Source organism: Bradyrhizobium sp. HKCCYLS1011, assembly GCF_051167795.1.
Classification (GTDB): Bacteria; Pseudomonadota; Alphaproteobacteria; order Rhizobiales; family Xanthobacteraceae; genus Bradyrhizobium.
The window spans coordinates 738,956-795,440 of record NZ_JBNPTT010000004.1; the positions used below are offsets into that span (position 1 = coordinate 738,956).

Sequence of the window (56,485 nt, forward strand, 5' to 3'; positions counted from 1 at the left end):
CAGGTCCAGATCGTCGTCCAGATGCCGGTCGATGTGATCCAGCACCCGCTGCATCCGGGCATGGTAGTTCTGAAGCGCCGGCTTCACCATTCCGTCCTCCGTGGCGGCGCCAACTGAGCGCATACCGAGATGACGCGCTCGACCGATCTTGCGATTTTGTCTGGGGGCCAGAACATAGCCCAAGCTCGCCGCCATTTTTCTCGCCAAGGTCCGGCGGCCTTGTTGCGGCCGTGGCTGTGGGCCTACGAATCTACGGCCTGCAAACCGTCGATCCTCGTGCGGCATGCGACGCTTGCTTCAAGCGCCGTACCGCTTCAGGAACATGGTGACCGCCTCGTCGACGACGACCTCACTGGGCGGCAGCTCGGCGAGTGCGTCTCCGATCGCCATGACCTTCGGCCAGATCACGAACTCCTGCACCAGACCCATGAATTGATGCGCGGCGAGTTCGGGCTGTGCGCAGGTGAGAAGTCCCTTGGACGTCATTGCCGCGAGCGCGCCGGCGAAGGCTCTCAGAATCGGCTCCTTGCCGGCACGATAGAACTCTGCCGCGATCCAGGGACGGCTGCGGGACTCTGCGATCACGAGCCGGGTGAACGCGACCTGATCGGTCTCGGTCACGAAACGGAGCAGGGCGGACGCGAAGCTGCGCAGCATCGCGGCCGGCGACTGCAGGTTCTCCATTTCGGCAAACGCCGAAGCCGTTTCCTGGCGGACCGTCTCCCAGTGCCGCTCCACCACCTCCTGGAACACGGCGTCCTTGCTGCCGAACTGGTTGTAGACGGTCTGGCGCGAAACGCCGGCCGCCTGGCCGACCTGCTCGAGGTTCACGCCGTCATAGCCGGCCTCCAGGAACAGCCGCTGGGCGGCATCAAGGATTGCGACGGTTGAAGGCTTTCCCGATAAATCATTGGATTTCCTAGACGATTTCATCGGCATCAATGAATCCATTGTTGATCTTTACTTTACAGTAAAGTAAAACATATCATGCGGATGACGGCTCCGCCAAACCCACCGCGAGACGATCCGGAAACTGCGTCATGCAACAGCTCTCCAACTCCGCCCCACGCGTCGAGACCCAACCGGCTCCGATCGGGATCGATCCGAAAGCTGCGTGGTATGGTGTCGGCGTACTCTTCATGGTCCAGATCTTCTCGTTCATGGACCGACAGGCCTTAAGCCTGCTGATCGTGCCGATCAAATCCGATCTTGGCCTATCCGATACCGAGGTCAGCCTGCTGATTGGGCTCGGCTTCGCGCTGGCCTATGCCGTTGCCGGGCTTCCGATCGGGCGCATGGTCGACAGGGTGTCACGGCCGCATCTGTTGAGCGCGGGGCTCGCTCTCTGGAGCGCCTCCACTTTCATGTGCGGCTTTGCGCGCTCGTTTGCGCAGCTTGCGCTGGCGCGCTCGGGCGTGGGCGTCGGGGAGGCGACGGGAACGCCGGTCGTGACTTCGCTGATCGCCGACTACTTTCCGCCGACCCGTCGCGGCATTGCCTTCGCTGTCTTTGCCGTGTCCGCCTATCTCGGGACCGGATTGTCGCTGATCGCGGGCAGCGCCATCGTCCACGCCCTGGCGGGGCGCGCGGAAGTGTCGTTGCCGGTCCTGGGCGCGATCCGATCCTGGCAGATCGTGTTTCTGATCCTCGGGCCGCCGGGCGTCCTGGTGATCCCCTTCGTGCTGTCGTTGCGCGAACCACGACGCAAGACGACGCGGGCAGTGGCGCCGGGCACAGATGAGGCGCCGCGCCTGCGCCAGGTGCTGCAACATTATCGCCGTCACTGGCGCGCCTTTGTCGGCCAGCATGCCGCGTCGACTCTGATGGCGATGCTGTTTTACGGGACTGGAGCCTGGGCGCCGGAGTTTCTTCGCCGCACGTACGACGTGCCGATTGCGTCGGCAGGCGTCGCGGTCGGCCTCACCACCATGCTCGCAGGGACCGCGGGCGTCCTGAGCGGTGGCCTGGTCTCGGACCGGGTGCTTCGGCGCGGCCAGACCGATGCGCGGCTGCGCACCACGGTCTTCGCCGCACTCTGTGCCTTTCCGTTTGCCGTGACGTTTCCGCTCGCGGGTCATGCGGCGCTGGCGCTGGCCCTGCTCGGCGGCATGATCTTCTTCACCTCAACGATCTCGACCACCGGATCGACCGGCGTGCAGGAGTTGGTGCCGCCGCGGATACGCGGCACGGCGTCGGCGGTGTTCCTGTTCGTGTTCAACGGCATTGGCCTGTCGTTCGGACCGATGCTGATCGCCGTGCTGACCGACAGGCTCTTTGCCGACAACGCCATGTTGTGGGCGGCGCTGGCCATCGCCGCGCCGACGATGTCGCTCGCTGCCGCCATCGTCGGTTCGAGCGGCCTGCGTTCCTATCGGGTCTGTGTCGCAGCCGGTATGTCGCCGGCGTGATATGAGCCAAGCTCGCCATTCCCGACCACAAGAGGCAGCCTCATGACTGAAACCGCCTGGAACCGACTTTCCGCAGAGCGCCTGCGCGCGCTTGCCGCGCAGGACGCCATCGTGCTGCTGCCGGTCGCCTCGACCGAGCAGCACGGGCCGCATCTGCCGACCGGCGTCGACGATTTCCTCTGCAGCGAAGTCTGCCGGCGCACCGCCGCGGAGCTTGTGCCGGACTGCCCGGTCGTGGTCGCCCCGACCGTGTGGTGCGGACTGGCCGATCATCACGTTGCTTTCGGCGGCACCTTCACCTTGAGTCTTGCGACCTACTATGCGCTGCTGCGCGACCTTTGCCGCTCGATCCTGAATGCCGGCTTCCGCCGCGTCGTCATCGTCAACGGTCACGGCGGCAACATCCAGGCGCTCGGGACCTTCGTTGGCGAACTCACGCGCGAACTCAGCGCGCCGATCGCGATCACCACGTATTTCATGGAAGCGCGTGACGTGATGGCCGAGGTTCTCGAGGACCAGGACGGCGTGATGCACGCCTGCGAGGGCGAGACCTCGATGATGATGGTCGTTGATGGCGACCTCGTCCAGGCCGACAGGCTCGGCGAGGCGCATGGACCGAGCTTCGACATCATGAGCTCGCTGGTGCCGTCGCTGAAGCGGTTTCATTCCTTCGCCGAATTGACAGCCTCCGGTGTCGCGGGCGACGCCCGCAAGGCCTCAGTGGCAAAGGGCGAAACACTGCTCGCGGGCTGTGCCGCTGCGCTGGCGCGACGGCTGCGGGCCGGCGAACCCTGGGCGGCGACGTGATGCGCGTGCCGTCGAGGTGTATGCGCCGCGACTGCTGCCGGTCTATTGCGTGGTGAACAGCACCACCGCAATCGCGACCGAGAGCGCGACGGCGGAGACGGTCCCGGCCGTCGACAGCACGCCCATGCGCCGGAGCGCCACCGCAAAGATGATGATGATGGGTGTGGCCGTGACGAGGCCCAGCTGTGCTTCGCTCATGTCAATCCGTCCGTCATCCTGTCATCGGCGCAGCATCTCTAGCCGGTCTCGTGGCCTGGCTATTTGTGCCCCAGCAAAGATCCCGATGCTTGGCCGCCGGCCGGCTTGTTTGAGCGCCGACAAAGAGGGTGCTCGCGGCATCCGTTAGCTTGCCGACCTCGCAAAGCGGAGAAGGCGATGTCGGCGGTCGATTGCGAAGTGGAACCGGATGGCTGGGGTGCGTTCGACGGCCTGCCCGGCGATCCCATGATGTGGGTGCTGATCGGCAGCGAACTCGTCGCTTTTGGCCTGCTGCTTGGGGCATTTGCGGTGACGCGTGCCGTCAATCCCGCGCTGTTCGCGTCCGGACAGGCCGCGCTCGACGCGCCTCTGGCCGGCCTGAACACCATCGTGCTGGTCACGAGCGGGTGGGCCGCGGCGCGCGGAACCGCGGCGGCGCGTGCGGCCAGGCCGGGTCTGTCGCGCCGCTTCCTCTGGCTTGCGATGGCGCTAGGCGCGGCCTTCATCGCCATCAAGCTCACCGAATATCGAAGCGAGATCGCCGGCGGCGCGGTGCTGGAGAGCAGCCCCTTCTTCACGCTCTATTTTCTCCTGACCGGCTTCCATTTGCTGCATGTGGCGCTCGGCATCATCATTCTCGCCGTGATCTGCCGCCATGCGCAGCCGGTTCATGTGGAGACGGCGACCGCGTTCTGGCACATGGTCGACTTGGTCTGGATCGTCATGTTCCCGATGCTCTATCTGGTGCGCTGAGCCATGTTCGGTCCTGATCGATTGGACGTCACTTGGCTCATGCTGCTCGGCCTCGCGGTCGCAACGGTTGCCATCTCCTCGAGCGGAGCAGGCGCGCTGCTCGGCAATACGCTCGTGCTCGCTTTGGCCGCGATCAAGGGCCGCAAGATCATCCTCGACTATCTCGGCCTGCGCGCGGCGCCCGCGCTGTGGCGTGGTTTGATCACGACATGGATCGTTGGGCTGGCCGCGTTCGCCTGGGCCACGGCTGCCCTGCGTGCGCTGATCTGATCCGGCGCCGACCGCGATCGCCGCGCTGATTGCGCGCCAACAAAGAGCGCGTCGAACCCGGTCGGTAGATTGCTTCAGCACCTTCGAATCCCCTTAACCGGAAAGGACGTGTCATGGCTGAACGCCTGACCAAGTCGGCCGCCAGAAACGTCTTCTATGGCGGTTCGGCCTTCTTCTTCGCGATCTTCCTCGCGCTCACGGCGCACAGTCACTACTACATGGTCACGAGCTCGACCAATGCATCGACGCTCACCGACTCCGTCGCTCGCGGCAAGCATGTCTGGGAGAGGAACTCCTGCATCAACTGTCACACGCTGCTCGGCGAGGGCGCCTATTTTGCGCCCGAGGTCGGCAACGTCTGGGACCGCTGGGGCGGCAGGCAGGATCCGGCCGCCGCGCGCGAGATGCTGAAATCCTGGATGCAGTCGCAACCCTCCGGCGCCCCCGGCCGCCGGCAGATGCCGCAGTTCAATCTCTCCGATCAGGAGCTGAACGACCTCGCCGACTTCCTGCAATGGGCCGACAGCATCAAGCGGCAGGACTGGCCGCCGAACAAGGCGGGTTGAGCAGCTAATCCCGATCGTCCTTCAGACAGAGAGCCTCATCGATGAGATACGAAACCCAGAAGGTCGCGATGCTGTATTTCTACGGCGCGCTGACGCTCTTCCTCGCCCAGGTCCTGTTCGGCCTGCTCGCCGGCACCATCTATGTGCTGCCGAACACGCTGTCGGTGATCCTGCCCTTCAACATCGTGCGCATGATCCACACCAACGCGTTGATCGTGTGGTCGCTGATCGGCTTCATGGGCGCGACCTACTTCCTCTTGCCCGAGGAAACCGAGACCGAGCTGTTCAGCCCGCTGCTGGCCAAGATCCAATTCTGGCTGTTTTTCGGCGCGGCCGGCGCCGCCGTGGTCGGTTATCTCTTCCACGTCCATGAGGGCCGCGAATTCCTCGAGCAGCCGTTTCCGATCAAGGTCGGCATCGTCGTGGTCTGCCTGATGTTCCTGTTCAACGTCACCATGACGGCGCTGAAGGGCCGCAAGACCACGGTGACCAACATCCTGCTGTTCGGGCTGTGGGGCGTCGCGATCTTCTTCCTGTTCGCGTTCTACAACCCGGCTAACCTCGCCGTCGACAAGATGTACTGGTGGTACATCGTCCATCTCTGGGTCGAGGGCGTCTGGGAACTGATCATGGCCTCGGTGCTGGCGTTCCTGATGATCAAGCTCAACGGCATCGACCGCGAGGTGGTCGAGAAGTGGCTCTACGTCATCATCGGCTTGGCGCTGTTCTCCGGCATCCTCGGCACCGGCCACCACTTCTACTGGATCGGCGCGCCCGGCTACTGGCAGTGGATCGGCTCGCTGTTCTCCACGCTCGAGGTCGCGCCGTTCTTCACCATGGTGATCTTTACGGTGCAGATGACCTTGAAGGCCGGTCGCAGACATCCGAACCGTGCCGCGCTGTTGTGGTCGGTGGGCTGCTCGGTGATGGCCTTTCTCGGCGCCGGCGTGTGGGGCTTCCTGCACACGCTGTCATCAGTGAACTACTACACCCACGGCACCCAGGTCACCGCCGCGCACGGTCATCTCGCCTTCTTCGGCGCCTATGTGATGCTCAATCTCGCGGTCATGGCCTACGCGGTGCCGCAGCTGCGGCAGCGTGCGCCCTATAATCAGTGGCTCTCGATCGCGAGCTTCTGGATCATGTGCACGGCGATGATGGTGATGACCTTCGCGCTGACCTTTGCCGGTGTCATCCAGGTGCATCTGCAGCGCGTGCTCGGCCAGAGCTACATGGACGTGCAGGACCAGCTTGCGATGTTCTACTGGGTCCGGCTCGGCTCCGGCGTGTTCGTCGCGATCTCGGCGGTGATGTTCGTGTGGGCCGTGCTGGTGCCGGGCCGCGCCAGGCAGCCCGTCATCCCCGGCGCGCTGCAGCCGGCTGAATGACAACCAACAGGCGGCCGCACCGTCACGGCCGCCTGCCTTTCTCTTGATCCTGGAGAATACCCCATGAAAGCCGCCCTTCACGCCGTCGAAACCTCTGTTGTCGACGTTCCCGCCTATGTGCCGAGCGCCAACGAATGCGCGCTGTTCGAGCACGCCTGGCGGCGCCGGCTGCCGGTGCTGTTGAAGGGCCCGACGGGCTGCGGCAAGACCCGCTTCGTCGCCCACATGGCGGCGCGGCTCGGCCTGCCGCTGCACACGGTCGCCTGTCATGACGATCTCACCGCCGCCGACCTCACAGGCCGCTATCTGCTCAAGGGCGGCGACACGGTGTGGACCGACGGGCCGCTGACCCGCGCGGTGCGCGAGGGTGGCATCTGCTATCTCGACGAGGTGGTGGAAGCGCGCAAGGACGTCACCGTGGTGCTGCATCCCCTGACCGACGATCGCCGCATCCTGCCGCTGGAGCGCACCGGCGAGGAGCTGGTGGCGCCTGACGGCTTCATGCTGATCGTCTCGTATAATCCCGGCTATCAGAGCCTGCACAAGGCACTCAAGCCGTCGACACGGCAGCGCTTCATCGCGATTGAGTTCGGCTTCCTGCCCGCTGACCAGGAGATCGCCGTGGTCGCGGCCGAGAGCGGGCTTGCGCCGGAGCGCGTGCGGCCGCTGGTCGCGCTGGCGCATCGCCTGCGCGCGCTGAAGGGGCATGACCTCGAGGAGGGTGTCTCGACCCGGCTGCTGGTCTATTGCGCGACACTGGTCGCGGCCGGGACGCCGCTTGCGGACGCCGTGCTTGCCGGCATGATCGAGCCGCTGACCGACGATGCTGATGTCAAGGCGGCGCTGCGCGAGGTTGCGCAAGCCGTGATCGGGTGAGCCATGCTCGACTTCCTCGAACTGGAGGAGACGGTCGGGCGGGCCTGGCACCGCCTGGTCGGCTCGACCGCGAGCTATCCGGTTCACCCCGCGCATGCGGTCGCGCTCGCCGATATCCAGGGCCAGATCGCGGTGATGTTCCGCGCGCTCGGCGGCGAGGCGGGCGTGCAGATCGCGCCTGCGAAGGCGCGCAAGTCCGGCCATCGGCTCGGCTGGCGCCAGCGCATCGGCCTTAGCGACGAGCCGCTCGACCATCCCGGGCGCGACGGCGCCACCGTGTTTCTGCCCGAACGCATCGCGGTGTTTCCGGATGCCGAACTCAATGCGCTGCTGTATCGCTGGCTGGCGGCGTGGTTTGCGACCCTGGATGTCGCTGTTATCGCTGAGCCCGATCCGCTGCGCCGCGATCTCCTGACCTTGCGCCGGGCAAGCGAGACCACGTCCCTTGTGCTGGCGCGATTCCCCGGACTGGCGGCACCCTATGCCCGCCTTGCTGCAGCGATGTTCGCGGCCCGGCCGCGCCGGCCGCTGCCGCGCATCGAGCAGGAGCTTGAGCGCATCGTGATGGCGCTGCTCGGCGCGGGCTCGCCGCCAAAAGGCGCGTTGTGGCGCGCCGTGATCGGCGCCGTCGACCTGCCGGCCAAGGCGCCGCCGGGCTATCGGACCATGCTGCCGTGCCCGCTGTGGGGCGACTGCTGGACGCGCGAGGCGGTTGCAGCCGAGCATGACGATGATGATGCGCAACCAGCCAGCCCTGAGGAGGCGACAGCGCCGGACCCGCGCAAACGCTTCGCCACGCGCGAGCGCGACGATGCCGCCAAGCGCGATCCGTTCATTCTCAATCGCTTCGAGAAGATCCTGGCCATGGCGGAGATGGTCAATGTCGACCGTCCTTCCGACGACAGCGACGACGAGGACGCGCGCAAGGCGGCCGATGATCTCGATGAGCTCGCGATCTCCAGGCGCAAGGGCAAGCCGGCGACCAAACTGAAATTCGATCTCGACCTGCCGCCCGAGGCTGTCGATGCCACCAGGCTTGCCAGCGGCCGGCGCTATCCCGAATGGAACTATCGCACCAGTAACTACATGGCGGATCATTGCCGCGTGGTCGCGGGTCAAGCCTCCGAGACCGGTGAGAGTTGGGCGCCTGATGACGCCATGCGCCGTCGCATCCGCGGCGTGCGGCGTCAGTTCGAGGCGTTGCGGCCGCGACATCAACTGATGCGCGCCCAGGCCGACGGCCACGATCTCGACCTCGACGCGCTGGTCCGCGCGCGCTGCGACCTGCGTGCCGGGAGCGGCGCGCTGGATCGCGTGCATCTGGCGATGCGCCCCGAGGGGCATGATCTCGCGGTGACGCTGCTGGCCGACGTGTCGCTGTCGACGGATGCCTGGGTCGACGGCCATCGTGTGCTCGACGTCGAGAAGGAGGCGCTGCTGGTGCTCGCGCACGGACTTGCGGCCTGTGGCGACAGCAACAGCATCCTCACCTTCACCTCGCGCCGGCGCGACTGGGTGCGCGTCGAGACGGTGAAGGGGTTCGGCGAGCCGATGAGCGCTGATGTCGAGCGGCGGATCGGCGCGCTGCGGCCGGGCTACTACACCCGCATCGGCGCGGCCGTGCGGCATGCCGCGGCCGAGCTGGCGCTACAGCCGCAGCGCAAGCGCCTGCTGCTGGTGCTGACCGACGGCAAGCCGAACGACGTCGATCACTACGAAGGCCGGTTCGCGGTTGAAGATACGCGCAAGGCAGTGCAGGAGGCGCGGCGACACGGCGTCGCGGTGTTCGGCGTCACCATCGATGCATTGGCGCAGTCCTATTTCCCGACTCTGTTCGGCCGCGGCGGCTACGCCATCGTCGGCAACATCCGCAAGCTGCCGGCGGCATTGCCTGCGATTTATCGGCAGCTTGCGCACTGATCAGAGAGCTGTTGCACGAAAAGCCACGGTGGGAACATTACGGAGTTCGCGCTCGGTCGACATCCTGACGTCATCGCATCGTTAAGATGCAAGCGTGGGATGAGTCACATCCCACCTGCTGTGCAGAACGCTTCTCCGCTTGCCCGGGCCGACAGACTCACCTTAGATCGGAGTCGTTCGAGACGGTGCTGTGCGCGTCCTTCTCGACCCATCATCAACTCATCAATCGATGTCGGCGAAATGCACAAGCCTGCTAAAGACAAACTTGCCCAAGACAAACTTGCCAAGGACCTGCCGCAGAGCGGCTACGCCGTCGTTGTCGATGGCCAGATCAAGACTGAGTTCAAGACCGAGGAAGGCGCCCATAATGGCGCCAGGGACCTGAAGCGGCGCTTCCCAATGCTGCAGATCAAGGTCTATGACGCGGCGACGCGGCAGGCGCAGGAGATCGAGCTGGTCAAAGCTTGAGGTCGTCAGGCGCGGGTGGCTTCAAGCTGCGGTTGCGCCTGGGCTTCGTGTGAAGCGTCGCCGGAGACGCCGCCGCCAGCCAGATTTCGGCTCGCGTTGCGAACCTCGCTGCGGAATGTCTTGGCGAGGTTCGACAGCGGCTTGGCTTCCGACCACAGCATATAGGCTGAGACGTTCGTTGCCGGCGTGAAGGGGCGGACGACGAGGTCGTGACCGCCCTGTTGCGTCGAGAACTGATCGACCACGGCGGCGCCGACTCCCGTGGCGGCGAGCACGCAGGCGGTGTTGCAATAGCGTACTTCGACGCTGGGTTGGAATGGCGCACCCGCCTGCGCAAAGCTCTCGCGCACCGCTTCGCCAAGCCGCGTGCCGCGCTCCAGCCCGATCAGCGGAAAGCCGGCGAGATCGGAAGCCGAGATCACTGGTCGCTCAGCCAACGGATGCTTCGGCGGCAGCACGCAGACCATCTCGCCGGTGTGCACCACCTCATGCGCGATGCCCGGATGATCCGACAGGCCGAGCGCGAAGCCGAGCTCGGCGACATTGCCCAGAACGCCTTCGATGATCCCCTCATAGCGCCGCACGTCGAAGAACACCCGCGTCTGCGGGCGCCGGCGCAGGAAGCCCGACAGCGTCGGCGGAATGATGCTGTAGGCGAGCGGCGGTGTCGCCACGATCGCAAGATGGCCGGTGCGCTGCTCGCGCAGATCACGGACGCGGTTCTCCAGCCGCGCATGCAGCGCGAAGATCGCCTCGCTCTCCTCGTACAGCGCCATGGCTTCGGTGGTTGGGAATAGCCGGTTGTTGATGCGCTCGAACAGCGTGAAGCCGGCCTGCGCCTCCATCGCCTTCAGCGCATTGCTGATCGCAGGCTGTGACAGCGCCAGCTCTTCGGCGGCGGCGACGGTGGTGCGATGGCGAATGACCGCCCGCAGGATTTCAAGCTGACGCAGGTTCATCGGACGAACCCCTTATAAGCTGGTGTTATGGTCCCGGCCAAAATATCATAGCGCGGCGCCGTCGTGAGGCGTTGCAAATCTTGCGCCGCTTCCGCGTAATTGTCTCTTCTCGCATTGCGCCGACGGCATGGCTGTGCCGCGTTGGAAGGCAGCAATGCGCACAGATCGGAGGCAATGTTGAGCCGTATTGTCCGCGCCGCCGCCGCCCAGATGGGGCCGACGCAACGGGCCGATTCCCGCGCGCACACCTTGGCGCGGATGATCGCGCTGCTGGACCAGGCCGCCGCGCAGGGCGCGCGGCTCGTGGTATTCCCGGAGCTTGCGTTCACCACCTTCTTCCCGCGCTGGATCCTCGACGGCGAGACGCTCGACAGCTATTTCGAACGCGGCATGCCGAATGCTGATGTGCAGCCGCTGTTCGACCGCGCCCGCGCGCTTGGCGTCGGCTTCTATGTCGGCTATGCGGAGCTCACCGCGGATGGCCGACGCTTCAATTCCGCGATCCTGGTCGATGGCGAAGGGCAGATCATCAACAAGTATCGCAAGGTGCATCTGCCCGGCTCGGTCGAGCCGCGGCCGGGCGCCAAGTATCAGCAGCTCGAGAAGCGCTATTTCGAATATGGCGATCTCGGCTTTCCCGCGGTGCGCACTGGGGCCGCATGGGGCCGCGCCATCATGGGCATGATGATCTGCAACGACCGCCGCTGGCCGGAATCCTGGCGCGTGCTCGGCTTGCAGGGCGTCGAGCTCGTCTGCATCGGCTACAATTCCGCGGCCTATGATCCGAACGGCGGCAACGCCGAGGACGCAGCTCTGCGCACCTTCCACTCGACATTGGTCGCGCAGGCCAACGCCTATATGAACGCGACCTGGGCCATCGCTGTGGCCAAGGCCGGTGACGAGGACGGCTCCGGGCTGATTGGCGCGTCCTGCATCGTCGATCCCAACGGGCAGATCGTTGCGCAGGCGACCTCGCTTGCGGACGAGGTGATCGTGGCCGACATCGATCTGGATCTCTGCCGCCAGGGCAAGGACAAGATGTTCAATTTCGCCGCGCATCGGCGCCCCGAGCAGTATAGGGTCATCACCGAGCGCGCCGGCGCAATCGAGCCCGCACAGTGACGGGGGCAAGGAGCAGGTCGATGCGGTGTTCGATTGGCATCTGCGCGATGGGGCTCGCCGCGCTCGCATCGGCTGCGGCCGCCGAGCTCCCGGCCGAGATCAAGCAGTCCGGCACCTTGCGGCTCACGGTGAATTCGACCTACGCGCCGATGGAATATCGCGACCCCGCAACCAATGAGCTGAAGGGGCTCGACATCGATCTGGCCAATGCGCTCGCGAAGCGGTTGGGGCTGAAGATCGTCTGGAGCGAGACGGCTTTCGCCGAGTTGATTCCCTCCCTGCAGACCAAGCGGGCCGATTTCATCATCTCCGGGATATCCGATCGCGCGTCGCGCCGCGAGACCGCCGATTTCGTCGACTATCTCGTCACCGGTCCGCAATTCTTCGTGCTCGCCGACAGCGACGCCAAGCTGGCCGCAGATCTCTGCGGCAAGAAGATCGGCACCACGCGCTCGACCAGCTTTCCGGCCGAGATCGAGAAATGGAGCAAGACGGTGTGTGAGGCCAGCGGCAAGCCGGCCGCGCAATATGTGCCCGGCGAAAACTCGATCGATGTGCGCAACCAGTTGAAGCAGAGCCGCATCGATGCCGCGGTGCAGGGCAGCGAGACCTTGCCCTACGCGCAGGCGCAGGAGAGCGGCAAGTATCGCGTGGTCGGCGATCCCATCGCGTTCGGCTATCAGGGCATCATGTTCCGCAAGGACGATATCGCTTTGCGCGACGTCGTGACCGAGCAGCTGAAGGCGATGATCGCGGACGGCAGCTACAAGGCCATTCTCGACACCTGGGGACTCGGCGCCAATGCGGTGCGCGAGCCGATGCTCAACGCGGCGCCGCAATGAATCGCGCGGATGCGCTGGCCGAAGGGTTTCCTGACCTGTCGTCGTTCAAGGTCGCGCGGCAGGCGCATTGGGAGCGCTGGGTCACGGCCGCCGCGATCCTCATCGTGCTGGCCGCGATCGGCCGCGCCTTTGCGCGCGGGCAGATCGAGTGGTCCTATGTCAGCCGCTTCCTGACCGCGCCGGTCATCCTGCAGGGCATCGTCAACACGATGGTGATGGCGGTGCTGGCGATGGCGCTCGGCATCGCGCTCGGAATCGTCGTCGCGATCATGCGGCTGTCGCCCAATCCGGTGCTCAAGGCGGTGGCTGCGGGATACACTTGGCTGTTCCGCGGCACGCCGCTGATTCTCCAATTGTTGCTGTGGTTCAACCTGGCGCTGGTGTTTCCGACCATCGGCATCCCCGGGCTCTGGAGTGCGCGTGCCGTCGATGTGATGACGCCGTTCCTCGCCGCGCTGCTCGGGCTCGGCATCAACCAGGGCGCCTACACGTCGGAGGTGATGCGCGCAGGGCTGCTCTCGGTCGACATCGGCCAATATGAGGCGGCGCAAGCAATCGGCATGGGCCGGCTGCACGCGCTGCGCCGGATCATCCTGCCGCAGGCGATGCGCGTGGTGCTGCCGCCGCTTGGCAATGAGTTCATCGGCCTGGTCAAGGCAACATCGCTCGCCAGCGTGATCCAATATCCGGAAGTGCTGCACTCGGCCGAGAACATCTACTACGCCAATTCGCGTGTGATCGAGCTTCTGATCGTTGCCGGCCTCTGGTATCTGCTCGTGGTCTCCGTCCTGACCCCGCTGCAGATGCTGCTCGAACGCCGCTTTGCCCGCGGCATTGTGCAGGTGGCGCGATGAGCAAGCCGCTGATTGCGATCCGGCAGATCAGCAAGCAGTTTGGTGATTTCCAGGCGCTGAGGCAGGTCTCGCTCGACGTCTGGCCCGGCGAGGTCGTCTGCTTGATCGGAAAGTCCGGCTCGGGCAAGACCACGTTGCTCCGCTGCGTCAACCAGCTGACCACGATCGACAGCGGCGGCATCTGGCTCGACGGCGAATTGCTCGGCTTTCGCGAGCACTCTGGCCGGCTGCATCGTCTGAGCGATAAGGAGATCGGACGGCAGCGCCTGAAATGCGGCATGGTGTTCCAGCGCTTCAATCTTTTTCCGCACATGACGGCGCTGGAGAATGTCCTCGAAGGGCCGGTCCAGGTGCAGCAGCGGAAGTTGGCCGAAGCAAAGCTCGAGGCGATGGAGCTGCTCCGTCGCGTTGGCCTCGCCGAGAAGGCGGCTTCCTATCCCTCGCAATTGTCGGGCGGGCAACAGCAGCGCGTGGCGATTGCGCGTGCGCTCGCGATGCGGCCCCAGCTCGTGCTGTTCGACGAACCGACCTCGGCGCTCGATCCGGAGCTGGTCGGCGAGGTGCTCGCCGTCATGAAGGAGCTTGCGACATCAGGCATGACGATGCTTGTGGTGACGCATGAGCTTGGCTTTGCGCGCGAGGTGGCCGATCGCGTCGTCTATATGGACCAGGGCGCGATCGTGGAATCCGGCCCGGCCAGGGACGTGCTCACTGCACCGCGCGAGGCGCGCACCCGTGCTTTCCTGGCCGCAGAAGTTTGAAGGGGGATCGATGCGACGAAACAAGTTTGTCCTGGCGGCGCTGATCGGCGCTGTTCTCGCCGGCCCGGCGCTTTCCGCCGAGCTGCCGGCGGAGATCAAGCAGAATGGGCTGAGGATCGCCGTGGTGCCGAACTATCCGCCGATGGAATTCAAGGATCCCGCCACATCGACGCTGACCGGTTTCGATGTCGATCTCGGCGAAGCCCTGGGCAAGGCGCTCGGCGTCAAGATCGTCTGGCAGGAGACCAGCTTCGACCAGTTGATGCCGGGGCTCGCGACCCAGCGTTTCGATATCATCCTGACGGGGATGACCGATACCAAGAGCCGGCAGGAGACGGCGACTTTCATCGATTACTTGCGCAGCGGTCCGCGCTTCTTCGTGCAGGCTTCGCGCGCCGCCGAGCTCAAGGACGCGCAGGCGCTGTGCGGCAAGAAGGTCGGCGCCTCCAGGCGCACCAAGTTTCCCGAAGAGATCGCGGCCTGGAGCGCAACGAATTGTGGCGCGAGTCCGATCCAGTTCGTCGGCACCGAAGGGTCTGCCGATGCACGCACGCAGCTGAGGCAAGGCCGCATCGATGCGGCCGTGCAGGGCAATGAAACCCTGCCTTACATCATGGACCAGGAGCCAAACGCCTATGTGCCGGTCGGCGACATGATTGCCCTGCAGTATACGGGGCTCGCAACGCCGGTGACGGCGGCCGATCTGCGAGCGGCGTTGCAGAGCGCGCTGGAGGCGCTGATCGCCGATGGCAGCTACAAGACGCTGCTGGCGAAATGGAAGCTGAACGACAACGGGATCGAGAAGGTAACGATCAATGCTGGACAGTAAGGCGCTTCAGGGCATCCCGCTGGCCCCCGCCAACACCGCGCCGCCGGCGCCGCACTATCCCTGGCCCAAGCCTTTCACGTCGGCGATGTTTCTGTCGTTCGACGTCGACGCCGAGAGCGCCTGGACCTCGAAGGACCCGGCGCATGCGGCGCGGCTGATCACGATGAGCTATGGCGGCTACGAGGCCCGTGTCGGCACGCCGAAGCTTCTGGAGCTGCTCGGCGAGCTCGATCTGAAAGCGACCTTCTTCATCACGGGCTGGTCCGTCGACGCACATCCGGCCATGGCGGAAGCGATTCTGAAAGCCGGACACGAGATCGGCCATCACGGCTATCATCATCTGCTGCCGGATCCCGGCGATCCCTTTATCGAAGAGGAGCTGGAGAAGGGGTTCGAGGCGATCAAGCGCCGCCTTGGCGTCACACCGATCGGCTATCGCGCGCCGTTCGGCGAGTTCACCGAGGAGCTGCGTGTCGCGCTGGTCCGGCACGGCATCGTCTACACGTCCTCGTTCCGTGACGATGTCAGGCCCTATCGCCATCGCCTCGCCGACGGAAAGCCTGGCACGATCGAGATTCCCGTCACGGCTAGCTATGATGACTGGATGCACGGCCTGTCAGCGCGGTTCTCGCCGCGCTCGATCTTTCCCAAGGAGCACGTGCTCTCGATGTGGAAGGACGAGCTCGACGAAGTCAGGGAGTGGGGCGCGATGGTCACCACCGTGCTGCATCCGCAGGTCTCGGGCCGGCCGATGCGCTTTCGCCTGCTGCGCGACTTCCTGACCTACGCGAAGTCCTGCTCCGACGTTTGGATCACCACCGGCGCGGAGATCGCGGCGAACTATCAGCGCCACGAGGCGGCTGAGGCCGCCAAGCGCTAACGGAGGCCGCATGCCGATATCCCGCCGTTCGCTGCTCGGCGCTGCCGCCACGCTTCCCGCGCTGGCGATGCCGGGACTCGTTCGCGCCGAGGCGCAGACCACGTTGCGCTTCATTCCCGTGATCGATCTCGCCTTCCTCGATCCGATCTTCTCGACCGCGCAGGTGACGCGCAATCACGGCTTCATGGTCTATGACACGCTCTATGGCATGAACGCCGCGCTCGACGTGTCGCCCCAGATGGTGTCGGGCCATGTCACCTCCAACGATGGCAGGCAATGGGACCTGACGTTGCGCGACGGCCTGGTCTGGCACGACGGCGAGAGGGTGCTGGCGCGCGACTGCGTTGCCAGCATCAAGCGCTGGGCCGCGCGCGACGGCTTTGGTGCCGAGCTGATCGCGGCCACCGATGAGCTCAGTGCGCCCGACGACAAGACCATCCGCTTCCGGCTAAAGCGGCCATTCCCGTTGCTGCCGCAGGCGCTCGGCAAGGCCGCCGTGCAGCCAGCCTTCATGATGCCCGAACGCTTGGCGACCCAGGATCCGATGAAGCCGCTCACCGAGGTGCTCGGCAGCGGCCCGTTCCGCTTCGTGAAAGAGGAACGGGTGCAGGGCATCCGCAATGTCTATGCGAAGTTCGAGCGCTATCAGCCGCGCGAAGGCGGCAAGCCGGATTGGACCGCAGGCCCGAAGATCGTGCATTACGATCGAGTGGTGTGGTCGACCATGCCCGATGCCGGCACTGCGGCGGCGGCCTTGCGCACCGACGAGCAGGACTGGCAGGAGACCACGCCGCACGATCTTCTGCCGGTGCTGAAGGCGGAGGAGGACATCGCGATCCGCGTGCTCGATCCGCGCGGCTATGCGTGTTTGATGCGGGTGAACCATCTGCATCCGCCGTTCAACAACCCAGCGATCCGCCGCGCGCTGCTGGGTGCGATCGACCAGGCGGCGTTCATGACCGCGGTCGCTGGCAGCGATCCCGCCTATCAGGTCACACCGATCGGCTTCTTTGCGCCTGGGACGCCGTTGGCGAGCGATGTCGGCCTCGACGTGTTCCGCGGGCCCCGCGACATGGAGAAGGTGAAGGCCGAGCTGAAAGCGGCCGGCTATAATGGCGAGAAGGTCGTGCTGCTGGTGCCGGCGAACTCGCAGGCGCAGCGGCCGCTTGGCGAGGTCGCCGCCGACATGATGCGGCGCGCCGGCATGAGTGTTGAGTATGTCGCGCTGGATTTCGCCGCTGTGTTGCAGCGTCAGCTGAAGAAGGATCCGATCGAGCAGGGCGGCTGGAACGCCGCGGTCGGCAACTGGCAGGGCATCGACTGGCTCAATCCGGCCGGGAATACCAATCTGCGCGGCGAGGGCGCGGTGGCCGGCTGGTACAGAAGCGAGAAGATGGGGACACTGCGCGCCCAATGGCTGGCGGCGACTGATATCGCCGAGCAGCAGCGTGTCTGCCGCGAGATCCAGGCGCTGGCGTTCGAGGAAATTCCTTATTACCCGATCGGCCTGTACAAGCAGCCGACCGCCTATCGCAAGAGCATCACCGGCATTCTCGACGGCACCGCGGTGTTCTGGAATGTGAGGCCCGCATGAGCACAACGGCAATCTTCGGCAGCTATGTGCTGACTCGCGAGGAGGGCGCGCAGAAGGTGCTGCGTGACCATTGGGTGCTGATCGAGGGCAGCCGGATCGCGGCGATCACGCCCGACCGGCCTACTGCGGACGAGGTTTTCGACCGTCCCGGCCGCTTCGTGCTACCGGGCCTGTTGAACCTGCACAACCATATCTTCAGCGAGGCGATCGCGCGAACCTTGACCGAGGACGGCAACGGCCGCCGCAACAACAAGAGCATCGTCTACACGGTGCTGCTGCCGCTCTCGAAGCGCGGCGCCGAGATTCTCTCGGACGAGGAACGGCGCGCGGTCGGGCGCATGGGCATGCTGCAGCTGTTGAAGGGCGGCGCGACCACGGTGATGGAGCCGTCACGCAACACGATCCCCGAGCTGTTCGATGCGGCCGAGGAGATGGGGCTGCGCTTCTATGGTGCGCCCTATCTGTTCTCGACCGGTGACGCCAAGGCCGGCGCTGATGGCGTCGTGCGTTACGCCGGCGACGACGGCGAGGCCGACATGGCGACTTGGAACGCGCTTTATCAGCGCTGGCACGGGCAGGCCGACGGGCGCATCCGCCTCGCAATGAGCCCGCACGCCACCGATACCTGCGGCCCCGATCTGCTGCGCGCTGCCGCCGCGCGTGCGCGCGAGCTCGACGTGCCCATCACGATTCACATGGCGCAGAGCCAAGGCGAGGTCGCCACCATCGCCGCGCGCTATGACGGGCGAACGCCGGCCGAATATCTGGATTGGCTCGGCGTGCTCGGCGACGATCTCCTCGCCGCGCATTGCCATGCCTCGACCGACGCCGATTTGAAGCTGATGGCGGCGCGCGGCGCGGCCGTCTTGAACTGCCCGCGCGTGTTCGCCCGCGCCGGTGTCACCGCCGCGTTCGGCCGTTTCGCCGCGCATGGCGTGCGCACCGTGGTCGGCACTGATGGCTACAACATGGACCTGCTGGGCGAGCTCAATGCCGCGTCGATCATCTCCAAGATTGCGTCAGGCCAAGCCGAAGCGGCCAGCGCGCCTGTGCTGATCGAGGCGGTGACCGCCACGGCCGCGTCGCTGATCAAGCGGCCTGATTTGGGCGCGCTGGTGCCGGGCGCGACTGCTGACCTCACCGTGGTCGACATGACCCATCCGCATCTGCAGCCGCTGTTCGATCCGCGTCGCGCGCTGATCGCGCTCGCCAACCGCGCCAATATCGACCAGGTGATGGTGGACGGGCGGCTCCTGATTCATGAGGGGCGTTACTTGCATGGCGACGAGGCCGCCATCATGGCGGCAGGCACGGCGGCGATCGAAAAGATCTGGGCGCTGCCGGAAGCACAGGCGGCGTTCGCGGGCTGATCTTACCGCGTCACAACCGCCGTCATTCCAGCCCGTCAGGATTGAGCCCGGAATCTCGAGATTCTCAGGTAGCGCAATTGCGCACCATAGCTCGACGCTATCGCATCGCCCCGGAATGACCGATGAAGCATCCATGTCTTACGCTTGTGATGCAGTAGGATTGATCATCCAGCGGGATCGCCACTGAGATAGTCGTCACGCAGCTTGAACTTTTGGATCTTGCCCGATGCCGTCTGCGGGAACTGCGCGACGAAGCGCCAGGTTCGCGGTACCTTGTAGGATGCGAGCCGCGCCCGGCAGAACTGCATCAGTTCGTCAGCATCGCCTTGCTGATTGGGCTTCAAGATGACGAAGCCGACCGGCACCTCGCCCCAGTCTGTATCGGGGATGCCGACGACTGACGCGTCCAGTACGGCGGGATGGGTGTGCAGGACATCCTCGATCTCGCGCGGGTAGATGTTCTCGCCGCCGCGGATGATCAGGTCTCGCCGGCGGCCCTGAACCCGGCAATAGCCGTAATCATCGAGACTGCCGAGATCGCCGGTGTGCAGCCAGCCGTCGGCGTCGATCGCTGATGCCGTGCCTTGCGGATCGTTGAAATAGTCCTTCATCACGGAATAGCCGCGGGCGCAGATCTCGCCGATCCGGCCACGTGGCAGGGTCTCGCCGCTGTCAGGGTCGATGATCTTGATTTCGGTCTGCGGCAGCGGCCGCCCTACGGTGGTGATCCAGTCGGGATGCGGATCGTCGGGCAGCGTGTGGGTGACATAAGGCGAGGCTTCGGTCTGGCCGAAGCCGATCACCACCTTGAGGCCGCGCGCTTGCGCGCGGCGCACCAGCTCGGGCGGAACGGGCGCGCCACCGAGCATGACCTTGCGCCAGGACGACAGGTCGTGTCTGTCGAGCGCCGGCGAATCCAGCATGCGGCCGAGCATAGTGGGAACGCCGCCCGAGATCGTTCCGCGCTCCTCCTCGATCAGGCGCAGCATCAGATCGGCGTCGAAGCCGGGCGGCAGCACATGGGCGCCGCCGGTCTGCAGCGCGCCGAGCGTGATCAGGCTGCAGCCGGCCGTGTGGAACATCGGCATCGGATTGATCCAGACGTCGTGGTCATCGGCGCCGATCGTCTGCGCAAAGAGCCGCGCATTGTTGGCGAGGTTGCGATGGGTGAGCCGCGCGCCTTTCGGTGCGCCTGTCGTCCCCGACGTGTACTGGATCTGCGCTACGTCGTTGCAGGCGACGGCCGGAAGTGACGCCGATGTGCTGCTTGCGATGAAGGCCGGCCATGAGGACAGCGGGATCACTTCGCGCAGCGCGGGCAGGGCGCCGCGGGCATCGTCGATAATCGCGAGCAGATCGCGATTGCGGTAGCTGTCCTGGACAATGACGCCGCATGCCTGCGACTGCCTCAGCACGAAGGCGAGCTCGTCGCGGAGATAGGCGGGATTGACGGTCACAAGGGTCAGCCCGGCGAGCGCCGCGCCGAATTCGATCAGCACCCATTCGGGCTGGTTCGCCGACCAGATGGCGACGTGCTCACCGGGGGCAAAACGGTGCAACAGCGCGCGGGCGACCGCCTCGGCGTCGCGCAGCAAATCCGTGAAGGTCCAGCGGTGGCGCCGACCATGCGGGCTGCCATCCACCAGCGCTGTCCGGTCCGGCCAGGTGGCGGCTGCAGTCCGCAAGACATCGCCGATGGCAAGGTCCAGGATCGGCTGGGATCGATCAGCGGCCTGATACGACAGCGGATCCGAAAAGCTCCTCAGATCGGCCATGACGCGTACCTCGACTTCATATCGCATAGTCCAGGACGTATGGTATGAATCGGACTATGTCCAATCACGATTTTACCGTCGAAGCTCACAACGTCGTCCGGCTCAGCCCGGTGTCGTGCCTCGTGCTCGGCCTGATCGGCCTGCGCGGCCCGTCGACGCCCTATGATCTCAAGAAGTCGATCAGCCGGTCCGTCAGCTATTTCTGGCCCTTTCCGCACTCGCAGCTCTATGGCGAGCCGGAGCGCCTGGCTGAAGCCGGCCTGCTGTCATGCAAGAGCGAGGAGGCCGGTCGGCGCCGCAAGCTCTACAGCCTCACGCGAAAGGGCAACGCCGCGCTCAGACAATGGCTACGAACGTCGCCCGGCGAGTTGTTTGAATTGCGGGACACGGCGGTGCTGCAGCTGTTCTTCGGCGAGTTCATGAGCGAGGAAGATCTGGTGGCGCTCGCCAGGAATCAGGTGCGGATGGCGCGCGAGCGACTCGCGACCTATGCTCAGATCGAGAGCAAATATCTGCCGCGGATGGGTCGCAACCGGCGCATGGCGCCGCTGTTCCTCGGCATCAGGATAGCGAAGGTCTATCTCGAATTCTGGGAGGACATTGCCAGGCATCCGCCGCAGGCAGAACCGGTAGCGGGGAGCACGAAGACGCCGCGGCGTCCACCACGTCGAGCGCGATGAAGCGGCGTGGCACGTCTTGATGAGGTTACCGCGTGCCGTAGGCGCGGTCGCCGGCATCGCCGAGGCCCGGCACGATGAAGGCGTTGTCGTCCAGGCCTTCGTCGATCGCCGCGGTCCATAGCAGGACGTCCGGGTGCAGCCCGCGCACGCGCTCGACGCCTTCGGGGGCCGCGATCATATTGACCATGCGGATGTCCTTGGCGCCGCGCTCCTTCAGGCGATCGATCGCGGCCACCGCCGTGTTGCCGGTCGCCAGCACCGGCGAGACCACGACCGCAAGCCGTTCGCTGAGATCGGACGGCGCCTTGAAGAAATATTCCACAGCGGCGAAGCTTTGCGGCTCGCGATATAGCCCGATATGGGCGACGCGCGCGGTCGGCACCAGGTCGAGCATGCCGTCGACGAAGGTGACGCCGGCGCGCAGCACCGGCACGAAGACAAGCTTCTTGCCGGCGATCTTGGCCGACTGCATGCGCGCCAGCGGCGTCTCGACCTCGACCTCGGTGAGTGGCAGGTCGCGCGTGACCTCGTAGCAGAGCAGCATGCCGATCTCCTTCAGGAGTTCCCGAAACGATTTGGTCGAGATCGACTTGTCGCGGATCAGCGTCAGCTTGTGCTGGACCAGCGGATGATCGACAACCGTGACGCCTTGCATGCCGTTTGCTCCACTATCTCTCTTGTAGGGTGGACAACGGCGCGAAGCGACGTGCCCACCATGATCTCGCACCATGCCGGAAGTCGATAGGCACGCTGCGCCTTGCTCATCCTACAGCATCATGCGTGGTGCCACCCTCTCCCCTTGTGGGAGAGGGTGGCATGATCGAGCGCAGCGCGATCATGCCGGGTGAGGGGTCCGTCTCCGCGGAAAGAACCCCTCACCTGGCTCGAACTCGCTTCGCTCGTCCGCCCCACCCTCTCCCACAAGGGGACAGGGGACACCGTCTATGCTGCACGACAGGTGCCTACCTCAAATACCCTAAAACACCGTGCCGTCGCTGATCACTTGGATCGGGGGCGAACCGTCGGGGCGGCGCTCGAAAGCGAGCTTCCGCCCCGCGGCCCAGCTGCCGCCTTCGAGGATCTTGGCGAGCGGCAGGCGCTCGGCATCCTGATTCAGGCGCTGACGAATAACTTCCGCGAGCCGGTCGAGCAGGGCGACGGTGAGCGCGCGCCACTCGACTACCAGCGTGGAGTCGACCGCGTGCGCACGCATCGCTTCCTCCGCATCGCGCAACACCAGCACCCCGCCGTCAACAAACAGTCCGCCATTGCGGTATTCCGCGAGCCCGGTGAGGCCGTCGATGTCGTCGACCACGAGGCCGGCGCGCTGCAGCGGCTCGATCAGCGAATAGCTGAGCCATTGCGACAGCTTGTGCAGCGGCACCAGCCCACTGGTCGCATTACCGGTCTCGAGCGCCGGATGGCGCCAGCAATCGCCGAGCGTGACACCGTCGAGCGTGATGCGGGATGGCCAGATCGGCCCGAGCTGAATCAGCACCTCGGAGAGAACAGCAGGTGCGTCGATGCGGCCGCCCTGCGCGCGCGCGGCGAAACGGTCGAACAGTCCGCCCGGCCGGGCGCGGTCCTTCTGCGCAAAGATGTCGGGCTTACCGGCAATGAGGCCGCCGAGCCGGCGCAATAGATCGGTCCGGCCTTCGAGCCCGACCAGCGGATTCTCGGCACTGATCTGAAAGCCGCGTTCCAGATCTGCGACCGTGAGCTGCGCCAGCTTGGCCGCATCGGCGCGCAGCGGATCGTTTGCATCAGCCGAGAATGCGCCGCTTGCGAATATGTCGAGACTGGCCAGCGCCAGGCCTTCCGAGCGACCGATGCGCGCGCCACTCACCGGATCATGATAGCGCCACGCCGCGCCGGCGCCGGCATCGAGCAGCACGCTGACGATGGCGAGATCGAATTCCGCGCGCGCCCGTGCCGCGGCATCGGGCCAGCTGACCTTGCTGGCAAGCGCCGCCCAGCGGTCCTCGCCGGCGACAACGAAATGCCGCCAGCGCGAATGGAACGGGACGTCGCCGCTCGGATAGGCCTCGCGTGTCACTGCGAGCACAAGCTCGGCGACTACATCGAGCTTTGCAAGATCGATGCGGAAATGCGGCAGCCTGTCGTCGAGGCCGAGGGCAAGCATTCGGTGCGCCCGCTCGCGCACCGCCTGGGCCGACAAGAGGGAGGAAGCATCGACCATGTCGTCCGGCTCGCTCAGTACTTCTCGAGCGGGCGCCCGACCGTGTCGCCGAGCTCTTGCGGCTTCTGCGGTTCGAGCGAGAAATAGCCCGCGGCCTTCTTGGCCGCGATCTCGACATGGGCATCGGCCGGAATCAGCTCGTCCGGGATCGGTACCCGCTCGACGATGTCGACGCCCTGGCCTGTCAGCGCATCGTGCTTCATGTCGCTCATGGAGATGAAGCGATCGATGCGCGTAAGGCCGAGCCAATGGATCACGTCGGGCATCAGCTGCTGGAAGCGCGCATCCTGCACGCCGGCGACGCATTCGGTGCGCTCGAAATAAGCCGCTGCGGCGTCGCCATCCTCCTGGCGCTTGCGCGCGTTGTAGACCAGGAATTTGGTCACCTCGCCGAGCGCGCGGCCTTCCTTGCGATTGTAGACGATGATGCCGAGACCGCCGGTCTGGCCGGCGCGGACGCATTCTTCGATGCCGTGGATGAGATAGGGACGGCAGGTGCAGATGTCGGAGCCGAACACGTCGGAGCCGTTGCATTCGTCGTGGACGCGGCAGGTGATCTTGGTCTTGCTGTCGTTGAGTTTGTCGACATCGCCGAACAGATACACAGTGGTGCCGCCGATCGGCGGCAGGAACACCTGCAGATCCGGCCGCGTCACCAGCTCCGGATACATGCCGCCGGTCTGCTCGAACAGGCCGCGGCGCAGATTGGTCTCGCTGGTGCCGAACCGCGCCGCGACGCCGGGCAGGTACCACACCGGATCGATCGCGATCTTGGTCACCGAAACGCTGCCATTGGCGTGGACGACATCGCCATCGGTGGCGAGGCGCTTGGCCGCGATCGCGGCATGCAGCTCCGGCAGATCGAGGCGCGCCTTGGTCACGGCGATGGTCGGCCGGATGTCGATGCCTTCGGCGATTTCGGCGCCGAAATTCTCCGCGACCAGATGGCCCCAGGGATCGAGCGCGACAATCTTCGCCGGATCGCGCCACTGCGCGAACGGGCCGATCGTGGCGGCCGGGTGAGTGTTGGTGAGGTCAGGGCGGCGGATCGGATCGAGGGCGCCGGAGGAGACGGCCAGCGCCCGATAGACGGTATAGGAGCCGCCATGGCTGCCGATCACGTTGCGGTCCTGCGGCCGCGAAACGGTGCCGATGATGGGCCCGCGTTCGCGCGCGCTCGGCGCGCCCCATTGGAGCGGAAAGTTGTGCTTGGCGCCCGGAACCGGATGTGAGGTCAGGCGAATGTGGTCAGTGCGGTTGGAGCGAGTCATCTCAGAGTAACCCCATCAGAGCCACCCCCAAAACGGCAACGGCCCGCCGATACGACGGGCCTGACCGGAAAGAGCTGTTAGTTTCCATGCATGAATATAGCACGTTTTCCGCTGAAAACAAGGGTCTCCGCGATGCTGCTCCTGCGAACGGCGCGGGCCGCCTTGTTTGTAGGCAAATGGTTGTACGCACAATGAAGCTTTGATTCACTATTCCTACACATTCGGTCCAGCGGCGCGCCTTTCCAAGGGCTGGCATGGCGCTTGCCTTTGGTCGGCTCAAGGGCCAGCATGGGCCGTTTCTTCGGGCAATGACGTGTTGGACCTGATCATCCGGAATGCGTCGCTGTGGTGCGCCGGCGAACATCGCAGCGCAGACATCGGCATCAGCGAAGGCAAGATCGTCGCGATCGACGCGGCATTGCAGGCGGACGCACGCGAACGCGATGCGGAAGGCTGTCTCGTCGTGCCCGGCCTGATCGAGACCCACATCCATCTCGACAAGACCTGCATTCTCGATCGCTGCCGGATCCAGGAAGGCACGGTTGCCGAAGCCGTGCGCGAGACCGCGGCGGCCAAGCGCAACTTCACCAGCGAAGATGTCTACAGCAGGGCCAAGCAGACGGTCGAGCGCTGCATCAGCCATGGCACCATGCGCATGCGTACCCATGTCGAGCTCGATCCCGGTATCGGCATGATCGGCTATGACGCCATCGATCAGCTCCGGCGCGACTACGCCTGGGCGCTCGACCTCGAGATCTGCGTGTTTCCGCAGGAAGGGCTGACGAACTATCCAGGCACCGAGCAGCTGCTGGTCGAGGGCCTGCGCCGCGGCGCGCGCACCATCGGGGCGGCACCGTATTTCGACACCGATCCGGCCGCGCAGATCGACCGCATCTTTGCCATTGCGCGCGAGTTCGATGTCGACATCGACATGCATCTTGATCTCGCCGAGACGCTCGATCGCATGCAGATCGAATATGTCTGCCGCAAGACCGAGGACTATGGCTGGGGCGGGCGCGTTGCGGTCGGCCATGTCACGCAGCTGTCGCTGTTGCCGCCGGAGCGCTTCAATGCAATTGCAACGCAGCTCGCCAATGCCGGCGTCGCCGTCACCGTGCTGCCGTCGACCGATCTGCATCTGATGGGGCGGAGGCAGGACCACGCGATCCCGCGCGGCGTGGTGCCGCTCGAGCCTTTGCGCGCGGCCGGCGTCACCTGCTCGATCTCGACCAACAATGTGCTGAACCCGTTCACGCCCTATGGGGACGGCTCGCTGATCCGCATGGCGAATCTCTACGCCAATGTCTGTCATGTTTCGCGCCCCGATCACCTGGCCGGCTGTCTCGACATGATCACGTCGGATGCCGCACGGCTGATGCGGCTCGATGATTATGGCATCGCGGTCGGCGCGCCGGCCGATCTCGTGTGCATCGACGCGCGCAACCCGACGGAGGCGATCGCGACGTTGGCGCAGCCGCTGTGGGGCCTGAAACGCGGCCGCGCCTCATTCACGCGTCCGCGGCCGGTGCTGCATGGGCCACATTGATGGGGCGGTTAGAGAAGTTGAGTATGAGCCAGAATTGCAGCGGCAATGGCGGTGAGCTCCCTCTCCCCGTTCTTCACGGGGAGAGGGTTGGGGTGAGGGGCAGACGCACGAGCGGTGCGAGTAGATGAACCTGTACCCCCTCACCCGCATCGCATCTAGCGATGCGATGCGACCTCTCCCCGCAAGCGGGGCGAGGTTGTAGCGAACTCGCCGCGCCGTTGGCGTTTATCATGAAGGACTAACACCATGCGCGTGATCAATGTTGCCGCCGCCCAGATGGGGCCGGTCCAGCGGGCCGACAGCCGCGAGGTCGTGGTCAAGCGGATGCTGGCGCTGATGGATGAGGCCAAGGCAAAGGGCGCCGATCTGATCGTCTATCCCGAGCTGGCGCTGACCACCTTCTTCCCGCGCTGGTACATGGAGGATCAGGCCGAGGTCGATGGCTGGTTCGAGCGCGAGATGCCAAATGCAGCGGTGCAGCCGCTGTTCGACCGCGCCAGGCAGCACCAGATGGCGATGTCGTGCGGATACGCCGAGCTGACGCCGGATGGACATCACTACAACACGGCCATCCTGACCGATCGTAACAGCAACATTGTCGGCAAGTACCGCAAGGTGCATCTGCCAGGGCATGTCGAGTACGATCCGACGCGCAGCCACCAGCATTTGGAGAAGCGCTATTTCGAGCCTGGCGATCTCGGCTTTCCGGTCTGGCGCAATCTCGGCGGCATCATTGGCATGGCTGTTTGCAACGACCGCCGCTGGCCCGAGACCTATCGCGTGATGGGGCTGCAGGGCGTCGAGATGGTGGTGCTCGGCTACAACACGCCGTCGGTGAATTCGCAGAAGAATATGGAAGGCCCTGAGCAGCGGCTGTTTCACAACCGGCTCTCGGTGCAATCAGGCGCCTATCAGAACTCCTGCTGGGTCATTGCGGTCGCCAAGGCCGGCGTCGAGGACGGGCATCCGCTGATCGGCGGCAGCCTGATCGTCAATCCCGATGGCGAGATCGTTGCCGAGGCCAAGACCGAAAGCGACGAGCTGCTGGTTGCGCCTTGCGATCTCGATGCGACCAAATTCGGCAAGGAGACGATCTTCGATTTCGCCCGCCACCGCCGCATCGAGCATTACGGCCTGATCACCAGCCGCACCGGCGCGATCCCGCCGGAGTGAGCGAGGCGCCTGCGCCGTCGGCTGATCAAAGCTGCTACAGCCCAATGATGTCGCAGGAGAGCCCCAACAACAAAGGTGTCGTCCCAGCGAACGCCGGGACCCATACCGCGGAAGCTGTCGAGGAACGTAGCTACCAGTTACCGCTACATGGCGGCCGGAGGGTATGGGTCCCGGCTCAAGGCCGGGACGACAGCGGAATGTAAAACCGGCCAGTGGGGCAGACCCGAGTATCAGCAATTGCGAGGATCTGCGAATCATCCACTCACCCCGCGAACGCGACCGCGCCGAGCGCCATCGTCACCGCGGCCTGGGTCGGATCAACAACGGGAATGCCGAGCGCATCTTCCAGACCCTTGCGGTGGCGCGCCATGCCGGCGCAGCCCATGACGATCGCGCCGGCGCCGTCCTCCTCCTTCAGCGCCCGGCCAACCGCGATCATCTTCGCCAGCGTGCCTTCGCCGGAGGCGGTCTCCGCCACCGTCATGTCCAGCGGCCGCTCGGCGGCGAGCCGGTCGATCAGCCCCATCTGCCGGAGATAGCGCAAATGGCGGCGGATCGAGCGCTGCGCGATCGCGATCACCCCAAAGCTGTCGGCGCGCGTCAGCGCGGTCAGCACGCCGCATTCGGCGATGCCGAGCACCGGCCGCGTGGTCGCCTCGCGGCAGACATGCAGGCCGGGATCGCTGTAGCAGGCAATCACGAACGCGGACGACGCATTGTCACCCTCGACGAAGCGCCGCAGCGGCATGGTCACGCTATCGGCGTCCTTCTGGCTCTCGATTCCGTACGGCCCTTCCTTCAGGGTCTCGCAGACGATCTCCGGGCCGTCGGCAAACATCAACGGCTTCAGAGCTTCGGCGAGACCATCAGTGACAAGTTGATTGGAATTCGGATTGATCACCGTGATGCGCGGGCGGGACATGGGAGCTTCCTGCTCGAGGAGTGTTGACGCGACGTGAAAGGCAATCACTATGCCATCAGGCACATGAGATCGTCATGCGCCGGGCGCAACGGCGCGCCGCGATATCGGCGGTGTTCCATTGGGCAGAACTGACGAGGAGACCGCCATGACCGAGCCCGCCTATGACCTCATCATCCGGGGAGGGCGCGTCGCCACCACCACCGATGTTTTCGAGGCCGACGTCGCCATCGCCGGCGAAAGCATCGCTGCGATCGGCCGCGGGCTCGGGCCAGCCAGGCGCGAGATCGGTGCGCGCGGCAAGCTGGTCCTGCCCGGCGGAGTCGACAGTCACTGCCATATCGAGCAGCTCTCGGCGGCCGGCATCGTCAATGCCGATACCTTCGAGAGCGCGACCACCTCGGCTGCGTTCGGCGGCACCACCTCGGTGATTTCCTTTGCGGCCCAGCACATCGGCATGAAGTTGCCGCAGGTGCTGGAGGAGTATCATGCGCTGGCGCGCAAGGGCGCGGTCATCGACTACGCCTTCCACATGATCATTGCGGACCCGACCAAGGAGACCTTGGAGCATGATCTGCCGGCGCTGATCAAGCAGGGCCATGGCTCGATCAAGATCTTCATGACCTATGATCTGCTGAAGATCGACGACGAGCCGTTGCTCGACATTCTGGTTGCGGCGCGCGAGGGCGGCGCGATGCTGTGCGCGCATGCCGAGAACCACGGCATCATCTCCTGGATGGTGAAGCGGCTGCTGGCACGCGGCTACACCCATCCGAAATATCACGCCATCAGCCACGCCCGCTTCTCCGAAGCCGAAGCCTTCAACCGGCTGATCGGCATGGCGGCGCTGATCGATCAGCCGATCATGATCTTCCATGTCTCGACCACCGAAGGCACCAAGGTCATCCGCGATGCGCGCGGGCAGGGGCTGAAAGTGTTCGCCGAGACCTGCCCGCAATACCTGTTTCTCACTGCCGATGATCTCGACAAGCCCGGCGTCGAAGGCGCGAAATGGATGTGCAGCCCGCCGCCGCGCCGTGCCTCCGACCAGGAGGCACTGTGGCAGGCGCTGTCGCTCGGCGATCTCCAGACCATCTCCTCCGACCATGCGCCGTATCGGTTTGACGAGACCGGCAAGCTGCGCGCCGGCCCCGCGCCGAACTTCAAGCAGATCGCCAACGGCCTGCCGGGGCTGGAGCTGCGGCTGCCGCTGCTGTTCGACACGATGGTGTCGAAGGGCAGGCTCGGTCTCAACAAGTTCGTCGAGCTGACCGCGACCGCGCCGGCCAAGATCTACAATCTGCATCCGAAGAAGGGCGCGATCGCGATCGGCGCTGATGCCGATATCGCGATCTGGGATCCGGACAAGCGCGTCACGGTCAGCGATGCGATGATGCATGATCTTGCCGGCTACACGCCGTTTGCCGGGCGCAGCCTGCAGGGCTGGCCGGTGACGGTGCTGTCGCGCGGCCGGGTGATTGTCGATGATGGCAAGCTGTCCGTAGCAGCAGGCTCCGGACGTTTCCTGCCGCGTAGCGGCGGCGAGGCTGCGAAGCCGACCGGTCGGCTGGTCGCCGACATGGACCCCGAGCAGAATTTTGGTGCGCGGCTGCTGTGAGCGCGCAGGAGCGATTTGAGGTAACCGGGCCTCGTCCTTCGAGACGGTCGCTTCGCTCCCTCCTCAGGACGAGGGAACAGCACCGTCCTCGCAGCATCACAGGTCCTACTTCTCATGGTGAGGAAGCTGCGTCAGCAGCCGTCTCGAACTATGAGGCCACCAGCGTCAGGATGAGATAGTCCCATGCACATCCTGATCTTCGGTGGGTGCGGCTTTGTCGGGCTCAACATCGCGCAGGGGCTGCTGGAGCGTGGCCACGTGGTAACCGTGTTCGACCGCAAACAGTTACCGTCGGCAGCACAGCAATCCTTAGCGCAGCATGGAGATAGGCTCAACGTCGTACAAGGCGAGATCACGGACACGGAGAGAACGGGAGCTCTTATCGCGAAGGGGTGCGATGCCATTGTGCTTGGAGCGGCGATCACCGCTGGCGTCGATCTGGAAAGGACTTCTCGGGGAAACATCTTCGAGATTAACGTGATGGCCCAAATCCCAATTCTGGAACGAGCGATCCGACAGCGCGTTCGTCGCCTCATCAATCTTTCATCGGCAGCGGCCTATGGTGCCGCAGGTCAGAACTACCCGCTGTTGGAGGAGACCACGCCGTGCGATCCTGTCTCTCTATATTCAATCAGCAAGTTTACTTTGGAACGCCTCTTGTTGAGGTACGCTGATCTCTGGGGCGGAGACTTTATCAACGTTCGACTGAGTGCCGTTTTCGGGCCTTGGGAGCGGGTCGGCAAGGTACGCGACACGCCGAGCATGCAGTTCCGGATTCTGCATGAGTTCAGTCGCGGCGAGCCCGCGATTTTGCCTGACCGAGGTGTCAAGGACTGGATCTATGCTCCCGATGTTGCTGACGCTGTAGCGGTGCTGCTCGAAGCGGAGCGGCCGCAATATCGGCTCTACAATATCTCGAGCGGCAGGGCATGGTCTGCGCTGCAGTGGGGACAGGCCTTTGCAGCTTTGCACCCTGGTTTACAATGCCGGCTGGCGGCGCCAGGCGAGGAAACTCTGATCAAGTATCACGGTCCTGAGCGTGCTCCGCTCTCTGTCGAGCGAATGGCTCAAGAGTTTGGCTGGCGGGCGCGCTTCGGCCTCGTTGAATCGGTCGCCGATCTGAGCGCTTGGTGGATCGAACATCGGGGTGAAAGCTAACATGAGGCTCGCGGGACAGGTGGCCGTCATCACGGGGGCAGGCTCCGGCATCGGCCGCGCCAGTGCGGTTGCGTTCGCGCGCGAGGGTGCCTTCGTCGCGCTGGTGGATCGCGATGCCCAAGGCGCGGAAAAGACGCTGGCGCTCCTGCGCGGGGCCGGCGGCGAGGGCAGCGTCCATCTCGGCGACGTTGGCGAAGCGGATTTCGCTAAAGCCACGGTCGACAGCGTGGCGGAAGCGCGCGGCCGGCTCGACGTGCTGATGACCGCGGCCGCCTTCTCCTGCGGCGGCACCGTGGTCACCACCGATCCCGCCGATTGGGACTCTGTGTTCCGCACCAATGTCGGCGGCACCTGGCTGTGGGCCAGGGTCGCGGTGCCGATCATGCAGCGCCAGCAGAAGGGCGCGATCGTCACATTGGCCTCGCAATTGGCGATCGCCGGCGGCAAGGGCAACAGCGCCTATATCGCCGCCAAGGGTGCCATCATCAGCCTGACCCGCACCATGGCGGTCGATTTCGCGGCCGATGGCATCCGCGTCAATGCGCTTGCGCCCGGCGCGATCGACACGCCGATGCTTCGCCGCAGCTTTGCGCGCCATGCCGACGTCGATGCCGTGCGCGACGCCTCGCGCCAGCGCCACGCGATGAAGCGCTTCGGCGAGGCGGAGGAGGTCGCTGCCGCCGCGCTTTACCTCGCCGGCGACGAAGCCTCCTTCGTGACCGGCGTGGTGCTCCCCGTCGATGGCGGCTGGCTCGCAGCGTGAGCGGGATGACGCATCGAGCTATAAGTCCGGTGAATAGTCGCCAGCAAAATGAGATTTTTGCCAGTCGCAATGCTTTGCTAGGCTGCAACGCCGGGTCTGGAACGAATGGAGCGAGCGTGGACGACAGCGATCGTGCCGAGCGCGATACTGGCAGCCATCCTGGTGTGCGGCATGACTGATGGGCTCGCGGTACTCGCTGGCCAGGTCCGGCGCGATCTCGCCAGGATCGCTCATCCCAGCATGCCCTGGCTGAAGCCGATGTTGGGTCCCGATGGTCGCCCCGCGCTGGACGTCTTGATCGTCGGCGGTGGCCAATCCGGCCTTGCGACTGCCTTCGGGCTGTTGCGCTCGCAGGTCATCAATATCCTCGTGCTCGACAAGGCGGAGGAGGGACGCGAGGGCCCATGGCTGACCTATGCGCGCATGCCGAGCTTGCGCTCGCCCAAAGATTTCACCGGGCCCGATCTCGATATTCCCAGCCTGACCTATCAATCCTGGCACGAGGCGACATTCGGCGCGCAGAGCTGGCGCGATCTTGACCTGATCCCGCGCGAATATTGGGCAGACTATCTCGCGTGGTATCGCAGGGTGCTCGAGCTTCCCGTGCGCAATGGCTGCGAGGTGGTCGACATCGCGCCGGCCGCCGATGGCCTGCTGCGCGCGACAGTGCGCAGCCGCGATGGCGACGCGCTGCTTTACGCGCGCAAGATCGTGCTCGCCACCGGCCAGGAAGGCATGGGGGATTGGAGCATTCCCGAGCCGCTGCGGCATCTGCCTGCCTCACGTTGCGTGACCTCAGCCGCGCCGATCGATGTCGATGCGCTGCGTGACAAGCGTGTCGTTGTCGTCGGCGCCGGCGCGTCGGCCTTCGACAATGCGGCGATGGCGCTGGAAGCCGGCGCCAACCGCGTCGATCTGCTGTGCCGCCGCGCCGAGATCCAGCTCGTGCAGCCCTATCGCTGGCTCACCTTCCGTGGATTCCTGCGGCACTTCTCCGAGCTCGACGATGCCTGGCGCTGGCGCTTCATGCGCGCCATCCTGGAACTGCGCGAAGGCTTTCCGCAGCACACTTATGACCGCTGCGCGCGCCACGCCGCGTTTCATCTGTATGAGGGGACACCGGTCGAGGCGGCGCGGGAGACCTCTGATGGCATCGTGCTGCAGACGCCATGCGGCGAGACCGTCTGCGACTTCATCATCAGCGCCACCGGGATCGCGATGAATTTCGCCGGCCGCGCCGAACTGAAGCGCTTTGCACACAATATCGCGCGCTGGTCGGATCGCTACACGCCGCCGCCCGAGGAGCGCAACGCACGGCTCAGCGACTTCCCTTATCTCGCTGACGACTACGCGCTGTGCGAGCGCGTGCGCGGCGAGACGCCCTGGATCGGCGATATCCATGTGTTCGCGATCGCCTCCACGATGAGCTTCGGCGCCTCCGGTTCGTCGATCAATGCGATGACGACGGCCATTCCAAAGCTGGTGCATGGGCTCACGCGCGGGCTGTTCCGGGCCGATATCGACAAGCATTGGGCGGCATTCCAGGCCTATGATGTTCCCCAGGCCGTGGTGCGGCGCGAGGCCGCGAGCGACCTTGCGGAAGGCGCTGCTGGCACGTGATTTGCTGTCTCCTCAGCATTTCCGGCGAGGAACTCAGGACGGGCCGAGCCATCGGGGGCGGCCAAGACGAACCGAAGGGCAAGAGCATGAGTTTTGCGATTTCCAAACGGATATTGGTCGTGGCGGCCGCATCGCTTGCGGTGATATCGGCGACGCCGCGTGCGCATGCACAGAGCCGCGCCGAGACGCTGCGTTACGTCACGGGCGCCACCGTGAACACGCTCGATCCGAACATTCCGGGCTCGACCCGCGAAGCCTTCGCGCTGTCGATGAGCAGCTATGACCGGCTGGTGTCGTTCGGCCGCAAGCAGCTCAACGGCAAATGGGTGTTCGATCTCGACACCATCACTGGCGAGCTCGCGGAATCCTATCAGCTCAGCCCGGACGGGCTGAAGATCACCTTCAAGCTCCGGCCCGATGCCAAATTCCAGGACGGTTCGCCCGTGACCGCCGATGACGTGAAATGGTCGCTCGACCGCTGCGTCAGCGCGCCGATCCTCGGCAAGGCCCAGCTGCTCACGGGCTCGCTGACATCACCCGATCAGTTCAAGGTGATCGATCCCCTGACCTTCGAAGTGACGTTGCCGAAGCCTGACAAGCTGGCGCTGCCGAATCTCGCGACCGTCTATCCCATCATCATCAATTCCAAGCTCGCGAAAGCGCATGCGACGGCCGACGATCCGTGGGCGCTGAACTGGACCAAGGAGAACGCCGCCGGCAGCGGCGCCTATATCGTCGAAACCTTCAAGCCGGGCGAGCAGGTGATCGCCAAGCGCAACGAGGCCTGGAATCGCGGCACGGCGGACAAGCCGGCCGCGTTCAAGCGCCTGATCATCCAGTCGGTGCCGGAGCCCGCGACGCGCGCCAACCTGGTCGAGCGCGGCGATGCCGATCTCGTCATCGACCTGCAGGCAAGCGACGTGCAGGCGCTGGAAGGCAAGGGCAAGCTGAAGGTGATCTCGACGCCACAATACAATGCGGTCAGCTTCGTCTCGATGAACAACAAGATCCCGCCGTTCGACAATGTCAATGTGCGCCGTGCCATCGCCTATGCGCTGCCCTATGACGACATGTTCAAGGCGGCGCTGTTCGGCCGCGGCGCCCCGCTGTTCGGCGCCAGCTGGGCCGATGGCAAGCCGCCGAGCGGCGCCTATCCGATCCCGCAGCCGGTCAAGCTCGATCTCGATAAGGCCAAGGCGTATCTGAAGGACGCCGGCATGCCGGACGGCTTCGCCACCACCTTCAGCTTCAATGTCGGCCAGGCCGCGACCGCCGAGCCGATGGCGGCCTTGGTCAAGGAATCATTGGCTAAGATCGGCATCAAGATCGACATCCAGAAGCTGCCGGACGCGCAGATGTCGACGGCGATCAACGAGAAGAAGCTGCCGTTCTTCACGGAAGGCATCGTCGCCTGGCTGCCGTCGACCGACTATTTCTATCGCAATTTCTACACCGGCAATCAGCGCTGGAACTATTCGTCCACGGACAATGCGGAGCTGGAGAAGATCGCGCAAGCGGCGCGCTTCGAAGCCGACAAGGAAAAATATGAGGAGGAGGGCAGGGAGCTCAACGCCATCCATTTCGACCAGATGTTCCAGATCCCGATCTGGCAGGCGGCGCAGGACGCGGTGATGCAGCCGAGCGTCGACGGCTATGTCTACCAGTTCACCCGGCAGGTGGATTATCGTAACCTGAGCCGCAAATAGGGGATTGGGACCGCAGGGACGATGGGGACGATCGGCGCAACTCTGATCCGCGCGGGGCGACGGTTCATCTCGTCGCTGCCGGCGCTGTTCGGCGTTCTCGTGTTCACCTTCCTGCTGATGCGGGTGCTGCCGGGCGATCCCGCCGTGTTCTTCGCCTCCGGCCCCAATGCCGGCAAGGAGGAGATCGAGACCATCCGCAAGCAGATGGGGCTCGACAAGCCGCTCCCGGCCCAGCTCGGCATCTATCTCTACGACGTCGGTCGCGGCAATCTCGGCCGCTCGATGATGACGGGGCAGCCGGTCGCCAAGGATCTGCGCGAACGGCTGCCGGCCTCGCTCGAGCTGACGCTCACGGCGCTGCTCATCGCGCTGGTCTCGGCGGTGCCGCTGGGTGTGACCGCTGCCCTGCGCCCGGGCTCGCTGATCGATCACGGCGTGCGGCTGTTCTGCTCGCTCGGGGTCTGCGTGCCGACCTTCGTCTCCGGCCTGCTGTTGATTTATGTGTTCTATTATCTGCTTGGTCTCGCGCCGGATCCAACCGGCCGCGTCGATATCTTTACGACGTTGCCGCCGTCGCGTACCGGCTTCCTGATCATCGATTTTCTGCTCGCCGGCGATTTCGACGGGTGGTGGGCCGCGGCGCGGCAGCTGATGTTGCCGGCCTTCACGATGGCGCTGTTCGTGATCGCGCCGCTGGCGCGCATCACCCGCGCCTCGATGCTGGTGTCGCTGGGCAGCGATTTCATCCGCACCGCGCGCTCGGTCGGATTGTCCTGGTGGCGCATCGTCGTCACCTATGCGCTGCGCAACGCCATCCTACCTGTCATCACCATCGCCGGCATCGTGTTCTCCACCATGCTGGGAGCCAATGTGCTGGTGGAGAAGGTGTTCTCCTGGCCGGGCGTCGCGTCCTACGCACTCGACGCGCTGCTCGTCTCGGATTATGCGCCGGTGCAGGGTTTCGTGCTGCTGATGGCGACGATCTTCGTCGTCGTGAATCTCTTCGTCGATTTGCTCTACGGCATCGCCGATCCCAGGGCGACGGTGGCATGAGTGCAACCGACGCCTCCTCGACCTTGCGCCATACGGCATTCGTGCTGCGCGGCAATCCGGTGACTGCTGTTGCAGCTTGCGGCGCATTGTTGTTGGCGCTGGTGGCCATCCTCGCGCCGTGGCTCGCGCTCTATGATCCGATCGCCTCCGATGTGCCGCAGGCTTTGCAGCCGCCGAGCACGGCGCATTGGGCCGGCACCGACCAGCTCGGCCGCGACGTGTTCAGCCGCCTGATCGTCGCCACGCGTCTCGATCTCACCATCGCGGTGACGGCTGTCGCGGTTTCCTTCGCGATCGGCTCCGTGATCGGCGCGCTCTGCGGCTATGGCGGCGGTCGGCTCGACAAGGCGGTCGGCCGCTTCGTCGACGTGCTGATGGCGTTTCCGCTGTTCGTTCTGGCGATGGCGATGGTGGCTGCGCTGGGCAACCGGGTCGAGAACATCGTGATCGCGACCGCCATCATCAACCTGCCGTTCTACATCCGCTTCGCCCGCGCCGAGGTCAACATCCGCCGGAATCTCGGCTGGGTCGAAGCCGCGCGCGCCTGTGGCGAAAGCCATGTCGCGGTGGTCTTGCGCTTCCTGCTGCCGAATGTGCTGCCGGCCATGGCGGTGCAGATGTCGCTCAATCTCGGCTGGGCCATCCTCAACGCCGCAGGCCTCTCCTTCATCGGCCTCGGCGTCAAGCCGCCGACGCCGGAATGGGGCATCATGGTCGCCGAGGGTGCGCGCTTCATCTCGACGGGGCGGTGGTGGCTGGTCGCATTCCCCGGCTTCGCGCTGATGAGCGCGGTGCTGTGCTTCAATTTGCTCGGCGACGGCCTGCGCGACATCCTCGATCCCCGGATGCGCACATGACCTTGTCGTACACCACGCAGAGGCGGGCGCATCCGGGGATGCGGATATGAGCCGTCACCTCATGCCGAGCGGGGCGCATCCGAGGATGCGCACATGACCGCGCCGCTGCTCCAGGTCGAAGATCTCAAGGTGACGTTCTCGACCCGCCGCGGCCTGGTCGAGGCGGTGCGCGGCGTCACGCTGTCGCTGCAGCCAGGTGAGATGCTCGGGCTCGTCGGCGAAAGCGGCTCGGGCAAATCGGTCACGGGCTTCGCGATTACGCATCTGCTCGACAAGGCCGGCCGCATCGCCGGCGGCCGCATCCGCTTCAGGGGACAGGACATCACCGGCGCCGGCAGCGCCGATCTGCGTCAGCTCCACGGCGCGGCGATGGCGATGATCTTCCAGAATCCGCGCGCTGCGTTGAATCCGATCCGCGCCGTCGGCGAGCAGATCGCGGACGCCGTCCTCGCGCATCGCCGCATCGCCCGGCACGAGGCGCGCGAGGAGGCGCTGAAGCTCCTGCATGCCGTGCAGATCCGCGATCCTGAACGGCGCATCAAGGCCTATCCGCACGAGCTGTCGGGCGGCATGTGCCAGCGCGTGATGATAGCCATCGCGATCTCCTGCAATCCGCAGCTTTTGATCGCGGACGAGCCGACCACCGGCCTCGACGTCACCACGCAGAAAGTGGTGATGGACCTGCTCGCCGGTATCGCAGCGGCCCGCGGCATGGCGACGATCCTGATCACGCACGACCTTGGTCTCGCGGCGCGCTACTGCCGCCGCGTCGTTGTGATGGAGCAGGGGCGTCTGGTCGAGGAGGCCGAGCCGCTGACCTTGTTTCACCGGCCGCAGCATCCCTATACGAAGCGGCTGGTCGCGGCGTCGCCGACCGCGACGTCGCGGGTCGAGGATCTGGTGCCAGATGGCGAGCGGGTGCCGCTGGTCCAGGTCAAGGAGTTGCCGCCTTTGCCGCATGGCACGCCGCTGCTGCTGGACGTGAAGCGTATCAGCAAGCGCTTCGACGATGGCACCACCGGCGTCGCCGATTTCTCGATGACGATGGGTCCCGGTGAGAGCATCGGCCTGGTCGGGGAATCCGGCTCGGGCAAGAGCACGACCTCGCGGATGATCTGCCGGCTGATCGATCCGAGCGCGGGCGAGATCCTGTTCGATGGGCAGGCGATCGGCCAGATCCCGGCGCGCGACTTCCACCGTTCTGAATTCCGCAGGGACATCCAGATCGTCTTCCAGGATCCGAACGAGAGCCTCAATCCGCGCTACACCGCGTTCGACTGTATCGCGCATCCGTTGCTGCGGCTGCTGGGCCTACGATCGGACGATCGCCTGCGGCGTCAGGTCGAGGACTGCGCCGATCGGGTCGGGCTGCCCCGGGAGCTGTTGTCGCGCTTTCCGCATCAGCTGTCCGGCGGGCAGAAGGCCCGCGTCGGCATCGCGCGGGCGATCGCCTGCAAGCCGCGGCTCCTGGTGCTGGACGAGCCGACCGCGGCGCTCGACGTCTCGGTTCAGGCGGTAGTGTTGCAGCTCCTGAACCGGCTGCGCCGCGAGGACAATCTCGGCTTCCTGTTCGTCAGCCACGATCTCAACGTCGTCCGCATGATGTGCGACCGCACGATTGTGCTGCGCGCAGGCCAGATCGTCGAGCAGGGCGAGAGCCGGGCGCTGTTTGCCAATCCCCAGACCGACTATACGCGCGAGCTGGTCGACGCCGTGCCGCATATTGAGCGGGCCGATCTCGCACCGGCCTAGCTGTCGGTCATTGCGAGGCGCACTTGCGCCGAAGCAATCCAGAACCGTCGCGCGACTCTGGATTGACTCGGTTCACTCGCGGTGACGCTGTGGGCTTGCTTTCACTGTTATCGCCCGGCTTGACCGGGCGATCCAGTATTCCAGAGACAGCGGTGATCAGCCGAGGGGCCGCGGCGTACTGGATCCCCGCCTTCGCGGACGATGACAGTTGTGCATAGGTTCACCCTAATCCGCCTCGTAGCCGTAGACCTCGGGCAGGATGAAGATCGCGGCCAGCAGCCCGATCAGCGGGAAGATCGCCACGAACAGCGTCGCGTTGGCCTGGCCGATCGCGGTGAACAGCACCGGGAACAGGAAGATCGCCAGGAAGGACGGCAGCTTCACGAACATGTAGGCGAAGCCGCTGGCGGTGCCGCGATAGCGCGGGCGCGCCACCATGGTCGGGATCGTCATGCAGTTCGAGGCATCCCAATAATGGCCCCACAGCATGCCGGCGGCCGCGAACGGCAGGATGTATTTGTGGTCGGTGTAGAGCGCGGCGGCCGCGATCAAGAGCGAGACCAGCACGATGCCGAAGCCGGCGATGCCGATGCCGCGATGGCCGATCCGCGGCGTCAGCAGCGGTCCGATCCAGCCGGAGATCGCGGCAAAGCTGAACAGGGCCATGGTGACGAGATTGTTGCCGAGCACGCTGGACACGCCGACCATCGCGAACAGCACCGGCAGATAGAAGGCGAAGGTGGAGAACTCGCTGCCCTGTGCGAAGCAGGCGATCCAACCATAGATGGTCGCGCGCCAGCGGATCGGGTCCTTGCGCAAATCGGCGAGGAAGTCCCAGGGGCTCGGCTTTTCGACGACTACGTCGTGGTTCGGCAGCATCGCAAGATTGTCGTTGTACATCTGCTGCGCGACCACCTTGGCCTCCTTGAAGCGGCCATGCTGCACCAGCCACACCGCGGTCTCCGGCACGTCATGGCGCAGGAACAGGATGATCAGCGCCGGCACGGCGCCGAGCCCGAGCGTGACGCGCCACAGCATCTCGTGGTTGAGCTCCATCACCAGGAAGACTGCGATCACGCCGAGGGTGATGACCTCACCGACCGCGAACATGAACTGCCAGCGATTGCCCATCACCTCGCGCTGGCCCTTGGCCATCGACTCCATGATGTAGGTGTAACCGGTGGAGATGTCGCTGCCGAGCGGAACGCCGAGCAGGAAGCGGATGATGATCAGCCAGGTCATGTTGGGCACGAAGGCCTGCGCCAGCGCCAGCACCACGAACATGGTCATGGTGCCTAAGAACATCCAGCGGCGGCCAATCTTGTCGGAGAGCCAGCCGCCGAGCAGGGCGCCGATCAGCGCGCCTCCTTGCGTGCCAGCGGCGGCGAGGCCCAGTTCCAGCGGGCCGGGGTTGTATTGTTCCTTGATGAAGATCAGCACGAAGGCGATCGAATAGAGATCCCAGGCCTCGACCAGGATCGATGCCATCATCAGCCAGCCGACCCGGTTGCCCTTGGGGCTGTAGTTCTGAATGAGATAGCGGACGGCGCTATCGATCGCCGCCCTCTCCGGGGCGGCTTCCGTTGCGGCTGCGACACTCATAATTGGTCCTTCCTTGTTGTTATTGGCATTGATCCTACGCGACCGGCAACGGCTCGATGCTGCAATCGAGCAGGCCGGGATCGATCCCGGCCTCCATCTCCTCGAACATCTGATCCATGAAATCGATCAGCGTATCGCTGGCCTTCACCGCGCTCGTGGCGCGCTGGTTTGCCACGGCGCTGAGGATCGCCAGGTGGCGATCGACCGTCCCGGTCAGGTCGTGCTCCGGCAGCAGGCGATGATAGATGTAGCCGATGCGGCGATAGATCGTGTGCAGCGGGCGCATAGTGTGCACCAGGAACGGCTCGCCGCTGGCGGCAAGGATCAGCGCATCGATACGGCGGTCGAGCTGATTGAACTCGTCGATCGACACCGTGTTCCGGCGCTCGCTCAGCACGCGCTCGATGTGCTGCATCTGGTTGCGGTGCGAAAGGCTGGCCCGCTCGGCCGCCAGCCGGACGACGAAGCGCTCCATGTCGCGGCGCAAGGCCAGCAGCAGGCGCTCGCGGGCGAGATCGATCGGGGCGACCTGCAAGCCATGGCGCGGCCGGATGATGATCAGCGTATCGGCGGCGAGGCTGTTCACGGCAGCATGCACCGGCGTCCGCCCGAAGCCGGTCAGCGACTGCAGCTCCTGCACGGTCAGAAACCGGCCGGGCTTGAGCGCGCAATTGACCAGTAGCTCTTCGATCTTGAGATAGGCCGCCTCGAACAAATTGCCCGCGCCACGCGACGGTGGGGCGTCGTCGGCATCCGACTTTGCAAGAGCGCTTTTGCGGCGCGCCATCTGGTGTCCTCGAGCTTCCTCCGGCCGGCGTTTCGACACCGGGCCTTCGTGATCAGCATTAAACATATTGTGATATATTACAAGGGGGCGTATGGCTGGACGGCGCGCGTAACAGATACAAGACAGAGCGGTCAGTGGGAGGACGGCAGACGTGAAGATCACCGCGATCGAGACCTTGCGGACCGAGGAGTTCGCCAACGTCATCTGGGTCCGCCTCCACACCGACGCCAGCGTGATCGGGCTGGGCGAGACCTTCTATGGTGCCGGCGCGGTCGAGGCGCAGATCCACGACACCTTCGCCGGCCGACTGCTCGGGCGCGATCCCCTGAGGATCGAGGCCATCCACCGCGACATGCTCAATTTGCCGATGGCGCAGTCCTCGACCGGCGTCGAATATCGCGCCGCATCCGCGATCGACATCGCGCTGTGGGACCTGTTCGGCAAGGTCTGCGGCCAGCCGGTGCACCAGATGCTCGGCGGACTCTGCCGCGACAAACAGCGCATCTACAACACCTGCGCGGGCACCCGTTATGTCCGCTCGACCAATATCAGCCCGGTTTCGAATTGGAGCCTGGAGACGCAAAGCTCTTACGAAGATCTCGACGCCTTCATGAACCGCGCCGACGCGCTCGCCGAGAGCCTGCTCGAGAGCGGCATCTCCGCGATGAAGATCTGGCCGTTCGATCCGCCGGCGCAGGAGAACCAGGGTCTTTACATCACGGCGGCACAGATGAAGAAGGCGGTCGAGCCGTTCGAGAAGATCAGGAAGGCCGTCGGCGACCGCATGGAGATCATGGTCGAATTCCATTCGTTATGGAATCTACCGACCGCCAAGCAGATCGCCCGCGTGCTGGAGGACTATCAGCCGACCTGGTACGAGGACCCGATCCGGATGAACTCGCCGCAGGCGCTCGCCGAATACGCCCGCTCAACGGACGTCTGGGTCACCGCGAGCGAGACGCTTGGCTCCCGTTATCCTTACAAGGACATGCTCGATCGCGATGCCGCCCATGTGGTGATGGCCGATCTGTGCTGGACCGGTGGTCTCACCGAAGGGCGCAAGATCGCGGCGATGGCCGAGACCTATCACCGCCCCTTTGCGCCCCATGACTGCATCGGTCCGGTCGGCTTCATTGCCGCGGTGCACATGTCGTTCAGCCAGCCCAATACATTGATCCAGGAATCGGTGCGCGCCTTCTACAAGGGCTGGTACAACGAGCTTGTCACGACCATGCCCGTGATCAAGGACGGCTATGTTTTCCCGATGGAAGGACCGGGCCTCGGCGTCGACCTGCTACCGGCCGTGTTCGACCGCTCCGACCTGACCGTCCGCCGCAGCGAGGTATGAGGCGTCAAATCAGCGCGCCGTCCCGCACGATCTGCTCGATCGTCGTGCGGGCACCATGTCGCAAGAGACGATCGAGTGCTGTCTCCACTGGGATCGTAAAGCGCCGATCGGCGGGCAGGTCGCTGCCGAAGATCGATGTCACGGATAACAGCGCGGGCGCAAGACGGCCCGCGACCGGGCCGACATCATTGGCGAGCGCGCGCAGCCGAGCGGCGAGGGGGTCGTGCAGTTCGATCGGCTGTCCCTGCTCGTCGGTGCCGCTGACGTAGCGCATCCAGCCGGCCACCGCGAGTGCCAGGCGTGCGATCGGCAGCCCGAGCGCCAGCCGGTCGCGGATCGTGCCGAGCACGCGCTGCGGCAGCTTCTGGGATCCGTCCATCGCGATTTGCGAGGTGCGGTGCTTCAGCGCCGGATTGCGGAACCGTGCCATGAGCGCGGCGCGGTAGGCGGCGACATCGAAGCCGCCGAGCGCGGGCAATGTCGGCGTCACGTCCTCGCGCATCATGTCCGCCACGAACTGGGCGAGGGCAGGCTCGGCCATCGCTTCGGCGACAGTCTGGCAGCCCATCAGGTAGCCGAGATAGGCGAGCGTCGAATGCGCGCCGTTCAGAAGCCTGAGCTTCATCAGCTCGAACGGCGCAACGTCACGTACGAACTGGGCGCCGCTGCCGTCCCAGTCGGGCCGGTCGCCGCCGAAATTGTCCTCGATGACCCATTGGCTGAAGGGCTCCGTGACGATCGGCCAGGCGTCCTCCAGGCCGAAGGCGGCGCGGACCTCGTCGCGATCGGCATCGGTCGTGGCCGGCACGATGCGGTCGACCATCGTCGAAGGAAAACGGACCTCGTCCGCAATCCACTTGGCGAGGTCGCGGTCGAGCAACTCTGCAAAGGCGACAACGAGGCCGCGCAGCGTGTGGCCATTTGCAGGGAGATTGTCGCAGGCGAGCACCGCGAAGGGCGGCAGTCCCTGCTGTCGCCGCAGGCGCAATCCGCCGACGATGACGCCGAGCGTGCTGCACGGATGCGTGAGGTCGAGGCTATCGTGACGGATATCGGGATCATCGGTGCGCAGCACGCCGGTTGCCGGATCGTGGCTGTACCCCTTTTCGGTGACGGTCGTGGATACAACGCGTACCGAGGGCTCGGCGAGGCGCCTCAGCAATCCGGCCGGATCCTCGGGAGCGACGACCAAACCGGTCAGTGCGCCGATGACGCGCCGCTGCAGGGTTGCACCGTCGCTCGCGGAAACGCTGTAGAGCCCGCCCTGTGGCTGCAGTGCATCGCGGGTGTCCGGCGAGCGCAGCGAGACACCGAGGATGCCCCAGCGAGGATCGTCCTTGAGCAGCGCGTCGGTGTAGACGGCCTGGTGCCCGCGATGGAACGCGCCGAGTCCGAGGTGGACGATGCCGGTCGCGACCATCGTGCGATCGTAGTCCGGCCGCCGGATTGCGGCGGGCACGCGGTGGAGCGTGGCGGGGCTGAAGCGGTCCATGGCCGTTGGTCAGAAGATGAGCTGCACTTTGCAGCATTCGGTCTGGTTGTTCTCGAAGGTGTCGAAGGCGGTGGCGTAGCTGTCGAGCTGATAGCGATGGGTGATCAGCCGCTCGGGCTGCAGCGTGCCGCTCGCGAACCAGTCGATCACCTTGGCGAACTTGCCGCTGTTGAGCCGGGAGGCGTGGATGGCGAGCTCCTTGGCCGTGACCGTCTGCTGCACGATCGTCGACGGCTCGGCCGAGAAGCCCAGCAGCCCAATGCGCGCCGCCGGCGAGGCGATCTCGATCGCCTCGCCGAGGATCGCCGGGTGGCAGGCGGCGTCGATGATCAGCGTCGGCTGCAATGATGCGGCGGCCAGCGCTGCGGGCAGTGCGGTCTGCGCAGTATTGATGATGCGGTCGGCGCCGTTGTGCCGCGCCGCTTCGAGCCGGGCGTCGATGCGATCGGTGACGATCAGCTCCCTCACGCCGTAGACCCGCTTGAGCGTCTGGATCACGGTCAGCCCGATTGGGCCCGCGCCATAGACCAGCGCGACATCGGATGCGAAGACGCGCGTGTGGTCGGTGATGTTGGCGGCGATTGAGAACGGCTCGACCAGCGGCGCCTTGTCGTCGTCGACGCTGTCGGGCAGCAGATGCGCATTGGCTGATGGCACGCAGGCGTATTCGGAGAAGCCGCCGTCGCGGTGAACGCCGAGCACCTGCAGGTGCGCGCAGACATTCGGACGGCCGACCGAGCACGGATAGCAGGCGCCGCAGGCGACCACGGGATCGATCACGACGCGGGCGCCGAGCCGGGCCGCGACGCCGTCCCCAAGCTTCTCGATGCGGCCGCAGAATTCATGGCCGATCACGCGCGGATAGCGCGCGAACGGGTTGCTGCCGTGCAGGATGTGAATGTCGGAGCCGCAGATGCCGGCCCGCTCGACGCGGATGCGCACCTCTCCCGCTGCGGGCTCCGGAACCGGGCGCGTTTCGATCGAGAGGCGGCCAGGCCGCTCCACCACCAGGCTCTTCACCCGTTCCTCCGTCCCTGAAGCTCGTCTCGCGGCGAGCCCAGCTCGTATAGCAAGGCGAAAACTTGGATACAAGTTTATGCTTGCAGCAAGATTTGATATCCATTAAATTTGTCGAAAGACAAAATGACATACAGGCCCCGCAGTGGGCCGGCAGGGAGGTTGCCAGTGTCTTTGCCCATTTCCATCTCTCGCCGCAGCTTCATCGGCTCCGCGCTCGTCGGCGCGTCGGCTGTCGCGTTCGGGCGCGCGCAGGCCCAGTCCGCGAAATACCGCCTGCGTTACGGCACGGCTTTTCCGGCCTCCCATCCCGGGGTCGTCCGCATCGTCGAAGCCGCCGATGCCATCAAGAAGCAGACCAATGGTCTGGTCGACTTGCAGGTCTATCCGAACAGCCAGCTTGGCAGCGAGCCTGACATGTTTTCGCAGACGCGCACTGGCGCGCTCGACTTCATGTCGACCTCGGGCGTGAACCAGACCGTGATTCCGATCGGCGGCATCAATGCCGTGGCCTTCGCCTTCGAGAGCTACGACCAGATCTGGTCGGCAATGGATGGCGATCTCGGCAACCATGTGCGCGGCGAATTCGCCAAGGTCGGCCTGCACGTGCTGCCGAAGTGCCTCGACAACGGCTATCGTAATATCACCGCCAGCACTAAGCCGGTCACCTCGCCCGGTGATCTCAAGGGATTCAAGATCCGCGTCCCTGGCAACCCGCTATGGGTGACCCTGTTCAAGACGCTTGGCGCGGCACCTACGCCGATCAATTTCGGCGAACTTTATGCGGCCCTGCAGACCCATATCGTGGACGGCCAGGAAAATCCGCTGGCGCTGATCCAGAGCGCGAAGCTCTACGAGGTGCAGAAATACATCTCGCTGACCGGTCATATCTGGGACGGCCACTACATTTTCGCCAACGCCACGCGGTGGAATGCCCTGCCGGCCGATGTCAGGGATGCAATCACCGTGGCGCTGTCCGAGGCGGCGGTCAGGGAACGGCAGGACGTCCAGAACTTCAACGAGAAGGCCATGGCAGAGATGCAGGGCACCGGCGTGGTCTTCAACAAGGTCGACACCAAGCCCTTCCGTGATGCGCTACGCACGGCCGGCTTCTATGCGGAATGGAAAACCAAGTTCGGCGCAGACGCCTGGAGCCTGCTGGAGAAATCGGTCGGCCAGCTCTGAGACGTGTGGGCGCCATTTGCTGGGGGGCGTTGCCAGCCGGGTCGCAAGGGATCTTACGGGGAGGATCGAATGGCCGCTGAGATCACGGCGACGACCTCGGTGCCGTCGCATGGTGCATTCGCCCGTTTCGACCATCTGCTCGGGCGCACGGTCGAAGCGCTCGCCGCTGCGCTCGTCGTGGCCGAACTGGTTCTGCTCGGCGCCGCGACGATGGCGCGCTACGTCTTCAACGCTCCGCTGATCTGGTCCGACGAACTGGCCACCGTTCTGTTCGTCTGGCTTGCGATGCTCGGGGCGGTGGTGGCGCTGCGCCGCTCGGAGCACATGCGATTGACCGCCTTCGTGCGCAGGCTCTCGCCGGCCTGGCGGGCGCGCACGGATGCACTTGGGTTGATGCTCGTCTGCACGGTCCTGGTCGCGCTGGTGATGCCGTCCTGGCAGCACCTCGAAAGCCATCTGATCAGCATGATGCCGGTTCTCGAAATCAGCGAGGGCTGTCGCGAAGCCGCGATGCTGGTAGGGGTGCTGCTGATGCTGTTGACCGCGGTCGACCGGCTGGTGCAGCAGGCGAGCCTGCTGCAGATCATCGGCGCGCTGGCGATCGTGCTGGCAGGTGCTGGCGCTCTCTATGCCGCGGCCCCCGTGCTCGAGGATCTCGGCAACACCAATCTCCTGATCTTTTTCTTCGGCCTGGTCGCGGCCGCGATGGTGATCGGTACGCCGATCGCCTTCACCTTTCTGCTCGCGACCGTCGCTTATCTGCATTTCAGTACGACGGTGCCGGTGCTGATCGTGCCGGGCCGGGTCAGCGAGGGCATGTCGCACATGGTGCTTCTTGCCGTGCCGATGTTTGTGCTGCTCGGCGCGCTCATCGAACTCGCGGGCCTGGCGCGGGCGATGATCGCCTTTCTTGTCTCCCTGATCGGGCATCTGCGTGGCGGGCTCCAATATGTCCTGCTCGGCGCGATGTACCTGGTGTCGGGCATCTCCGGCGCCAAGGCCGCTGACATGGCGGCGGTCGCGCCGGCGCTGTTTCCGGAGATGAAGCAGCGCGGCAGCTCGGAGGGCGACCTGGTATCGCTGCTCTCGGCTTCCGCCGTGATGTCAGAGACCATCCCGCCGTCGATCGTGCTGATCACGGTCGGATCGGTCACGGGCGTCTCGATCGCAGCGCTGTTCACCGGTGGCCTGCTGCCGGCGGTGGTGGGCCTGGCCGCGCTTGCGGCGGTCGTCTTCATGCAGACGCGCAAGGAAGACAAGACCGGCGCGCAGCGCTTCGACGGCCGGACACGGCTGCGCTTGTTCGCCGTTGCCGTGCCTGGCCTGGGGTTGCCGATCGTCATCCGTTCAGCGGTCGTTGAGGGCGTTGCCACTGCGACCGAGGTCGCCGCCATCGGCGTCATCTACACGGTGCTGGTCGGTATCTTCTTCTATCGCCAGTTCGATTGGCGGCGCGTCTATCCCATCCTTGTCGAGACCGCATCGCTCTCGGGCGCGATCCTGCTCGTCGTGGGAGCCGCGACAGGCATGGCCTGGGCGCTGACCCAGTCGGGCTTCTCCCAGCAGCTCGTGGACATGATGGTCGCGGTGCCGGGCGGCCGTTGGGGCTTCCTGCTGATCTCGGCGCTTGCATTCGTCGTGCTAGGCAGCGTGCTCGAGGGCGTGCCGGCCGTGGTGCTGTTCGGGCCGCTGTTGTTTCCGATCGCGCGCATGATGGGCGTGCACGAGGTGCACTATGCCATTATCGCGGTGTTCGCGATGGGGCTCGGCCTGTTCACGCCGCCATTCGGCGTCGGCTTCTATCTCGCCTGCGCGATCGGCCGCGCCTCGCCGGACGACGTCATTCGTCATGTCTGGCCGCATCTTGCGGCGCTCGCGATCGCGCTGCTCCTGATCGTGTTTCTGCCCTGGATCTCGATCGGCTTCCTGTGAATCGGATAGACTGGTGCGATGGATAGCGATCTGCCACGGCTGACGAAGATGGAGGGCAAGCCCGGAGGACGGCTGGCCGACCAGGTCTATGAGCGGCTGCTTGAGGACATCGTCTCTGGCGCGCTGCCGCCGGGAACGCCAATGGCCGAGCTCGATCTGTGCGAGCGGCTCGGCGTCAGTCGTACGCCGGTGCGGGAGGCGTTGATCAAGCTAGCCGATGTTGATCTCGTGCGGATCTATCCGCAGAGCGGCAGCGTCGTCGCGCTGATCTCGCGCGAAGCTTTCGCCGAGGCCCAGTTCATCCGCGAACACCTGGAATGTGCGCTCGTCGCTGAGGCGGTGCGCTACATCGATGCAACCTCGCTGCGCGAGCTGAACGAGCTGATCGAGCGCCAGCAGGGCGCTGCGACGCCGGCGGAGTTCTACGCCCATGACGAGGCGTTTCACCAGACCATCGCGCGCACCAGCCGCCACCCGCATGTCTGGCAGGTGATCCGCCAGACCAAGATCCATTTCGATCGCGTCCGCCATCTCACCTTGCAGGAGGACGCCGGCCACATTCCGCTCCTGATTGCGCAGCATCAGGAGATCCTGGATGGGCTCGCCGCCTGCAACGAGGCGCAGGCGGTGGCAGCGATGCGCCGCCATCTGCGCGAGGTGTTCCGCCGTGCCGACGGGATCTTTGCGCGCCAGGAGGAGATCGCCCAGGCCGAGACCAGAACGCGCGTGCGACGACGACGTTGACCACGCGAAGCGTGTGGTCGCCGCCAGGCGATGATGCTCAGGCATGAGATTGGTGTCCGCGACCCCCGAGGGACTTGTGGGGCGGGACCGTTTTCAGGAAGGTGGACGACATGGAACAGACGTGGCGATGGTTCGGACCCGAGGATCCCATCAGCCTGCCGCAGGTCCGTCAGACCGGCGCGACCGGCATCGTGACGGCGCTGCATCATATTCCCTATGGCGTGGTGTGGAGCACGGACGAAATCGTCAAGCGCATCGGGATGATCGAGGGGGATTCATCGCTGCGGCTGCGCTGGAGCGTCGTCGAAAGTCTGCCGGTCGCGGAAGCGATCAAGCTCGGTGAAGGCGACCTCGCGCCGCTGTTCGACACTTACCGGCAGTCGCTGCGCAATCTCGCTGCCTGCGGCGTCACAACGGTCTGCTACAATTTCATGCCGGTGCTGGACTGGACCCGCACCGAGCTTGCCTTCCGCCTCCCGGGCGGCGCGACCGCGTTGCGTTTCGATGTCGACCGGCTCGCTGCGTTCGACTGCTACATCCTGGAGCGGCCGGGCGCCGAGGCGGAGTTCTCCTCCGACGTGCTCGACCGCGCCAAGGCCTGGGTGGCGCAGGCCTCCGAATCCGACGAGGACCGGCTGCTCGCGACCATCATGGCCGGGTTGCCCGGGGCATATGATCGCTACGATGTGCCGGGGCTGCGCGGCATGCTGGAGAAATATCAAGGCATCGGCCATGCCGAGCTGCGCGCCAACTACGCGCGCTTCCTGCGCGAGGTGGTGCCGGCGGCGGAGGAGTGCGGCGTCAGCCTGTGCGTCCATCCCGACGATCCGCCGCGCGATCTGTTCGGCCTGCCGCGCGTCGTATCGAGTGCCGACGATCTGCAATTCATCGTGGACGCTTGTCCGTCAAAGGCCAATGGCATCACGTTCTGCACCGGCGCGCTCGGCGCCGGCGGCCACAATAACGTGCCGGCAATGGCGGAGCGCTTCGCTCCACATATCCGCTTCGTGCATCTGCGCAACGTCACCAAGATGCTGGACGGCTCGTTCATGGAGGCGGAACATCTGCGCGGCGACGTCGACATGGTCTCTGTCGTGACGACGCTGTTGCAGGAGCAGGCCCGTCGCAAAGCGGCAGGCGATCCGGATTGGCGAATTCCGTTCCGTCCCGACCACGGCCATGAGCTTGCCGACGATATCGGCCGCGGCACGCATCCGGGCTATCCGCTGGTCGGCCGGCTGAAGGGGCTGGCTGAGATCCGCGGCGTCATGACCGCGGTGGCCGCCATTAACCACCTGCCGGTCTGACCGGACCTGGGTCCCCTGGACAACGCGGGTGTCAGTGTGCGACCGGTGGCGCTTGTTGCGGATTCCTTTGACGTGAGTTGAACCGATGTCGACCTCGCTTTTCGATCTCTCCGGCAAGACGGCGCTGGTGACCGGCTCGTCTCGCGGTCTCGGACGCGCCATCGCGGACGGGTTCGCCAAGGCTGGCGCGCGGCTTGTCATCAACGGCACCGATCAGGAGCGTACGCAAGCCGCGGCTGCCGAGTTTCGCACCGCCGGCCATCAGGCGGAGGCATCCGCCTTCGATGTCACCGATGAAGCCGCCGTGATGGTGGCGTTCGAAAGGCTCGACGCCGCCGGGATCGCCATCGACATTCTCGTCAACAATGCCGGCATCCAGCATCGCAAGCCGCTGGTGGAGTTCACCTCGGCCGAATGGGGCAAGGTGATCGCGACCAATTTGACCAGCGCCTTCATCATCGGCCGCGAAGCGGCGAAGCGCATGATCCCGCGCGGCCGCGGCAAGATCATCAACATCGGTTCGCTCGCCAGCGAGCTGGCGCGGCCGACCGTCGGGCCCTATACCGCGGCCAAGGGCGGCATCCGCAATCTCACCCGCGCCATGGCGGTGGAGTGGGCGCAGCACGGGATCCAGGCCAATGCGATCGGTCCCGGCTACATGCTGACCGACATGAACCAGGCCTTGGTGCAGAATCCCGATTTCAACAACTGGCTGATGTCGCGCATTCCCTCCAAGCGCTGGGGTAAGCCTGACGAGCTGGTCGGCGCCGCGATTTTCCTGGCGTCCGATGCGTCGACTTACGTCAACGGCCAGACCGTCTATGTCGATGGCGGCATGCTCGCCGCGATGTGAGACGACTGAGCAGAAGGAATAAGCCATGCGCGCCGTCGTCATCCATGCGCCCAAGGATCTGCGGATCGACAGCTTTCCAGACGCTGTGCCCGGTCCGGGCGAGGTGCGCGTCAGGATTGCCAATGGCGGCATCTGCGGCTCGGATCTGCACTACTATCATCACGGCGGCTTCGGCACGGTGCGAATCCAGCAGCCGATGGCGTTGGGCCACGAGATCGCCGGCGTTGTTGCCGCGGTCGGCACCGGCGTGACCGGTTTTGCCGAAGGCACGCGCGTCGCCGTCAATCCGAGCCTGCCCTGCGGTCACTGCGCCTATTGCCGCGAGGGGCTGCGCAACCAGTGCCTCGACATGCGCTTCATGGGCAGCGCGATGCGCAATCCCCACGTACAGGGCGGCTTCCGCGAGTTCGTCACGGTCGATGCCTCCCAGGTGTTTCCGATCGCCCCGACATTGTCGCTGGCGGAAGCCGCGATGGCCGAGCCTTTGTCGGTGTGCCTCCACGCCGCGCATCAGGCCGGGCCGCTGCTCGGCAAGCGTGTGCTGGTGACCGGCTGCGGCCCGATCGGAGCGCTATCCGTCCTGGTTGCGCGTTACGGTGGCGCGGCGGAGATCGTCGCAACCGATATTGCCGATGCGCCGCTTGCCGTCGCCAAGAGCCTTGGCGCAACCCATGCGCTCAATGTCGCGCGCGATCAGGCCGCGCTCGAGCCCTGGCGCGCGGGCAAGGGGACATTCGACGTCCTGTTCGAGGCCTCCGGCAATCAGGCCGCGCTGCGCGGTGCGCTGGAGGTGATGCGGCCGGGCGGGGTGATCGTGCAACTCGGGCTCGGCGGCGAGATGACGCTGCCGCTCAACACGCTGGTCACGAAGGAGCTGCAATTGCGCGGCACTTTCCGCTTCGATCGTGAATTCGAGCTGGCCGTGCGGCTGATGGGCGAGGGGCTGATCGACGTCAAGCCGCTGATCTCGGCCTCGCTGCCGTTCGAGAGCGCCGTCGAAGCTTTCGAGCTCGCCAGCGACCGGAGCCGGGCGATGAAGGTCCAGCTGACATTTTGATTGACGGGTGTACGATGAAGGTTGCCTGTGTCGGCGAGTGCATGGTCGAGTTCGCGCAGGAGGGCGGCGACCTGTTCCGGCGCGGCTTCGGCGGCGACACCTTGAACACCGCGCTGTATCTGGCGCGGCTCGGGATCGACACCTCCTATGTCACCGCGCTCGGCGACGATCCCTTGAGCGCGGCGATGCTGGCGGCGTGGCAGGCCGAGGGCATCGGAACGTCGGAGGTGCTTTGTATCTCCGGCCGCGTTCCCGGCCTCTATATGATCGAGCGCGATGCCAAGGGCGAGCGCAGCTTCCTCTACTGGCGCGACCGCGCGCCGGCGCGCGAGCTGTTCGACCGTGCCGACGATGCGATGCTCGATCGGCTCGCCGGGTTCGACTGGCTCTATTTCTCCGGCATCAGCCTGTCCCTGTATGGCGAGACCGGGAGGGCAAAGCTGCGGGAGTTACTGACGGCCATGCGCAGGCGCGGCGGGCGCGTTGCCTTTGACGGCAATTATCGGCCGCGTGGTTGGAGCAACCGGGAGACGGCGCAACGGGCCTTCCGTTCGGTGCTGCCGCTGATCGATCTTGCTCTGCCCACCTGGGACGACGAGCAGATGCTGTTCGGCGACGCCGACGCCTCAGTCAGCCTGAGGCGCTTCAAGGACGCCGGCGTCAAGGAGATCGTCGTCAAGCGTGGCGCCCAAGGCTGCCTGGTCGATTCCGATGGCGTGCTGGTCGACATCGCGCCGCTGGAGGTGTTGCTGCCGGTCGATACCACGGCGGCCGGCGACTCCTTCAATGCAGGTTACATCGCCGCGCGCATCAAGGGCGCTGCGCCACGCGAGGCGGCGCGCGCGGGCCATCGTTTGGCGGCGGCGGTGATCATGGCGCCGGGCGCGGTGATCCCGCGTGCGGCGATGCCGACGCAAATTTTGGGAACAGAACAATGATGAGCATGCAGGACAGGCGCGCCAGGCTCGACGCGATCTTTGCGCTGGCGCCCGTGATCCCGGTCATCACGATCGAAGACGCGGCGCAGGCGGTGCCGCTGGCGCGCGCGCTGGTCAAAGGCGGCCTGCGCGTGATCGAGATCACCTTGCGCACGCAGGCCGGACTCGATGCGGCGCGCGCCATTGTCGGTGAGGTGCCCGACGCTGTCGTCGGCATCGGCACGGTGTTGACGCCGGAGGATTATGAGCGCGCGGCCAAGCTCGGGGCCGCCTTTGCGATCAGCCCGGGCCTTTCGATCGAGCTGTTGGATGCAGCGAAGGCAGGCGAGCTGCCGTTTGCGCCCGGCGTGCAAACGCCGTCGGACCTGATCGCCTGCGTCGTCAGAGGCTATGAGCTGGTGAAGTTCTTCCCGGCCGTGCCGGCCGGCGGCCTGCCTGCGCTCGATGCGCTGACAGGTCCATTCCCGACCGTCCGCTTTTGTCCGACCGGCGGCATCAATGCCGGCAACGCGGCGCAATGGCTCGCCCATAAGAAGGTAGTGGCGATCGGCGGTTCTTGGGTGGCGCCGTCAGCCGACATCAAGGCCGGTGCATGGGCCGCGATCGAGCAGCGCGCACGCGATGCCGCGGCACTCCGCTAGCTTTCACAATTTCGAACGCTATAGTGCGGATCTAACAACCTTCAGTGGTCGTTCCGCGTGCCCGCCGGCACGCAGCGCAGGTGTCTCCACAAAAAGTATTATAGTCAAATAATATGACTAGTCACGGAGAGGGTTCCGTGGAATAAGGGCGCGCTGGCTGATTGAGCCAGTCCAGAAGGTGCGAAGACACCTGCGACGCGGGGTACGCACCCGAATAGATAATCTTGGGAGAACGCGCCACATGACTTTTAAAGCTCTTCTCGCGGCCTCTGCGACCGCGGCTCTGATGCTCGCCCATTCCGCGAGCGCTGCCCAGCTCACCATCGGCTTTTCCCAGATCGGGTCCGAATCCGGCTGGCGCGCGGCTGAGACCTCGGTGTCGAAGCAGGAAGCCGCCAAGCGCAGCGTCAATTTCAAGATCGCCGACGCGCAGCAGAAGCAGGAGAACCAAATCAAGGCGATCCGTTCCTTCATTGCGCAGGGCGTGGACGCAATCTTCCTCGCGCCCGTGGTCGCAAGCGGCTGGGACGCCGTGCTGAAGGAAGCCAAGGAAGCCAAGATTCCGGTCGTGCTGCTCGACCGCGACATCGATCCCTCCGGCAAGGACCTGTATCTGACCGCCGTCACCTCTGACAGCGTGCATGAGGGCGAAGTGGCAGGCGACTGGCTGGCCAAGACGGTCGGCGACAAGGCCTGCAACATCGTCGAGCTGCAGGGCACGGTCGGCGCCAGCGTTGCCACCAACCGCAAGAAGGGGTTCGACACCGCCGTCGCCAAGCATCCGAACCTGAAGGTGGTGCGCAGCCAGACCGGCGACTTCACCCGCGCCAAGGGCAAGGAAGTGATGGAGAGCTTCATCAAGGCGGAGAACGGCGGCAAGTCGATCTGCGCGGTCTACGCCCACAATGACGACATGATGGTCGGCGCGATCCAGGCGATGAAGGAAGCGGGCCTCAAGCCCGGCAAGGATATCCTCACCGTCTCAATCGATGCTGTGCCCGATATCTTCAAGGCGATCGCGGCGGGCGAAGCCAATGCCACCGTCGAGCTGACTCCGAACATGGCCGGTCCGGCGCTCGATGCCGTGATCGCTTACAAGGAGAAGGGCACGACGCCGCCGAAGTGGATCCAGACCGAATCGAAGCTCTACACCGCAGCTGACGATCCGCAGAAGGTCTACGACAGCAAGAAGGGCCTGGGCTACTGAGCTCCAGCTACAGTGATGGAAGTGTTCCCATCGTCCTGGTGCACGCCAGGATCCCATAACCACCGGCGTTGGTAAGGCGCGTACTATCGGCCATGTGCCTGACTGAGATGATCCGTGGTATGGGTCCCAGCTTTCGCCGGGACAACGTCGATACATCGCTTGGCGTCCGCGCATTGCGCGGGCGCCGGCGGGAGTGACCTTGCAATGCAGGCCCCTGCAATGCAGACCAATGTCGATCTCGCCTCGCCGCTGCTCGAGGTGCGCGGCCTCAGCAAAAGCTTTGGCGCGCTCAAGGCGTTGCAGGAGGTCGACTTCACATTGCGTGCAGGCGAGATCCATGCGCTGCTCGGCGAGAACGGCGCCGGCAAGTCGACCTTGATCAAGGTCGTGACCGGTGTGTTCGCGCGTGACGCCGGCGTGGTCAGACTCGCAGGCACCGAGATCGCGCCGCGCTCGGCCAAGGCCGCGCTCGATGCCGGCATCGCCACTGTCTATCAGGAAGTGAATCTGCTGCCGAACCTGTCGGTGGCGCAGAACCTCTATCTCGGCCGGCAGCCGACGCGCTTCGGCGTGGTGCGCGAGGCCGAGATGCGGCGGCGCGCCAAGGCGCTGCTCAACGGCTTCGGCCTCGATATCGATGTCGGCGCGCCGCTGTCGAGCTATTCGGTCGCCATCCAGCATGTCACCGCGATCGCGCGCGCAGTCGATCTGTCCGCCCGCGTGCTGATTCTAGACGAGCCGACCGCGAGCCTCGACCGCCACGAGGTCGAGATCCTGTTCAAGGCGATGCGCCAGCTCGCCGCTGGTGGTATCGGCATCGTCTTCGTCAGTCATTTCCTCGACCAGGTCTACGAGATCTGCGATCGCATCACGGTGCTGCGCAACGGCCGCCTGATCGGCGAGCGTGAGACCGCCTCGCTACCGCGGCTCGAATTGATCCGGATGATGCTGGGACGCGAGCTCGCCGAGACCACGGAGACGCGGGCGCCGGCGCACTCGGGCGCCATGGGCGAGGTCTGCGCTAGCTTCAAGGGCTTTGGCAAGCAGGGCTACGTGGCGCCGTTCGATCTCGAACTGCGGCACGGCGAGGTCGTCGGTCTCGCCGGCCTGCTCGGCTCCGGCCGCACCGAGACGGCGCGGCTGATCTTTGGCGCCGAGCGCGCCGACTCCGGCGAAGCCGAGGTCGACGGCCAAGCGGTCAGGCTGAACTCGCCACGCGACGCCTCCAGGCTCGGCTTCGGCTACTGCCCGGAGGAACGCAAGACCGAAGGCATCGTCGCCGATCTCACCGTGCGCGAGAATATCGTGCTGGCGCTCCAGGCACGGCGCGGCCTGCACCGGCCGCTGTCGCGCCGCGAGCAGGACGAGATCGCGATGCGCTTCATCCGCCTGCTCGACATCCGCCCGCCGGATCCGGAG

Annotated in this window: 52 protein-coding genes (2 of these 52 cut by a window edge); 39 read left to right on the forward strand and 13 right to left on the reverse strand. The window is 65.2% G+C overall.

Features of this window, described 5'->3' with window-relative positions; genetic code table 11:
• Both ACQR1W_RS16410 and ACQR1W_RS16415 read right to left on the reverse strand, forming a co-directional pair.
• Window positions 1-87, reverse strand: the beginning of a protein-coding gene (locus tag ACQR1W_RS16410; protein WP_434851861.1) for an AraC family transcriptional regulator. Its footprint begins 798 nt before the window's first position; 87 of the gene's 885 nt are visible here — the first part of the coding sequence; its start codon is at window positions 85-87; its stop codon lies off the left edge, out of view.
• 210 nt (window positions 88-297) lie between these two features.
• Window positions 298-933 (reverse strand): TetR/AcrR family transcriptional regulator, encoded by a 636-nt coding sequence (locus ACQR1W_RS16415; RefSeq protein WP_434851727.1) that lies wholly within the window; start codon window positions 931-933, stop codon window positions 298-300.
• Between the two features lie 107 nt (window positions 934-1,040).
• Between ACQR1W_RS16415 and ACQR1W_RS16420 the strand changes: the two genes are divergently transcribed.
• Together ACQR1W_RS16420 and ACQR1W_RS16425 are read left to right on the forward strand one after the other, a co-directional pair.
• Window positions 1,041-2,408 carry a spinster family MFS transporter gene (locus ACQR1W_RS16420; protein WP_434851728.1) on the forward strand — a complete coding sequence of 456 codons (1,368 nt, stop codon included), beginning with the start codon at window positions 1,041-1,043 and terminating at the stop codon, window positions 2,406-2,408.
• Window positions 2,409-2,450: 42 nt separating this feature from the next.
• A complete protein-coding gene (locus ACQR1W_RS16425) occupies window positions 2,451-3,215 on the forward strand; it encodes a creatininase family protein (RefSeq protein WP_434851729.1) in 765 nt (254 codons plus the stop codon).
• A gap of 42 nt (window positions 3,216-3,257) precedes the next feature.
• On the opposite strand, the gene ACQR1W_RS16430 is transcribed toward ACQR1W_RS16425, so the two are convergent.
• Window positions 3,258-3,413, reverse strand: a complete 156-nt coding sequence (locus ACQR1W_RS16430) for a hypothetical protein (RefSeq protein WP_434851730.1) — start codon at window positions 3,411-3,413, stop codon at window positions 3,258-3,260.
• 177 nt (window positions 3,414-3,590) lie between these two features.
• Here ACQR1W_RS16430 and ACQR1W_RS16435 point away from each other — a divergent pair, with 177 nt between their 5' ends.
• From ACQR1W_RS16435 to ACQR1W_RS16465, 7 genes are all read left to right on the forward strand, one after another.
• Window positions 3,591-4,166 (forward strand): cytochrome c oxidase subunit 3, encoded by a 576-nt coding sequence (locus ACQR1W_RS16435; RefSeq protein ID WP_434851731.1) that lies wholly within the window; start codon window positions 3,591-3,593, stop codon window positions 4,164-4,166.
• 3 nt (window positions 4,167-4,169) lie between these two features.
• Window positions 4,170-4,436 carry a cytochrome C oxidase subunit IV family protein gene (locus tag ACQR1W_RS16440; RefSeq protein WP_434851732.1) on the forward strand — a complete coding sequence of 89 codons (267 nt, stop codon included), beginning with the start codon at window positions 4,170-4,172 and terminating at the stop codon, window positions 4,434-4,436.
• Window positions 4,437-4,549: 113 nt separating this feature from the next.
• Window positions 4,550-5,002: a c-type cytochrome gene (locus tag ACQR1W_RS16445; protein WP_008970557.1), complete on the forward strand. Its 453-nt coding sequence runs from the start codon at window positions 4,550-4,552 to the stop codon at window positions 5,000-5,002.
• A 41-nt stretch (window positions 5,003-5,043) separates the two neighbouring features.
• Window positions 5,044-6,390, forward strand: a complete 1,347-nt coding sequence (locus ACQR1W_RS16450; RefSeq protein ID WP_434851733.1) for a cbb3-type cytochrome c oxidase subunit I — start codon at window positions 5,044-5,046, stop codon at window positions 6,388-6,390.
• 63 nt (window positions 6,391-6,453) lie between these two features.
• On the forward strand, window positions 6,454-7,266 hold the full coding sequence (locus ACQR1W_RS16455; RefSeq protein ID WP_434851734.1) for a CbbQ/NirQ/NorQ/GpvN family protein: 813 nt from the start codon (window positions 6,454-6,456) through the stop codon (window positions 7,264-7,266).
• 3 nt (window positions 7,267-7,269) lie between these two features.
• Window positions 7,270-9,186, forward strand: a complete 1,917-nt coding sequence (locus ACQR1W_RS16460; protein ID WP_434851735.1) for a nitric oxide reductase activation protein NorD — start codon at window positions 7,270-7,272, stop codon at window positions 9,184-9,186.
• A 240-nt stretch (window positions 9,187-9,426) separates the two neighbouring features.
• A complete protein-coding gene (locus tag ACQR1W_RS16465; protein WP_434851736.1) occupies window positions 9,427-9,654 on the forward strand; it encodes a hypothetical protein in 228 nt (75 codons plus the stop codon).
• A gap of 5 nt (window positions 9,655-9,659) precedes the next feature.
• On the opposite strand, the gene ACQR1W_RS16470 is transcribed toward ACQR1W_RS16465, so the two are convergent.
• The gene (locus ACQR1W_RS16470) at window positions 9,660-10,613 is read right to left on the reverse strand and encodes a LysR family transcriptional regulator (protein WP_434851737.1); all 954 of its coding nucleotides are present in this window, start codon (window positions 10,611-10,613) and stop codon (window positions 9,660-9,662) included.
• 174 nt (window positions 10,614-10,787) lie between these two features.
• Here ACQR1W_RS16470 and ACQR1W_RS16475 point away from each other — a divergent pair, with 174 nt between their 5' ends.
• The 8 genes from ACQR1W_RS16475 to ACQR1W_RS16510 are packed head-to-tail and all read left to right on the forward strand — an operon-like array spanning window position 10,788 to window position 18,865.
• Window positions 10,788-11,735, forward strand: a complete 948-nt coding sequence (locus ACQR1W_RS16475; protein ID WP_434851738.1) for an N-carbamoyl-D-amino-acid hydrolase — start codon at window positions 10,788-10,790, stop codon at window positions 11,733-11,735.
• A gap of 20 nt (window positions 11,736-11,755) precedes the next feature.
• Window positions 11,756-12,577, forward strand: coding sequence for an ABC transporter substrate-binding protein (locus ACQR1W_RS16480; RefSeq protein ID WP_434851739.1), 822 nt, complete (start codon window positions 11,756-11,758; stop codon window positions 12,575-12,577).
• Window positions 12,574-13,431: an amino acid ABC transporter permease gene (locus tag ACQR1W_RS16485; protein WP_434851740.1), complete on the forward strand. Its 858-nt coding sequence runs from the start codon at window positions 12,574-12,576 to the stop codon at window positions 13,429-13,431. Before ACQR1W_RS16480 ends, ACQR1W_RS16485 begins: the two co-directional genes overlap by 4 nt.
• A complete protein-coding gene (locus tag ACQR1W_RS16490) occupies window positions 13,428-14,192 on the forward strand; it encodes an amino acid ABC transporter ATP-binding protein (RefSeq protein ID WP_434851741.1) in 765 nt (254 codons plus the stop codon). The genes ACQR1W_RS16485 and ACQR1W_RS16490 overlap by 4 nt, the downstream gene beginning before the upstream one ends.
• A gap of 10 nt (window positions 14,193-14,202) precedes the next feature.
• The gene (locus ACQR1W_RS16495; protein ID WP_434851742.1) at window positions 14,203-15,021 is read left to right on the forward strand and encodes an ABC transporter substrate-binding protein; all 819 of its coding nucleotides are present in this window, start codon (window positions 14,203-14,205) and stop codon (window positions 15,019-15,021) included.
• On the forward strand, window positions 15,008-15,901 hold the full coding sequence (locus ACQR1W_RS16500) for a polysaccharide deacetylase family protein (RefSeq protein ID WP_434851743.1): 894 nt from the start codon (window positions 15,008-15,010) through the stop codon (window positions 15,899-15,901). Before ACQR1W_RS16495 ends, ACQR1W_RS16500 begins: the two co-directional genes overlap by 14 nt.
• A 10-nt stretch (window positions 15,902-15,911) precedes the next feature.
• Window positions 15,912-17,495: an ABC transporter substrate-binding protein gene (locus ACQR1W_RS16505; protein WP_434851744.1), complete on the forward strand. Its 1,584-nt coding sequence runs from the start codon at window positions 15,912-15,914 to the stop codon at window positions 17,493-17,495.
• A complete protein-coding gene (locus tag ACQR1W_RS16510) occupies window positions 17,492-18,865 on the forward strand; it encodes an amidohydrolase family protein (RefSeq protein WP_434851745.1) in 1,374 nt (457 codons plus the stop codon). The genes ACQR1W_RS16505 and ACQR1W_RS16510 overlap by 4 nt, the downstream gene beginning before the upstream one ends.
• 164 nt (window positions 18,866-19,029) lie before the next feature.
• Here ACQR1W_RS16510 and ACQR1W_RS16515 read toward each other — a convergent pair whose 3' ends face one another.
• On the reverse strand, window positions 19,030-20,640 hold the full coding sequence (locus ACQR1W_RS16515) for an AMP-binding protein (protein ID WP_434851746.1): 1,611 nt from the start codon (window positions 20,638-20,640) through the stop codon (window positions 19,030-19,032).
• A gap of 56 nt (window positions 20,641-20,696) precedes the next feature.
• Between ACQR1W_RS16515 and ACQR1W_RS16520 the strand changes: the two genes are divergently transcribed.
• Window positions 20,697-21,320 carry a PadR family transcriptional regulator gene (locus ACQR1W_RS16520; RefSeq protein WP_434851747.1) on the forward strand — a complete coding sequence of 208 codons (624 nt, stop codon included), beginning with the start codon at window positions 20,697-20,699 and terminating at the stop codon, window positions 21,318-21,320.
• A 25-nt stretch (window positions 21,321-21,345) separates the two neighbouring features.
• Here ACQR1W_RS16520 and upp read toward each other — a convergent pair whose 3' ends face one another.
• The 3 genes from upp to ACQR1W_RS16535 all read right to left on the reverse strand — a co-directional run bounded on the left by upp (window position 21,346) and on the right by ACQR1W_RS16535 (window position 24,791).
• A complete protein-coding gene (upp, locus tag ACQR1W_RS16525) occupies window positions 21,346-21,975 on the reverse strand; it encodes a uracil phosphoribosyltransferase (RefSeq protein WP_008970541.1) in 630 nt (209 codons plus the stop codon).
• 321 nt (window positions 21,976-22,296) lie between these two features.
• Complete coding sequence (locus tag ACQR1W_RS16530) at window positions 22,297-23,520, reverse strand: URC4/urg3 family protein (protein WP_434851748.1); 1,224 nt, start codon at window positions 23,518-23,520, stop codon at window positions 22,297-22,299.
• A gap of 14 nt (window positions 23,521-23,534) precedes the next feature.
• Window positions 23,535-24,791: a GTP cyclohydrolase II gene (locus tag ACQR1W_RS16535; protein ID WP_434851749.1), complete on the reverse strand. Its 1,257-nt coding sequence runs from the start codon at window positions 24,789-24,791 to the stop codon at window positions 23,535-23,537.
• A 316-nt stretch (window positions 24,792-25,107) separates the two neighbouring features.
• Between ACQR1W_RS16535 and ACQR1W_RS16540 the strand changes: the two genes are divergently transcribed.
• Entirely contained in the window at window positions 25,108-26,337 is a 1,230-nt protein-coding gene (locus tag ACQR1W_RS16540) for an amidohydrolase family protein (RefSeq protein ID WP_434851862.1), read from the forward strand.
• Window positions 26,338-26,583: 246 nt separating this feature from the next.
• Entirely contained in the window at window positions 26,584-27,510 is a 927-nt protein-coding gene (locus ACQR1W_RS16545; protein ID WP_434851750.1) for an N-carbamoyl-D-amino-acid hydrolase, read from the forward strand.
• 262 nt (window positions 27,511-27,772) lie between these two features.
• Here the strand turns inward: ACQR1W_RS16545 and ACQR1W_RS16550 are convergent, their stop codons facing one another.
• Complete coding sequence (locus ACQR1W_RS16550) at window positions 27,773-28,432, reverse strand: aspartate/glutamate racemase family protein (RefSeq protein ID WP_434851751.1); 660 nt, start codon at window positions 28,430-28,432, stop codon at window positions 27,773-27,775.
• A gap of 145 nt (window positions 28,433-28,577) precedes the next feature.
• Here ACQR1W_RS16550 and hydA point away from each other — a divergent pair, with 145 nt between their 5' ends.
• The 8 genes from hydA (at window position 28,578) to ACQR1W_RS16590 (ending at window position 38,956) form a co-directional block, all read left to right on the forward strand.
• Window positions 28,578-30,047, forward strand: coding sequence for a dihydropyrimidinase (gene hydA / locus ACQR1W_RS16555; RefSeq protein WP_434851752.1), 1,470 nt, complete (start codon window positions 28,578-28,580; stop codon window positions 30,045-30,047).
• A gap of 183 nt (window positions 30,048-30,230) precedes the next feature.
• Window positions 30,231-31,205 (forward strand): NAD-dependent epimerase/dehydratase family protein, encoded by a 975-nt coding sequence (locus ACQR1W_RS16560; RefSeq protein ID WP_434851753.1) that lies wholly within the window; start codon window positions 30,231-30,233, stop codon window positions 31,203-31,205.
• A 1-nt stretch (window position 31,206) separates the two neighbouring features.
• Window positions 31,207-31,968: an SDR family oxidoreductase gene (locus tag ACQR1W_RS16565; RefSeq protein ID WP_434851754.1), complete on the forward strand. Its 762-nt coding sequence runs from the start codon at window positions 31,207-31,209 to the stop codon at window positions 31,966-31,968.
• A 171-nt stretch (window positions 31,969-32,139) separates the two neighbouring features.
• On the forward strand, window positions 32,140-33,588 hold the full coding sequence (locus ACQR1W_RS16570) for an NAD(P)-binding domain-containing protein (RefSeq protein ID WP_434851863.1): 1,449 nt from the start codon (window positions 32,140-32,142) through the stop codon (window positions 33,586-33,588).
• 86 nt (window positions 33,589-33,674) lie between these two features.
• A complete protein-coding gene (locus tag ACQR1W_RS16575) occupies window positions 33,675-35,294 on the forward strand; it encodes an ABC transporter substrate-binding protein (protein ID WP_434851755.1) in 1,620 nt (539 codons plus the stop codon).
• Window positions 35,295-35,315: 21 nt separating this feature from the next.
• Complete coding sequence (locus tag ACQR1W_RS16580) at window positions 35,316-36,347, forward strand: ABC transporter permease (RefSeq protein WP_434851756.1); 1,032 nt, start codon at window positions 35,316-35,318, stop codon at window positions 36,345-36,347.
• A complete protein-coding gene (locus ACQR1W_RS16585) occupies window positions 36,344-37,204 on the forward strand; it encodes an ABC transporter permease (protein ID WP_434851757.1) in 861 nt (286 codons plus the stop codon). Before ACQR1W_RS16580 ends, ACQR1W_RS16585 begins: the two co-directional genes overlap by 4 nt.
• Before the next feature lie 93 nt (window positions 37,205-37,297).
• Window positions 37,298-38,956, forward strand: a complete 1,659-nt coding sequence (locus ACQR1W_RS16590) for an ATP-binding cassette domain-containing protein (protein WP_434851758.1) — start codon at window positions 37,298-37,300, stop codon at window positions 38,954-38,956.
• Window positions 38,957-39,181: 225 nt separating this feature from the next.
• Here the strand turns inward: ACQR1W_RS16590 and ACQR1W_RS16595 are convergent, their stop codons facing one another.
• Window positions 39,182-40,558: an MFS transporter gene (locus ACQR1W_RS16595; protein ID WP_434851759.1), complete on the reverse strand. Its 1,377-nt coding sequence runs from the start codon at window positions 40,556-40,558 to the stop codon at window positions 39,182-39,184.
• A gap of 34 nt (window positions 40,559-40,592) precedes the next feature.
• The gene (locus tag ACQR1W_RS16600; protein ID WP_434851760.1) at window positions 40,593-41,345 is read right to left on the reverse strand and encodes a GntR family transcriptional regulator; all 753 of its coding nucleotides are present in this window, start codon (window positions 41,343-41,345) and stop codon (window positions 40,593-40,595) included.
• Window positions 41,346-41,496: 151 nt separating this feature from the next.
• Between ACQR1W_RS16600 and ACQR1W_RS16605 the strand changes: the two genes are divergently transcribed.
• A complete protein-coding gene (locus ACQR1W_RS16605; protein ID WP_434851761.1) occupies window positions 41,497-42,693 on the forward strand; it encodes a mandelate racemase/muconate lactonizing enzyme family protein in 1,197 nt (398 codons plus the stop codon).
• A 4-nt stretch (window positions 42,694-42,697) separates the two neighbouring features.
• On the opposite strand, the gene ACQR1W_RS16610 is transcribed toward ACQR1W_RS16605, so the two are convergent.
• Entirely contained in the window at window positions 42,698-44,185 is a 1,488-nt protein-coding gene (locus ACQR1W_RS16610) for a mannitol dehydrogenase family protein (RefSeq protein ID WP_434851762.1), read from the reverse strand.
• Between the two features lie 9 nt (window positions 44,186-44,194).
• Window positions 44,195-45,205, reverse strand: a complete 1,011-nt coding sequence (locus tag ACQR1W_RS16615) for a Zn-dependent oxidoreductase (protein ID WP_434851763.1) — start codon at window positions 45,203-45,205, stop codon at window positions 44,195-44,197.
• 165 nt (window positions 45,206-45,370) lie between these two features.
• Between ACQR1W_RS16615 and ACQR1W_RS16620 the strand changes: the two genes are divergently transcribed.
• From ACQR1W_RS16620 to ACQR1W_RS16665, 10 genes are all read left to right on the forward strand, one after another.
• On the forward strand, window positions 45,371-46,387 hold the full coding sequence (locus ACQR1W_RS16620; RefSeq protein WP_434851764.1) for a TRAP transporter substrate-binding protein: 1,017 nt from the start codon (window positions 45,371-45,373) through the stop codon (window positions 46,385-46,387).
• A gap of 69 nt (window positions 46,388-46,456) precedes the next feature.
• Window positions 46,457-48,319 carry a TRAP transporter large permease gene (locus tag ACQR1W_RS16625; RefSeq protein ID WP_434851765.1) on the forward strand — a complete coding sequence of 621 codons (1,863 nt, stop codon included), beginning with the start codon at window positions 46,457-46,459 and terminating at the stop codon, window positions 48,317-48,319.
• 18 nt (window positions 48,320-48,337) lie between these two features.
• On the forward strand, window positions 48,338-49,063 hold the full coding sequence (locus ACQR1W_RS16630) for a GntR family transcriptional regulator (RefSeq protein ID WP_434851766.1): 726 nt from the start codon (window positions 48,338-48,340) through the stop codon (window positions 49,061-49,063).
• 110 nt (window positions 49,064-49,173) lie between these two features.
• On the forward strand, window positions 49,174-50,370 hold the full coding sequence (gene uxuA / locus ACQR1W_RS16635; protein WP_434851767.1) for a mannonate dehydratase: 1,197 nt from the start codon (window positions 49,174-49,176) through the stop codon (window positions 50,368-50,370).
• Window positions 50,371-50,455: 85 nt separating this feature from the next.
• The gene (locus tag ACQR1W_RS16640; protein ID WP_434851768.1) at window positions 50,456-51,223 is read left to right on the forward strand and encodes a glucose 1-dehydrogenase; all 768 of its coding nucleotides are present in this window, start codon (window positions 50,456-50,458) and stop codon (window positions 51,221-51,223) included.
• Between the two features lie 25 nt (window positions 51,224-51,248).
• Complete coding sequence (locus tag ACQR1W_RS16645; RefSeq protein WP_434851769.1) at window positions 51,249-52,280, forward strand: L-idonate 5-dehydrogenase; 1,032 nt, start codon at window positions 51,249-51,251, stop codon at window positions 52,278-52,280.
• A 14-nt stretch (window positions 52,281-52,294) separates the two neighbouring features.
• A complete protein-coding gene (locus tag ACQR1W_RS16650; protein WP_434851770.1) occupies window positions 52,295-53,218 on the forward strand; it encodes a sugar kinase in 924 nt (307 codons plus the stop codon).
• On the forward strand, window positions 53,215-53,859 hold the full coding sequence (gene eda / locus ACQR1W_RS16655) for a bifunctional 4-hydroxy-2-oxoglutarate aldolase/2-dehydro-3-deoxy-phosphogluconate aldolase (RefSeq protein WP_434851771.1): 645 nt from the start codon (window positions 53,215-53,217) through the stop codon (window positions 53,857-53,859). Before ACQR1W_RS16650 ends, eda begins: the two co-directional genes overlap by 4 nt.
• A gap of 241 nt (window positions 53,860-54,100) precedes the next feature.
• Window positions 54,101-55,066 carry a galactofuranose ABC transporter, galactofuranose-binding protein YtfQ gene (ytfQ, locus tag ACQR1W_RS16660; RefSeq protein WP_008972505.1) on the forward strand — a complete coding sequence of 322 codons (966 nt, stop codon included), beginning with the start codon at window positions 54,101-54,103 and terminating at the stop codon, window positions 55,064-55,066.
• A gap of 204 nt (window positions 55,067-55,270) precedes the next feature.
• Window positions 55,271-56,485 carry the 5' portion of a sugar ABC transporter ATP-binding protein gene (locus tag ACQR1W_RS16665; protein ID WP_434851772.1) on the forward strand. 345 nt of this gene lie beyond the right edge of the window, so 1,215 of the gene's 1,560 nt are visible here — the first part of the coding sequence; it begins with the start codon at window positions 55,271-55,273; its stop codon lies beyond the right edge, outside the window.

Excerpts from the sequence above, each read along its gene's own strand:
- ACQR1W_RS16415 (WP_434851727.1), bottom strand. The coding sequence starts at position 933 with ATGAAATCGTCTAGGAAATCCAATGATTTATCGGGAAAGCCTTCAACC.
- ACQR1W_RS16420 (WP_434851728.1), top strand. The coding sequence starts at position 1,041 with ATGCAACAGCTCTCCAACTCCGCCCCACGCGTCGAGACCCAACCGGCT.
- ACQR1W_RS16425 (WP_434851729.1), top strand. The coding sequence starts at position 2,451 with ATGACTGAAACCGCCTGGAACCGACTTTCCGCAGAGCGCCTGCGCGCG.
- ACQR1W_RS16430 (WP_434851730.1), bottom strand. The coding sequence starts at position 3,413 with ATGAGCGAAGCACAGCTGGGCCTCGTCACGGCCACACCCATCATCATC.
- ACQR1W_RS16435 (WP_434851731.1), top strand. The coding sequence starts at position 3,591 with ATGTCGGCGGTCGATTGCGAAGTGGAACCGGATGGCTGGGGTGCGTTC.
- ACQR1W_RS16440 (WP_434851732.1), top strand. The coding sequence starts at position 4,170 with ATGTTCGGTCCTGATCGATTGGACGTCACTTGGCTCATGCTGCTCGGC.
- ACQR1W_RS16445 (WP_008970557.1), top strand. The coding sequence starts at position 4,550 with ATGGCTGAACGCCTGACCAAGTCGGCCGCCAGAAACGTCTTCTATGGC.
- ACQR1W_RS16450 (WP_434851733.1), top strand. The coding sequence starts at position 5,044 with ATGAGATACGAAACCCAGAAGGTCGCGATGCTGTATTTCTACGGCGCG.
- ACQR1W_RS16455 (WP_434851734.1), top strand. The coding sequence starts at position 6,454 with ATGAAAGCCGCCCTTCACGCCGTCGAAACCTCTGTTGTCGACGTTCCC.
- ACQR1W_RS16460 (WP_434851735.1), top strand. The coding sequence starts at position 7,270 with ATGCTCGACTTCCTCGAACTGGAGGAGACGGTCGGGCGGGCCTGGCAC.
- ACQR1W_RS16465 (WP_434851736.1), top strand. The coding sequence starts at position 9,427 with ATGCACAAGCCTGCTAAAGACAAACTTGCCCAAGACAAACTTGCCAAG.
- ACQR1W_RS16470 (WP_434851737.1), bottom strand. The coding sequence starts at position 10,613 with ATGAACCTGCGTCAGCTTGAAATCCTGCGGGCGGTCATTCGCCATCGC.
- ACQR1W_RS16475 (WP_434851738.1), top strand. The coding sequence starts at position 10,788 with ATGTTGAGCCGTATTGTCCGCGCCGCCGCCGCCCAGATGGGGCCGACG.
- ACQR1W_RS16480 (WP_434851739.1), top strand. The coding sequence starts at position 11,756 with ATGCGGTGTTCGATTGGCATCTGCGCGATGGGGCTCGCCGCGCTCGCA.
- ACQR1W_RS16485 (WP_434851740.1), top strand. The coding sequence starts at position 12,574 with ATGAATCGCGCGGATGCGCTGGCCGAAGGGTTTCCTGACCTGTCGTCG.
- ACQR1W_RS16490 (WP_434851741.1), top strand. The coding sequence starts at position 13,428 with ATGAGCAAGCCGCTGATTGCGATCCGGCAGATCAGCAAGCAGTTTGGT.
- ACQR1W_RS16495 (WP_434851742.1), top strand. The coding sequence starts at position 14,203 with ATGCGACGAAACAAGTTTGTCCTGGCGGCGCTGATCGGCGCTGTTCTC.
- ACQR1W_RS16500 (WP_434851743.1), top strand. The coding sequence starts at position 15,008 with ATGCTGGACAGTAAGGCGCTTCAGGGCATCCCGCTGGCCCCCGCCAAC.
- ACQR1W_RS16505 (WP_434851744.1), top strand. The coding sequence starts at position 15,912 with ATGCCGATATCCCGCCGTTCGCTGCTCGGCGCTGCCGCCACGCTTCCC.
- ACQR1W_RS16510 (WP_434851745.1), top strand. The coding sequence starts at position 17,492 with ATGAGCACAACGGCAATCTTCGGCAGCTATGTGCTGACTCGCGAGGAG.
- ACQR1W_RS16515 (WP_434851746.1), bottom strand. The coding sequence starts at position 20,640 with ATGGCCGATCTGAGGAGCTTTTCGGATCCGCTGTCGTATCAGGCCGCT.
- ACQR1W_RS16520 (WP_434851747.1), top strand. The coding sequence starts at position 20,697 with ATGTCCAATCACGATTTTACCGTCGAAGCTCACAACGTCGTCCGGCTC.
- upp (WP_008970541.1), bottom strand. The coding sequence starts at position 21,975 with ATGCAAGGCGTCACGGTTGTCGATCATCCGCTGGTCCAGCACAAGCTG.
- ACQR1W_RS16530 (WP_434851748.1), bottom strand. The coding sequence starts at position 23,520 with ATGGTCGATGCTTCCTCCCTCTTGTCGGCCCAGGCGGTGCGCGAGCGG.
- ACQR1W_RS16535 (WP_434851749.1), bottom strand. The coding sequence starts at position 24,791 with ATGACTCGCTCCAACCGCACTGACCACATTCGCCTGACCTCACATCCG.
- ACQR1W_RS16545 (WP_434851750.1), top strand. The coding sequence starts at position 26,584 with ATGCGCGTGATCAATGTTGCCGCCGCCCAGATGGGGCCGGTCCAGCGG.
- ACQR1W_RS16550 (WP_434851751.1), bottom strand. The coding sequence starts at position 28,432 with ATGTCCCGCCCGCGCATCACGGTGATCAATCCGAATTCCAATCAACTT.
- hydA (WP_434851752.1), top strand. The coding sequence starts at position 28,578 with ATGACCGAGCCCGCCTATGACCTCATCATCCGGGGAGGGCGCGTCGCC.
- ACQR1W_RS16560 (WP_434851753.1), top strand. The coding sequence starts at position 30,231 with ATGCACATCCTGATCTTCGGTGGGTGCGGCTTTGTCGGGCTCAACATC.
- ACQR1W_RS16565 (WP_434851754.1), top strand. The coding sequence starts at position 31,207 with ATGAGGCTCGCGGGACAGGTGGCCGTCATCACGGGGGCAGGCTCCGGC.
- ACQR1W_RS16570 (WP_434851863.1), top strand. The coding sequence starts at position 32,140 with ATGACTGATGGGCTCGCGGTACTCGCTGGCCAGGTCCGGCGCGATCTC.
- ACQR1W_RS16575 (WP_434851755.1), top strand. The coding sequence starts at position 33,675 with ATGAGTTTTGCGATTTCCAAACGGATATTGGTCGTGGCGGCCGCATCG.
- ACQR1W_RS16580 (WP_434851756.1), top strand. The coding sequence starts at position 35,316 with ATGGGGACGATCGGCGCAACTCTGATCCGCGCGGGGCGACGGTTCATC.
- ACQR1W_RS16585 (WP_434851757.1), top strand. The coding sequence starts at position 36,344 with ATGAGTGCAACCGACGCCTCCTCGACCTTGCGCCATACGGCATTCGTG.
- ACQR1W_RS16590 (WP_434851758.1), top strand. The coding sequence starts at position 37,298 with ATGACCGCGCCGCTGCTCCAGGTCGAAGATCTCAAGGTGACGTTCTCG.
- ACQR1W_RS16595 (WP_434851759.1), bottom strand. The coding sequence starts at position 40,558 with ATGAGTGTCGCAGCCGCAACGGAAGCCGCCCCGGAGAGGGCGGCGATC.
- ACQR1W_RS16600 (WP_434851760.1), bottom strand. The coding sequence starts at position 41,345 with ATGGCGCGCCGCAAAAGCGCTCTTGCAAAGTCGGATGCCGACGACGCC.
- ACQR1W_RS16610 (WP_434851762.1), bottom strand. The coding sequence starts at position 44,185 with ATGGACCGCTTCAGCCCCGCCACGCTCCACCGCGTGCCCGCCGCAATC.
- ACQR1W_RS16625 (WP_434851765.1), top strand. The coding sequence starts at position 46,457 with ATGGCCGCTGAGATCACGGCGACGACCTCGGTGCCGTCGCATGGTGCA.
- ACQR1W_RS16630 (WP_434851766.1), top strand. The coding sequence starts at position 48,338 with ATGGATAGCGATCTGCCACGGCTGACGAAGATGGAGGGCAAGCCCGGA.
- uxuA (WP_434851767.1), top strand. The coding sequence starts at position 49,174 with ATGGAACAGACGTGGCGATGGTTCGGACCCGAGGATCCCATCAGCCTG.
- ACQR1W_RS16640 (WP_434851768.1), top strand. The coding sequence starts at position 50,456 with ATGTCGACCTCGCTTTTCGATCTCTCCGGCAAGACGGCGCTGGTGACC.
- ACQR1W_RS16645 (WP_434851769.1), top strand. The coding sequence starts at position 51,249 with ATGCGCGCCGTCGTCATCCATGCGCCCAAGGATCTGCGGATCGACAGC.
- ACQR1W_RS16650 (WP_434851770.1), top strand. The coding sequence starts at position 52,295 with ATGAAGGTTGCCTGTGTCGGCGAGTGCATGGTCGAGTTCGCGCAGGAG.
- eda (WP_434851771.1), top strand. The coding sequence starts at position 53,215 with ATGATGAGCATGCAGGACAGGCGCGCCAGGCTCGACGCGATCTTTGCG.
- ytfQ (WP_008972505.1), top strand. The coding sequence starts at position 54,101 with ATGACTTTTAAAGCTCTTCTCGCGGCCTCTGCGACCGCGGCTCTGATG.